The organism is Corynebacterium argentoratense (genome assembly GCF_021491455.1).
In the GTDB taxonomy this organism is placed as follows: domain Bacteria; phylum Actinomycetota; class Actinomycetes; order Mycobacteriales; family Mycobacteriaceae; genus Corynebacterium; species Corynebacterium argentoratense_A.
The window spans coordinates 227677-285347 of sequence record NZ_JAKETN010000002.1; the positions used below are offsets into that span (position 1 = coordinate 227677).

A 57671-nucleotide genomic window follows, 5' to 3' on the forward strand; every position below is an offset into this window, starting at 1 on the left:
CAATTGCGTTGATCGGCACCGAGTTTTGGGGTGGGTTGGTCGATTGGATTAAAGATCGATTGGTTGCCGAGGGAATGATCAGTCCGGATGACACTGATTTGTTCATTGTGACCGACAGTGTTGACGAAGTTGTAGATCACATTACCCAGGCTCATGCTGACCTGGATCGCTAGAGACAGCTACACTTGGTAGAGGTTGGGCTTCGGGTTCACCGGAGCCGATTGCGCCGCGTACGCCGTGTGCACCGTGCACACGCTTTATCTTAGGAGTGCATTTATGGCCGCTATGAAGCCCCGTACTGGCAATGGCCCGATGGAGGCCGTCGAAGAGGGTCGCAAGATCGTTATGCGTGTTCCCACTGACGGCGGTGGCCGCCTGGTCATTGAGATGAATAAGGAAGAAGCGGGGGAGTTGGGCGCGTTGCTCACTGCTGTTGCGGAGAGCTAGAACACCCAAGTCGTGGCCGTCGTTGTAGGATGGCTAGCATGCTGACCGACATCATCGACGTGCTGGCCGACCCTACCGACGGTTCTTCTTTGCGTATCGCCGACGACGGCACACGCATCGTGTCGGACACCGGCCATAGTTACGATATTGCCCGCCAAGGCTATGTGACTCTCGCAGGGGGCGAGGGCCTTCGCTATTCGGGTGATGACGCCGCGATGATCGCGTCGCGCGAAACCTTTCTGTCCCAGGGGCATTTCGCTCAGTTTGTTGAAGCCATGACGGCGAACGTTCACACGGCGCTGGATTCTCGTGAGAGCACTAGCGGTGATACTGATGACGATACACCGGTGACCTTGTGCGAAATTGGTGCCGGTACTGGCTACTATTTGGCCCATTCCTTGGATGACATCATGGGCAGTCGCGGCGTCGGGATTGATATTTCCGTCCCGGCAGCAAAGCGTTTGGCCCAAAGCCACCCACGCGTGGGCGCAGTGGTGGCTGATGCATGGTCCAGGCTGCCGATTGCTGACAACAGCGTTGATGTTGTCACCGTGGTGTTCGCACCCCGCAATGCCCAAGAATTCGCCCGCATTCTCAAGCCTGGTGGGCAGGTCGTTGTCTTGACCGCAGACACTGGCCACCTCGGCGAGCTACGTGAGCCGCTGGGGATCATTGACGTGGAAAAAGGCAAAGTCGAGCGCATGATTCAACAAGCCAGCGGGTTCCTCACACCAGTGGGGGAACAGGAAAACGTGGAATTCACCATGTCCCTGGACCAGGCTTCTATCGCCGCCCAAATTGGCATGAGCCCCTCCGCCCGGCATATCCACCCGGAGGTCCTGCAGGAGCGCATTGCGGCTCTGCCCGCGCACATGGATGTTACAGCCAGGGCCTGCATCACCCGCTTCGAAGTGGCCTCCTAAGACCCTACGGGCCTTGGGTGGGGGATAACTCGTAACAGCGCTCCACAGCAGCGCTGCCGAACGTCTTGACCGCGAAGGACTGGAAGCCGCCGTCAAAGTACACGCGGCTAGCTAGGGTGGCGACACCACCATCGGCGAAAACCTCCACAGTGGAGCCATCGACGATGATCGTCAGGGAATCGGAAGAACTCCCGTCCAAGGGGGCGACCGCTGGGTCGTCCCCTTCATGCTTGGGATTCATCGAACGGTCAACCATTACTTCCGTTGCCGTGTGGCTGATTCGTGCTGCGGTAGCCCCCGCGGCGTCAACAAGATCAACCGTGACACTCGCGGCAGGGGAGCTGAACACTTCGGTGTGCTCCGCCGTCGCATCCAGATCGATCAGGCCCATCCACCCATGCGCCCGGTATGACTGCTCGATCGCCTGAGCCAGACCCGGCATAGGCGTTTGATAGAGAGTGCCGTCCTGCAATGTGGTGCGACGCGGCAGAGACAAGCAGTTCGCCCACCCCTCCGACTGCATACTCAGCTGAGTCGTCGGATTGTCATAGCGACCCACACCATTCATCGAACCAAACAACACCGCAGTCTCAAATAACTGCGAGCCAATCGTATTGGTGTTTCGGGGGCGGGTGAAGTCATGGCCATAATCGATACGGCGGAAAGGCTTCGACACCTTAAAAACCGTCCCATCCAGCTTGCCCACCATATAGCCCGACACATCCACACCATTGTGCTCAATCGTTGCAACCAGCACCTCCCAGATGCCGCCCACAACCTCGTCTTTAAGACGGATGATCCGCGGAGCAACCAAGTCGGCATCCGTCCCAGTATCGCCCTCGAAGCGAAGCGGCCCACTGAGTTGCCAATCATAAGCATCGTCAGAACGAGCAACCACCAGCTGCGGATGATCCACCGGGCCACTCACCGCCAACATGTTCCATCCCCCATGTGGATCCTCAACCACACAGGGGGAACGAAAAGCCATCTCTGGTTGGTCTTCGAACAGTCTGCTAACGAAGCTAACGTGCTGATCGACCTGGCTCGCCTCATCGGAGACATCAACCGTCGTCTCCGCAAGATCGCTGATTTCTGCAAGATCAATGAAGCAATTCTCGCCGTCACCGTTAGGCTCCACAGCGGTGTAGAACAACAAGACCTTATCGCCTACCGCAACCACGGACCCAGCTCGCAAGCGAGACTGGGAACCACTAGGCGCGAGCACATCGTCGCAAATATCCCACGCGTAGGGCGAACCTGATGACACCTGGTGTGCCCATCGGCTTGGGCCGCCCAGCTGGGGCTGAAACTGGTGGAACATGTGCCACACATGCCCATCGGTCAGCACACCCGCAGGTGCATTCAACACGCCGATCTCGGGAGTGACGTGAAGTTCGGGCCGAAGGGGGGTGTAGCTCATGAAGACTCTTCCACTGGACAAACAGTTGACTAACGCCACCAGGATAGTGAAAAACTCCCGCCAGGGTCGTGCCGGCGGGAGTGAAGACGGTAAGAACCGCTACATTAAGCTCGAATACAGCTCGACTGTCTGAGCCGCGATCGAAGACCAAGAAAACTCGTCGATCGCGCGTTGACGCCCAGCGGCGCCAAACGCCGTGGCCTTCTCAGAGTCACCAACCAACAGGTTGACCTTCTCCGCCAAGCCACGCTCGAATTCTTCCGCGCGGGTAGCGTCGTGCTCCGCAGCAGCGTCATAGTGCACCAACAATCCCGTCTGCCCATCAACAACAACCTCGGGGATACCGCCGACATCAGACGCCACCACAGCAGTAGCGCAGGCCATCGCTTCCAAATTGACGATGCCCAAAGGCTCGTAAATCGACGGGCATACAAACACATCGCTGGCGGTGAGGATCTCTTGAATCTTTGGCTTATCCAGCATTTCCTGAACCCAGAACACACCGTCTCGCTGCGATTGGAGCTGTTCCACGAGCGCGGTCGTTTCCGCCGCAATCTCGGGAGTATCCGGGGCGCCGGCGCACAGCACCAATTGCACACCCGGAGCGAAATGCGCCGCAGCCTTGATCAAATGGCGCACGCCCTTTTGCCTTGTGATGCGACCAACAAAGCACACGATTGGGCGAGTGGGATCCACGCCCAGTTCCTGCAGAACAGAACCCCCGGCGGCCGCAGCCTCGTCGAACGTTGGCCTCGGCTGCCACAGCTGAGTATCAATACCATTCAAGATCACATGCACTTTGTCAGGAGATACCCGAGGGTAGGCCTCCAGCACCGAACGCTTCATACCTGAGCTAACAGCCACGATAGCGTCGGCATATTCCATCGCATTGCGCTCCGACCAGGAAGAAACCTCATAGCCCCCACCGAGCTGCTCCCGCTTCCACGGACGATCAGGCTCCAGAGAATGAGCAGTCACAACATGCGGAATGTCGTACAATTTGCCGGTCAAATGCCCAGCGAGACCCGCGTACCACGTGTGGGAATGCACGACGTCAATACCCGGAACACCCGGCGCATCACCAGGATGGCTGATGGTGCCTGCAGCCGTCGCCATTCGCAGACCCGTAGACAACGTTTGCAGGGAAGCGTTGGCATCCGCCAAAGCAGGATCAACCCCGTGAACATACACATCGGCTTCGTCCCTGGGGGATCCGACGCAATGGACATCAACATTGATCAACTCGCGCATATGGCGGACCAGCTCCGCGATATGCACCCCGGCCCCACCATAAATCTCCGGCGGGTATTCCTTCGTCATCATTGCAACTCGCATAGTTTCTAACTTAGTCCCCAAACCCCAATGACATGGGCGAACCTGCATCCTGCAATGTGATCAATACCCTTTATGGGTGTGATATTGACGGGTAGTTCTAGGCATTTGTGAATTTAGCGGGCGAAAAAGGGGCAGTAGTAATAAGTTGGAACATGTGAGAAGCCAACCACACGTTCTAGCAATTGTCCTCGCAGGTGGTGAGGGTAAGCGCCTTTTCCCGCTCACTGCGGACCGGGCCAAGCCTGCAGTGCCCTTTGGGGGAACCTACCGCCTCATTGATTTCGTTCTTTCCAACCTTGTCAATGCCGGCTACATGCAGATCTGCGTGTTGACCCAATACAAGTCGCACTCCCTTGACCTTCATATTTCCTCCTCCTGGCAGCTGTCGGGCCTCGCCGGTCAATACATCGCACCAGTTCCCGCGCAGCAGCGACTCGGAAAACGCTGGTTTACCGGCTCTGCCGACGCCATCCTGCAGTCACTGAACCTCATCTCCGACGAAAACCCCGATTACGTCATCGTTTTCGGCGCAGACCACGTCTACCGCATGGACCCCAAGCAGATGGTGGATGAGCACATTGCGTCCGGAGCATCCGTGTCAGTGGCCGGCATTCGTGTGCCACGTGACGAGGCCGGCGCTTTCGGATGCATCGAATCCGACGACGAGGGCAACATCACCAGCTTCGTGGAGAAGCCGGAGAACCCACCGTGTACCCCGGACGACCCGACGATGACCTACGTATCGATGGGTAACTACGTGTTCACCACCAAAGACCTCATCAAGGCCCTTAAAGAAGATGCCGATAATGAGAACTCCGAACACGATATGGGCGGCGACATCATCCCCTACTTCGTCTCCAAGAACGCAGCTCACGTCTATGACTTCATGAGCAATGATGTCCCGGGCGCGACCGAGCGCGACAAAGGCTACTGGCGAGACGTCGGCACCATCGATGCTTTCTACGAAGCTCATATGGACCTCATTTCCGTCCACCCGGTGTTTAACCTCTACAACCGCTCTTGGCCCATCCACAATCGCGACGATGGCAACCTGCCCCCTGCAAAGTTCGTGGCCGGTGGTATCGCGCAGTCGTCCATGGTGGCCTCTGGATCCATCATTTCTGCGGCTACAGTGCGTAACTCTGTGGTGTCCAACAACGTCATCGTTGAAGAAGGCGCCACGGTTGAAGGTTCAGTCCTGATGCCCGGTGTGCGCATCGGTAAAGGTGCAGTGGTGCGCCACGCCATCCTCGACAAAAACGTCGTGGTATCCGAAGGAGAATTCATCGGAGTCGACTATGAACGCGACGCCCAACGCTTCAAGATCAGCCCCGGCGGCGTCGTATGCGTAGGTAAAAACGAAGAAGTCTAAGCACGCACAACAAACGGCCTTCGTGGTGGCAACACAACGAAGGCCGTTATCTATTCAGCAGCCAACAAGACTGCAATGATCTGCGTGCCGCTCTAAGACACCTTTGTGGCCACAGCCATGCCCGCGCCCAAAGGCAAGCGCGACAACACGATACGCCCCTCGGCAGCCAGGCTGCGCAAGTGCTCATCTGTCTCCCGCGCTGCAACAATATCCCGCTCGGTACGAGAAGAATCCGCAACCGTACCATCCAACAAATAATCCGCGAGAATCAGCACCCCACCGGAAACCAGAAGGGGCAATGCGGCGTCAACGAGAGCGCGAGCATCCTGTGGTCGAGTCTGAGCGAAAACCAACTGATAGTTGTCCGCCGCCAACCTGCCCATCACCTCCAAGGGGCGGGAAGGCAAAAAACGAGTCTGAGAACCACGCAAACCGACAGACGCAAAAGCCTCACGAGCGCTGCGCTGATGCTCAACCTCCGGGTCAATGCACGTCAACTGCACATTCTCGCGAGCACCACGAACAATGTGAAGACCGACCACGCTAGCGGCGGGCGTCACCACAATCGCCGAAGGAGAAGGCCCCGCCTGGGATGTCAACACCGACAGCAGCGAACCCGTAGCCGCATCGGGGAAATCCACCCCGAGCTCAGCAGCATCCGCAGTCGCCTTCGACAGCGCAGCTTCGACACTGACAACACTGCTCGACGAACCACCGGGTGTAGACGCAAGGGTAGCCTGGCACTCTTCCACCGGGGTGGAAGAAATATAGCTGGACATCAGATCAAAAGGGGAGGCACTCACCCGGCCTAGTGTAGTGCGCACACAACCACCAGCGGCTGAAGGCACGCGGCACCCATGCACAGCATCTTCACAGACTCCCGCAGGTTTCCTCACAGCCCACTAACGACGTTAAACTAAACACACCATGCATACTTCCGACATGAAGCGCGACACCCGCACTGCAGCAGCACCGGTACACACCCACAACAGGGCTGAACCGGTAGCTACCCCTGCCGGAAGTATCGGGGGAACAGAAGCCTTCGACAAAGGCGAAGGCACCATGCCCAGCTGGGCAGACATCGTCTCCCAACACGCCGACAGCGTGTACCGCCTGGCATACAGGCTCAGTGGCAATGAACAAGACGCAGAAGACCTCACCCAAGAAACCTTCATGCGCGTCTTCCGTTCACTCGACCGCTACAAACCGGGCACGTTCGAAGGCTGGCTACACAGGATTTGCTCCAATCTCTTCCTCGACATGGCACGCCACCGCTCGGTGATCCGCATGGAGGCACTACCGGAAGACTACGAGCGCATCGCCAGCACCGACCTTGGGCCAGAGCAGGCCTACCACCACATCAACATGGATCCAGCGTTAGAAAAAGCCCTCAATAGTTTGGCACCGGAATTCCGTGTTGCACTGGTTCTTTGTGACGTCATGGGCCTGAGCTATGACGACATCGCCGACACCCTCGGCGTCAAACTCGGCACTGTGCGAAGCCGTATTCACCGTGGTCGCACACAACTTCGCGCAGCCCTTGAAGCCGATACTGCTGCCAAAGAACTCATTCCGGCGTATCCTCGGTGACAACCTCGCCACGTGCACCCAGCGAAAGCGTTGTTAGGTAGCTGATTCCGGCACAGCTGGCAGGCACAGGTAGTAACGCGCTCACAGGAAGGAGGCGACACAACAGTGAACACAGCACGCAATGGCAATCCCGATCAGCCGGGCAATCGTGAGCAGTCAAGCTCTCGTACTACGCGTCATTTCGCCTCCGTCGAGCACTTGAGTGCCGAGGCTGTAGCCGCTTACGTTGACGGAGAGCTCGGGCGAGGAGCCCGCCACAGAGCCCAAGTTCACCTGGTTCACTGCGAAGAATGCCGCGCAGATGTCGCAGCCCAAAGACAAGCCGCCGACAGGCTCCGCCAAGCAACCGCCGCTAGCGACAACGACCTGTGCGTGCCCAATGCGCTTCTCGACAAGCTGCGCGGACTAGAAGAATCCTGCCCCCAAGGTCCCGGACCCGATGCCGTGTTTTTAGAGCAGCCACGCTCCCTCGGGGATAAAGTGGAACTGTTTTATCGAGCCGTAGTACGCTCCCGTAAGCTCTAAAGCAATGGTCCTCAGCGGCGCCACCGGCGCGGCCTTCAACAGCAAAGGTGCAATGTTCTAGTGTTGTCATCAGTCGGCTGGAGTGAAATAATCTTCATCCTCGTGCTGGCGCTCATCCTCGTGGGGCCCGAGCGCCTGCCAGGCCTCATCGAAGACATTCGAGCAGGTCTGATTGCCGCCCGGCGAGCCATCGACAATGTGAAAGCAGAAATGCGTGATGAAGTGGGCGACCTGGGGGAGTTCGCCAAACCGCTGGGAGACATCGCTGCTTTCGGCCGCATGGGGCCCAAAGCCGCAATCACACGTACCCTACTAGACGGCGACTCTTCGCTGTTCGACTCGCTGGAAGAAACCAGTAACCTCGCGCGCCGCGGTTTGACTAGGCCGGTGAAAAAGCCCGAGTCTCCACTGGCACAACCTGATCAGCCCACCAGAACGCATCCAGGGGCCGGGCAGCCTTCCACAAGGCCCGAAACAAACCCTCCCGCGCCACGTCCTCAGGCAGACGGTAACAATCCGGGTAAGCCCACCTGGGAAGATATTACTTAGTGCCTTTGTAGCTGGGGTGGGCACTTCGGGGCACCAAGTAATTTATTTTGCGGTGACGTTGAGCCCCAAGGGCTTACCCGCGAGTGATTCTTGCCTCCGCGCGAGATGGTCGGCGATGCCATTGATGGCTTTGGCAGTGGGGCTGTCAGGATCTGCGAGAACCACGGGAACCCCATCATCGCCGCCGGTTCGAAGCGCCGGATCCAGGGGTACTGAGCCCAGCAGAGGAACAGAAGAACCAGTCAGGGTGCTCAAACGATCAGCAACGATCTGGCCTCCACCCGATCCAAACACGTCCATTGTGGTTCCGTCAGGCAGAACCATCGCCGCCATGTTTTCGATTACACCGGCGACTTTCTGACGAGTCTGCATGCTGATGGATCCTGCACGCTCCGCAACCTCCGCAGCAGCGGCTTGAGGTGTCGTGACGATAAGAAGCTCGCCGCCGGGAACCAGCTGTGCCACAGAGATGGCGATATCTCCGGTGCCAGGGGGCAAGTCAAGGAGTAGGACGTCTAGGTCCCCCCAAAAAACATCCGTCATGAATTGGGAAATCGCGCGGTGCAGCATGGGGCCACGCCAGACCACGGGGGCGTTACCCTCCGTGAAATGAGCGATGGAAATCATCTTGATCCCGTGGGCCTGCGGCGGCATGATCATGTCATCCACCTGATGCGGGCGGTCATCCGAACCCAACATGTGGGGGATCGAGTGGCCATAAATATCAGCATCAAGAATGCCGACCGACAGGCCGCGTTGTGCCAGCGCTGCAGCCAGGTTCACCGTCATGGAGGATTTGCCCACACCACCTTTGCCACTGGCAACTGCGTACACACGCGTTCGGCTATCCGGCCGTGCGAAGGGGTTTTCAGGCTCAGCTATACCGCCGCGCAGGTGGGCGCGAAGCTCCGCGCGCTGTTCGTCGCTCATGACGTCGGTATCGACACTGACGTGCTCGACGCCAGCAACCGCAGCCACAGCCTCGCGACACCGTTCGACGATGGTGGACTTCATCGGGCAGCCCGCGATCGTCAGATAGACAGTGACAGCCACCGATGAGCCATTAATATCGATCGACTTGACCATCCCCAACTCTGTGATGGGGCGGCCGATTTCGGGATCATCCACCTTCGCTAGGGCGGCGCGAATATCGGCGTCTGTGAAATGAGCGCTCTGAGAATCAGTCATTGTCTTCCTTGTGGTTATGTGTGCTGTGGCGTCCCATGGAGGGCGCATTAAACTCGGAGAAATCCGCCGGATGTTCGCCGTGTTCCCGAGCAATACGTGCCGCCGATTCGTCATCAAGCTTGTCCTCGATGCGATCGAGCAGGCTGCGCAGATCTTCCAGCTCGTGGCGTAGGTAGTCGCGGGTAACCGCGTCACCGAGGGAGATTCGTACGGAGGCGAGCTCGCGAGCCAAAAACTCAGTATCGGCTTTTGTTTGCTCTGCTCGGCGACGGTCTTCCGCAAGGGCCACGCGGTCACGGTCCTCCTGACGGTTTTGAGCCAGAAGAATCAACGGGGCAGCATAGGCAGCCTGGGTCGAAAACGCTAGGTTGAGCAGGATGAAGGGGTACGGATCCCATTGCCATGAAAAACCTGCGATGTTGAGGGCCACCCAGGCAATCACGAAAACTGTCTGCCAGAAGAGGTACTCGCCAGTGCCGAAAAAACGAGCGACTTTTTCAGCGAAAGCACCAATTTTGTCGGCATCGATGGTGATCAAAGAACGACGCTGCCCCACGGAAGGGGTATCAAGTTCGCTGCGAACAGTATCAGCCACGGCTGCTCCTTTCTGGTCTATGTAAACGGTGAACCCTTGTGTAGGTTACTCGCCCGGTCGGAATCCGCCTTCGCGCCAATCATCGGGCAGCATGTGGTCAAGGAGGTCATCGACGGCGACAGCTCCCATGAGGTGCTTATCTTCATCCAGGACCGGGCCACACACCAAGTTGTAAGCAGCGAAATATTTGGCTGCGGTTTCCTTGTCGTCTTCGACATGCAGTGGCGGCAAATCTGGGTCTAGGATTCCGCCGATGAGTTCGCTGGGCGGTTCGCGCAGCAAGCGCTGGAGATGGACACATCCCAGGTAGCGGCCGGTGGGCGTCGACGTTGGAGGTCGAACCACGAAAACAATGGAGGCCAAGGATGTCGGCAGCTCCGGATTACGTACCGTAGCGAGAGCCTCCGCAACAGTGGTCTGAGGCGTCAAAACAACGGGCTCGGGGGTCATGATCGCGCCGACGGTGTCGTCCTCGAAATCCATCAGACGTCGAACAGGCTCTGACTCCTCGGGATCCATCATCTCGAGCAGCACATCAGCTTTGTCATCGGAGAGCTCACCCAGCAAGTCTGCCGCGTCATCCGGATCCATCTCTTCCAACACATCTGCTGCGCGCTCGATACTCAAAGACTCAATGAGCTCGGTCTGTTGCTCTTCGGGCATTTCCTGAAGAACATCGGCGAGGCGGTCATCGTCGAGAGCTTCAGCAACGCGGCGTCGTTGCGCCGGATTCATGTCGTGCAGAGTGTTCGCGATATCCACTGGGCGCATGTCACCAAACTGGGCGATGAGCTCTGCATCAGCATTCGACTGGCCTACACCAGCAGCAGAAATGCCCTGCACGTGAGACCACGGAGTGATGAATACCTCTCCGCGGCGTCCAAAATTCCTTTTTTGCCCGAGCACAGCGACGCGGGAGATCACCCAATCACGGGAACGGGTTTTTTCGATTTCCACATCGGCGATTTCCACCGCTTTGCCGCGCAGATTTTCAAGCTCTGGATCGTCGACATGCACGCGAGAGCCGATGAGGTCATTCATCGCCGAGAGCTCGCCCGGACGCGTAGCGAAAGAACGCAAGGACACAGACCCCGACACTAGGGTGATTTCCTGCGGATCGATCGCGGCGATACGAAGCATCGGCAAAAAGATGCGCCGATTATTCACCAGTTCCACCACCAGGCCCAAAACACGTGCTGTTTGGCGTGAGGAACGAACACTAATAATGACGTCGCGGACGCGGCCGATCGGTTCAGTGTCCGGGCCGCGCACAATCATCCCTGACAGGCGACCCGCATACAATTTCGACACTGAGCTCATAGGTAACAAGCATACAGTTGCCCATCCGGCACCGAAATGTGTGCTGCTCGTATATCCTTGGCAAGCATGGCAGCACAACGCCCCACCAGAGACCAAGGTTATCGCCGGCAGCGCCCCGAGGGCTGGCCGGTGGGCAGTTTTGAAACTTACGAGAAAGCCCAGGCCGCTGTTGAGATGCTCACCAAGGACGATAGTTTCCCTGTCGCGGAGCTCACTATTGTTGGTGTTGACCTCATGGAAGTTGAACGCGTCGTGGGGCGCTTAAGCTGGGGGAAGGTCCTTGTATCGGGCGCCCTGTCGGGTATCTGGATGGGTGCCTTCTTCGGGCTGCTCATGGGCTTTTTCAACGAAAACTGGGTGGGGCCGTTGATCGCCGGTGTCGTGATGGGGTTGATATTCGGAGTGACGAGCAGTTCGGTGAGTTACGCGGCGTCAAAAAAGAGCCGAGATTTTTCCACCACGACCGAGATCGTCGCCGGACGCTACGATGTGCTGTGCAGCCCACCGCATGCGCGGCAAGCTAGGGATATGATCGCCCGCGCACACCTGTAGTTCAGTCTGCGCGCGGCGAGCACAGGGTCTACAGCCAGTGGTTGCGTTTGAACGCCCAGTACACACCCACGGTGATAGCGACCATGACAAACAGCACCACAAAGTATCCATAGTGGGTATGCAGCTCGGGCATGTTGTCGAAGTTCATGCCGTAGATTCCGGCGATCATCGTGGGCACCGCAGCCATACCGACCAGCGCCGAGATTTGGCGCATGTCGGCGTTTTGCTGAAGCGAAATCATCGCCACGCCAGCATCGAGCAGTGAAGACAGGCGCTCATCGTAGGAAGCGATCCGGTCGGCGGCGATCAGTTCGTGGTCGAGCACGTCGCGGTAGTAGGAGCGGATCTCCTTATCCACAACGTCCTTGTGGTTCTGGATCAGCGAACGCAAGGCCGAAGCCAGCGGATCGATGGCGTGGCGCATTTCCAGGATCTCACGTTTCAGCATGTAGATCTGCTCAATATCGAAGCGTTTGTCCTGGCTGAACACCTCGGATTCGAGTTCATCGACGTCGCTGGACAGTTCGGTCGCAATACGTAAGTACTCATCGACAAGGCTGTCGGCAATAAACCAGGCGATAGCCATAGGGCCGACGATGAAGGTCTCTGGGTCGGTGCTGGCCTCATGCTCGATGCGTTGCTTGATGGCCTTCATAGGGGAGGGGCCGTGGCGCACGGTGATGATGAACTCGGGGCCGATGATCATCTGGAGCTCACCGGTCTGGATGATTTCTTTCGCATCCACTACCGACTCGTGCTCCTTGTAGAACACGGACCGGATGACCATGAACAATTGGTCGTCGTAGCGTTCCAACTTGGGGCGTTGGTGTGCGCTGACGGCGTCTTCGACGATCAGTTCGTGCACCCCGTAGTCGTCAGCAATGTCAGTCATTTGCTGCTCAGTGGGTCGCCCTAGGGATAGCCACACGAAGGCTTTGGGCTCGCCGGGGGCAATAGTGGCGTTGTGCTCACGTACGGCTACGAGTGCGCTGTGCTGATCGTAGGGTCCCGGTTGCGGAAGCCCGTCGATAAACACCATGCAGCGTTCGATCAGCCGACTGGGGGGCGCCTTGAGGTCTTTGTTTGCTTGGGCGGAGTTGTTTCCTCGGCTGGTGATGCGTGGAATGCTGACCACGGTTCCTCCTCGGGCTTCAATGAGAGGGTGTGCGCAGGGCTGGTGCGTACACAACTGCTCAAGCTTAATACAGGGCTGACGGATGTGTACATGCGGAGAGGGTGGGCCTGCAGGGCGATCCGCCAAGTATGCTTGCATGGGTAGTGAACAACAGTGGTTGGTGATGTGCCGGAGTGCTTACTCGGTATCAGTGCCGCGTGAGCGGGAAGGTCGTGTGATGCGTCGACGGTTAACCCTGGGGGCCTTGTGCTGCGTGTTGGGGGTGTGGGTTGCCGCATGTAGTCAGCCGGAGCAGAGGCTTTTAAGGGACATCGGCGATCGAGACACTCTGCTTGTAACGTTCAATCCCGTCGATACAGAGAACTGGATTTTGGCGGAGCTGTATCAGACGGCGCTGGATAGTGGTGGCCATCAGGCGTATTCCCACGACAATAATGATTCGGTGCGTCAGGGTTATGCAGCGCTAATTCGCAGTATTAGGGAGGGGGATGCTGACGTCGCGGTCGTCTGCACTGGTACTGCGTTGGAGCTGTTGGATCCCGCTAAGGCTAAGGAACTTTCGGAGAAGTTTGAGGCGCAGGGTGGCAAAAACGCGGATGTGACTTCCGGTGAGACTCGCGATGAGGTGTATGCGGCGATGGTGGCCAGTTTGCCCGAGACGGTTGCAGCTGCCAATCCTTCCTCAACCGAAGGGTGCGAGGATTCCACGGGTGAAGCCATGCTGGATTTGCCGCAGAATATCGTGCCGATCTTCCGCAAACATGTGTTGGATCATCACGATCGGCAAAGCCTCAACAAGGTATCAGGAACGGTTAGCCGTGCGGATTTAGATGAGCTAGATGGCAAGGCTGTGGAGCTTCAATCGGTGTCCTCAGCTATCAAGCCTTACATCGTCGACCATGATATTTAATGGCTTCTAGCGCGGGGAATGACACTTCAGCAGCCTCCTGGCGCGCTAAAAAGGCCGCGCTCCTCGATGGGGTAGTCGAGGAGCGCGGCCTTTAGCGCTCTAGCGCGAAGAGGTTAATTAATCCTCAAACGCTGCCTGCAGCAGTTGCTCTTGCTCGAAGGCATGAACCTTGGCAACACCAGTTGCGGTGGAGGACTGTGCACGGCGGCTGATGCGCTTCATTGGCAGCATGCCGGGGATGAGCTCCGGCAGGTGTAGGCCGAGGAAGGGCCACGGACCTTGGTTGGCGGGCTCGTCCTGGCAGAAGCGAATTTCGGTTGCGTTCGGGTAGCAGTCGAACGCTTCCTTGAGGCGGTTGTGCGGGATCGGGTGCAGCATTTCGATGCGAACGATCGCGACGTCCTCACGGCCGAGCTTCTTGCGGCGCTTTTCGAGCTCGTAGTAGAGCTTGCCGGACACCAGCATGATGGTCTTGACCTTGTCGGCATCGCCAATGACGTTGCCTTCGCGGTCAACCAAGCGCGGGTCGTTGATGACCGACTGGAACTTCTTGACCTCGGTGAAGTCCTCCACGGGGGAGGCTGCGTCCTTGAGACGAAGCATCGACTTCGGAGTGAAGACGACCAGCGGGCGCTTGAGGTCGCCAAGGGCGTGGCGACGCAGCAAATGGAAGTGGTTTGCCGGGGTCGAAGGCTGGGCAACCGTCATGGAGCCCTCAGCGCACAGTTGCAGGTAACGCTCGATGCGTGCAGAGGAGTGGTCCGGGCCCATGCCCTCATAGCCGTGAGGCAGCAGCAGGATGACACCGGAGGTCTGGCCCCACTTGGCTTCACCGGAGCAGACGTACTCGTCAATGATGGTCTGCGCGCCATTAGCGAAGTCACCGAACTGTGCTTCCCAGGCGACCACGGCGTCGGGGTTACCAACGGAGTAGCCGTATTCGAAGCCCATGCCTGCGTATTCGGTCAGCGCCGAGTTGTAGACCAGGAACTTGCCTTCGCCCTTGGAACGAGCAAGTTCGTCGATCGGGTTGAATTCTGCAGCGGTGTTCGGGTCGATCATCACTGCGTGACGCTGGGTGAATGTACCGCGACGGGAATCCTCACCTGCGAGACGAACGAGCTTGCCGGAAGTAGCCAGGGTACCGAAGGCCAAAAGCTCGCCCCAACCCCAGTCGATGCCGCCCTCGCGGACGCTTTCTGCACGCTTCTTCGCGACGGGTGCGACGCGCGGGTGAGCGTTGAAGCCCTCCGGAAGATTGACGTAGGACTGTCCGATCTCCACGAGTTCTTCGCGGGTGACGGAGGTGTCCAGACCGTGCGGAAGTTCCTGCGCACTGGTGATGCCCTCTTGAGCCTTAGCCTTCTGCTTTTCAGCGAGCTTAACCTCGTTGAAGACGGACTCCATCTGGTCGTGGAAGTCACGTGCAACTGCTTCAGCGTCCTCGTTGGACAGGTCACCGCGGCCAACCAGGTCTTCGGTGTACTTGGTGCGGGTGGTTTCGCGGTTGTCGATGATGTCGTACATCTGAGGCTGAGTCATCGACGGGTCGTCGGCTTCGTTGTGGCCACGGCGGCGGTAGCACACGAGGTCGATGAAGACGTCCTTGCCGAAGCGACGGCGGTACTCGGTAGCGAGTCGGCCGACCCACACGACAGCCTCGGGGTCGTCGCCGTTGACGTGGAACACCGGGCAGCCGAAAGCCTTCGCTATGTCGGTGGCGTAGTGGCTGGAGCGGGAGGAATCCGGTGTGGTGGTGAAACCGATCTGGTTGTTAACCACGATGTGGACGGTGCCGCCGACGGTGTAACCGCGCAGCTGGGCGAGGTTGATGGTCTCGGGCACGATGCCAAGGCCAGCGAACGCGGCGTCACCATGAAGCAGGATCGGCACGACGGTGTAGCCGTCAGGGCCGAGGTCTAGGATGTCCTGCTTAGCGCGGACGATGCCCTCCATGACAGGGTTGACGGCCTCGAGGTGAGAGGGGTTGGCGGTCAAGGTGATCTTGATTTCGCCATCACCAAACATCTGCAGGTGGGTGCCCTCAGCACCGAGGTGGTACTTGACGTCGCCGGAACCACCAGCCTGGGCGGGATCGATGTTGCCTTCGAACTCGTTGAACAAGGTGTGCAGGGGCTTGCCAACGATGTTGGCGAGCACATTCAGGCGACCGCGGTGGGGCATACCAATGACAACTTCATCCAGGCCTTGGCCTGCGGCGGTGTCGATTACCGCATCCATCAACGGGATGAGGGATTCTGCACCCTCGAGGGAGAATCGCTTCTGGCCAACGTACTTAGTCTGGAGGAAATTCTCGAACGCCTCCGCAGCGTTGAGCTTCTGTAGGATGTACTTCTGCTCTGCGGGGGTGGGCTTGGGCTGACCAGCTTCGATCTGATCCTGTAACCAGGTGCGCTCGTCGCGATCCAAAATGTGGGTGTACTCGGAACCAACCTTGAGCGTGTAGGCAGTGCGGAGCTTCGTCAACACCTCGCGGAGAGTCATGGTCTCGCGACCATCGAAGCCGCCGACGTTGAAGGTGCGGTCGAGGTCCCAGAGGGTCAAGCCATGCGACTCGATGTTGAGGTCGCGGTGGTCCGGAATCGGCATGCCGGGCTGTACCCAGTGCAGCGGGTTGATGTCGGCGAGGAGGTGGCCGCGCGAGCGGTAGGCCTCGATCAACTGCATGACGCGGGTATTCTTATCAACACCGGTGTTGGGCAGATCCTGGGCCCAGCGCATGGGGGAGTAAGGCACGCCCATGACGTCGAAAATGTGGTCCCAGAAGTGATCATCGACCAACAGGCGGCTCATGGTGCGGAGGAATTCACCGGACTCCGCGCCCTGGATGATGCGGTGATCGTAGGTAGAGGTGATGGTGACGAGCTTGCCGACACCGAGCTCTGCGAGGCGATCCTCGGAAGCACCCTGGAACTCAGCGGGGTAGTCCATGGAGCCGACACCGATGATGGCGCCCTGGCCCTTAGTCAGGCGAGGAACGGAGTGGCGGGTGCCGATACCACCGGGGTTGGTGAGCGAAATTGTCACACCGGAGAAGTCTTTACCTGTGAGTTTGCCTGCGCGGCCACGGTTGACGATGTCTTCGTAGGCTTCAACGAACTCGGAGAAGGACAGGGACTCACATTCGCGGATTGCCGCGACAACCAGTGCACGGGAGCCGTCCTTTTGCGGTAGGTCGATAGCCAAACCGAGGTTGATGTGCTCCGGGACCACCAAGAAGGGCTTGCCATCGCGCAGCTCGTAGGCGTTGTTCATGTCCGGGTGGGCCATAACGGCCTTCACCATGGCGTAGCCGATGATGTGGGTGAAGGAAATCTTGCCACCACGGGTGCGGCGCAGGTGATCGTTGATGATCGCGCGGTTTTCAAACATCAGGCGCGCAGGCATGTCGCGTACTGACGTCGCGGTGGGGACCTCCAGGGAAAGGTCCATGTTCTTTGCAATCGCCTTGGCGATGCCCTTCATCTCGGTTGCGCCGGATTCCGGTAGGTCGCCCCCCGCGTTCATCGGGGAAGCTGCTGCCTTCTTTGCAGCCGCAGCGGCTGCTTCCGAGTTGGCGGCTGCCGAAGCCGGGCCGGGCTGGCGTACCTTCTTTGCCGGGGCAGGGTGCGCGGCTTTGGGTGCTGCGGCAGATGTGTCCTTGGTGTTCTGAGCCTGAGCGGTGGCAGGTTCAGGGGTGTCGCCGGAAGTGGGGTTACCATTCGCGGCAAAGAAGTCTCGCCATTCCTGATCCACAGATTGCGGATCTTTTTGGAACTGCTGGAACATCTCGTCTACCAGCCATTGGTTCTGGCCGAAAGAATTAGCGCTGCTCACGGCAGGTGCTCGCCTCTTTTCCTATTGGGGTACATGGTGTGCTCCTCACACCCAGTGTGGGTGGTGAAGAGCAATGTTTCGTTGCTTGTTTTCGCTATTTATCATTGAGCGTTATCGCCGTCCATGGTTGCACAGTCGCATTGGAAATATGCGTGCGAAACCACGGCCGGTAAACGGGCTTCATCCAGGATAGCTAAAAAACCACAAAATGTGGCCTTTGTCTACCTTTATTGGGGCATGTCCGTGCCAGAATACTGCCACAGCCGAGCATAGTGCCCGCCCTGAGCGAGCAGTTCACTGTGAGAACCATCCTCGATGATGCGACCAGAATCGACAACAAGAATGCGATCGGCGCGGGCAGCTGTCGCCAGTCTATGGGCAATGATCACCGAGGTGCGTTGGGTTCTGCCGGAGGCGTTATCCAGCGTCGTATGAAGGCTTTCCACCACTGTGGCCTCGGTGTTTGGGTCTAAACTGGCCGTCGCTTCGTCCAGGATCAAAATAGAGGGCCGGACAAATTCGGCGCGGGCCAACGCGATCAACTGGCGTTGGCCGGAGGACAATCTGGAGCCGTTGCTGATCTGATAATCGAAGCCTCCAGGGAGCGCCTCGATGGTGCTTCGCGCACCCACAGCCTCCGCCGCAGCAACCACGCGGTTACGAAGATCATCCGAGGGGGTATCCGCCGGGGGAGTGTTGTTCTCAGCTTTCATTCCGTGGGGGACATGGGGGTAGCCATAAGCAATGTTGTCGGCGATGCTTCCCCTAAATAGGTGCCCCTCTTGCGGAACATACCCCAACTGTTGCCGCCACTGGTCAATGGGAAAACCATCAATGGGTGAACCACTGGCACATACACGCCCGCTGACAGGATCGTAGAACCTGGCTAACAACTTGGTGAGAGTCGATTTGCCGGCCCCCGTAGGCCCCACAATCGCCACCGTCGCCCCAGGCTCAATCGACAGATTAATGGCTTTCAGAGCAGCCTCCGCGCTACGCGCACCGCCGTAGCTAAACGCGACGTCATCGTAAACGAGAGGTCCGCGGGCACAACGTGCCGCATCCGGATCAGACCCGTCGTCGCACACGGAGGGCCGCGTCGACAACAATTGCTGTATCCGCTGCAAACCCACCCTCGACTGCTGATAAGAATCAAACACCTGGGATAGCTCCTGAATTGGTCCAAACAGCATCCCCATGTACATCACAAAACTAATGACGACGCCAGCAGAGACCTCACCGCGCGAAATCTGCACCGCGCCAAACCCCAAGACCGCAGCCCGAGCAACCTCCGACAAAGCATTCATGCCCGGAAAATACACAGACACCGCAGTCTGAGACTGCAAACGCAGACGACGATAGCGATCGGACTCGGAAGCAAAACGCTCCAAAGTAGCGTCCTCGCGACGGTACATCTGCGTGATCGAAAGGTTAGCGATCAGCTCCCGAAAATCAGCATTAACACCACTGACTTGCTCGCGCGACTGGGTATACAAACGCGCAGAAATCCTGCGGAACACAATCGTGGCGACCCCCATCACCGGCACAATTGCCAAAGCCACCAGCGCCAAGCGGGTGTCAGTGAGCAGCAACATCAGCACAACGCCCGCCAAGGTGCCCACCGCGACAATAGCCTGCGCCACCGACGTTCTTAGGAAAGAACTCAAACTATCGATGTCCGTCGTCATCCGGGTCAACACCTTGCCCACGCGCGTGGATTCGAAATAATCCAGGCTCAAAGACATCAAATGTGTAAACGAACGCGTGCGCAACGCCAACAGCAATTGCTCACCCGTGCGGGCCGACAACACCGTGGAAGCCACCGCAACCGCCCAGCTAGCAACAACCAACGCGCTGCCACCGACTGCAACCCACAGCAGCGTGCTCTTAGCCTGCTGCGTCGGTGCAGCCACACCGTGGTCGATCGCGACACGAACAAGTGCAGGAAACACAAGATCGCCCAAAACCGACAACACAAACAAAGCCACAACCCCCGCCAACGGCCACGCAACCGTGCTAAGCAGTGCGCGAAGAGTGGCATCCGAAGCGGTCGGAACGCTACTGGATTCTTCAGGGTCGGCAGGAACGACCGGCCTGGATGCGCCGCCCTTTGGAATACCTGCGGGGTGACCACGACGCGGCATCCCCCCAGACTGATCGCTAGCGCTACCAGTCGACGCAGACGAGCTCGGGGCGGCGGCAACACTCGGCACAGACGTGCCCGGGCTGGCGCCCACAGAACACTGCGTCACCTCCATTACCTGATCCGCCCAACGAACAGTTGACTCACGATGAGCAACCATGATAACAGTCATATCCGGATAATTCTCGCGCAACGCAGAAAAGACAGCCTGCTCCGTCGCAGCATCCACAGCCGACACGGCGTCATCAAGCACAAGAACCCTAGGCGGGCACACCAACGCTCTAGCCAACGCAAGCCGCTGACGCTGACCACCCGACAATGTCATCCCAGACTCGCCGACAACGGTGTTCACACCATCGGCAGTCGCATGCACAAAACGATCAGCCGACGCAGTACGCAACGCGCGCTCAACCGCCTCATTAGTGACGTCGCGTCCTACGGCGATGTTGTCGCGAATGCTTGCGGAAAACAGATACGGATCATCAAAAACACACACCACGTCGCCCCGAGCAGCAGGGGAGAGCTCCACATCGCCACCGTTATCCGAGGTCAACATGATGCCGCCAGAATCTAGCTGCTGGAAACCACCAAGCACGTCCACCAACGCACTCTTACCACTACCAGGAGGCCCAGTGAGCGCCAACCAGTGCCCGGCAGGCAGGTTACAACTCATCGCCGAAGACGGGTCACCCGTCGGAACAACAACGTTTTCGAAACGCACCCCCAATGGCCCCTCGGCTGCCGGTGCTACGGGATCATCCCACCGCAACAACGCCTCAAGATCGATAACATCAAACACGCGCTTGACTGAGCTCATCGACGTGATAATGCGCAAAGACATAGCCGAAAGCATGCGCGAAATGACCGTCAACGTGGTCAAATAAGAGGCGAAAGCGACAAAAGTGCCCAGTGTGATTGAACCGGTATGTACCAGCCAACCACCGAAAGCCACATTGGCAACCACCAGCAGCTTCGGAAGCTGATCCAACAAAGGCTGGAAACGCGCCATCACGCGCGCCACCACCATGCGCAACTCGTACAAGGTACGACTGGAGGCCTCAACACGCTCGCACTCACGACCCTGCTGATTGAAGGCCATCACCACGCGGATCCCGCGCACGGCCTCCTCAACCTCACCAGCCACAACGCCCTCCTGCTGCTGAGCTGCAGCAGAAGCCTCGAATAAGCGCTTGCGTGAGCGCCACGCACCCACAACAATGATCGGAATTGACACCAAAGCCATTGCCGCAAGAGGCGGCGACAGCCACAGCATCACAACGATAACCCCCACCATTTTGATCGAAGACCCAAGCGCCAACGGCAACATCGCAAGAATCGCCTGAACCGTGGACAAGTCAGAAATCGTCCGACTCATCAACTGCCCCGAATCGACCCGGCGAGCCGCAGGCCCATCCAACCTGTGAACCGAACGCAACGCATCAATGCGCAACAGGTGCTGGGTACTCAAACTCAAGCGCCCGGCCGTGTACCTACGGCCAAATTGGAAGCAGAAACGCACCACGGCGATAGCCAGCAACGCGGCAATGAGCGGCGCAACCGGGCTTCCCCCAATAGCCCGGTCAATCACAGCCTTGGTCAGTAGTGGCGTGTAGACCTCAGCGGCAACCACCATCAAAGTGCACACCGCAGTGACAACAGCCAGGGTCCGCTGAGCGACGACGACCTTGGCAAGCCTCAGGGCTGAATCAAACACGCGACAAACTGCCTACACGCTGCACTAAAAGAAACTGATTAAAACTCCGCAGGAAGGGGGCCAAGGGAGGTACGTGCGTTAGAGATCACCTTGTGTGCCAGCGTGCGGTTGGCGAAGGTGCCAACAACAGCGCCCACGCCCAGAGGCAGCAGCTTGCCCAACCATGCAGCCTTGAACTTCTTACCCATGCGCTTGACTGCGGCGGCAGTCAGCTTGGAGTTAACGTCCTTCAAACGCGGAGCCCCAAAGCGGGTGAGGGTTGCGGCGACGGACGCGCCATTTTTCTTGTTCAGATCGCCCACCGCGGCGTCAACAATCAGAGTGCCAGCCGAACCCAACAACACCACCAGGATCAGTGCACGACGACGTTCCTCATCATGGATATCGACGCCGCGTAGGTACGCCGAGGCCATCACGTACAGCGTCGCAGCATCAAGAAACACCAAAGACTCCGCGCCAACAGCAGCGGCACCAGTGACGAAACCAATCCCAGGGATAGCGGCAGCAGCACCTACTCCCGCACCCGAACCCATCGCCAGGCGCTTGAGGTGCTTGTCCATCATCTTTTGGATCTCGCTGGGCGACGCGTCGGGATTTCCCGCCCGCAGCCACTCGACGTATTTGACGATGGCAGCGCTTTGCATGTGGGCTGCGCGATCAACAGCCTTGATTAGCATCCGGCCGCTAGCGCCTGCGCGTTGCTCAAGTGCTGCGGGATCAGAGTTCACAGCGTCGGTAATGGAATCCGTGTTGGTAGCCATAAGCACACAGTCTAGTAGGACCTAAAGCAGCAGCGTTTGTTAACCTGGGACACTAACCGGGCACGACCGTCACACGGATAGGGCAGCACCCATGACATCCCCACCTGACACTGCGGCACAGCGGGACGCCGTGCTGCGGCAGTGCGCTCACTTGTGCGCAGAGTATCCCCGTTTTGCTCCCGCACTGCACCCCCAAGCCGACTCACGGACGCTAACGATCGATGAATTGCAACAGCACCTCCCTCGCGCAATCGCTGATTCCCAGCAGCGCTTCAACCTGGAGCAGCCTAAACATGCTGCACAAGTGTGGTGGTTTTCGGCGTGCAACAGCTTCGTGGGTCCGGCTGTGACAGCGGCCGTGGAGTACGCCGCCATGCTCGATGTGAATCTTGGCGGCGGTCAGCTGTTTCTTCGCGATGGTGAAGACTATTGGCTGGGTTTCTTGCCCGGGCGGGTCCATAGGCTCGAAGACACCGGAGAGGAATCTACGCGCGAGTTACTGGCCGAACAGGGGGCAGTTTTTGCCCGCAGCATCACGCCGATTGTCGAGCGACTGGCCGAGCAGGCATCTATGCGGCCCAAACCTCTGTTCGCGATCGCCTACGACGCACTCATCCAGGCTGCGATCAATGCCGGTAACGACAGCTTCGATCCCGCCGAGGGCATCAGGGTGGCTCATGCCCTGGGGCGGGGCTTTGGGTCGGTCACCGGGATCGACAATCTCATCGTCGAGGTAGTGGACGGGCAGTGGGCGGACGCTGACGTCGCGGGGGCCCTGGCTGGAGGAATGTGCGAGGGCCACCACGTGGCGCGTCGGGTGAGTTGTTGCATGATTTTTCACTCGGCAAGCAGCGGAAAGTGCGCGAATTGTCCTCGTCAGACGCCGCAGGATCGGCATGCGGCGGTGGAGTCGGTTGTTGCTTCGGATTTCTAAAAGGGCGGTCGCTGGTGCGTTCTTCGGCTAGGCTAGGGGCCGTCGCGGGCAGGCGCCGTCTGTTTGTTGAAACTTTCCATAGAAAAGGTGTGTCGTGAGCTTTTTTGAAGACATCGCTCTGGCTCTGGATGCTGAGGGTATTGAATCTCGTGCTACGGAGGCCCCGGATCCCACACTCTTCGTTCCGATCAGTGCGGATGTGGAAATTCAATTCGTAGAAACGGACCCTGTGCTTCCCGCAGCCAACGTGTATGTCGCCGCAGCTGACGTCGATGAAGACGATGAAGATTTTGACGCCGTGCTCACCTCTGTTGTGTTTTCGGTCGAGGACGCAGTCGCTACGGTGGCCCAGCACATCGCAACCGACCAATTGGTGAGCATTCTTCGCGAATTGTTGGAAGGCTCCGATAGCCGTTTGCAGGATCTGCAGTTTTTCCAGGACCCCGTCGTTCCTTCATTGGTGATGGCCGAGGTGGGTGATTCCTCCACCCTTGAAGTGAGTGTTTCTACGGTGGATGCTGCACCGGTGGCTCGGGTGCGTTTTATCTGCCCGGCACCGCTTGATGGGGAGGATTCGGCGCTGCAGTGTGAAGAGTGCGACACAGATGCGGTGGCTGAAGAGGTATTGGAACTAGGGACGTTTAAGGAAATCAACCGCTTGTTTGACATTGTTGCTTTTGCTGCGGAGCAGGCGGATTCCTGGGAAGAACAGCTCGTTCCGGTAGCCGATTACGAGGCCTATGGCGATCTTTACGATCACCCGGCAGAAGCACTCGATGACATCGATGGTGTCGATGACGTCGAGCAGTTCTAAACAGTCGCCCCCACGCACACCTATTCCCAGAGAAATCTGGGTGCTGGTTAGTGCTGCCCTGGTCATTGCTTTGGGCTATGGCATGGTCGCGCCGATCTTGCCCCAGTTCGCTAAGAGCTTTGATGTGAGTATCGCTGCGGCTTCCGCGGTGGTGAGTGCTTTTGCGGGTATGCGGTTGCTGTTCGCTCCTGCGGCGGGACGATTGCTCAACGCTTTCGGCTCTCGCAGCGTGTACCTATCTGGATTGTTGACGGTGGCGGTGTCCACTGGGCTTGTGGCAACCGCGCATGATTACTGGCATGTGTTGGTGTTGAGGGCCGCAGGTGGCATTGGTTCCACGATGTTTACGGTGTCTGCGATGGGGTTGATTGTCCGCATCGCCCCGCCATCCATTAGGGGCAAAGCCTCATCGACGTATGCGACTGCGTTTCTGCTGGGCAATATTTTGGGGCCCTTGTTGGGTTCCGCATTGGCTGGCCTCGGGATGCGGGTACCTTTTGTTATCTACGGCATCGCCCTGCTTATTGCCACTGCTTTGGTGTGGATCATGCTCGATCCAGCGGTTATTCGTGACGTCGAGCAGCATGGTGCCGCTGCGATGCGCTTGCGCGAAGCATGGGGACGTACGTCGTATCGTGCGGCTCTAGTCGGGGCTTTTTACAATGGGTGGGCAAACTACGGGGTTAGGGTCGCGAGCATCCCGTTGTATGTGGCGACGTTTCATAGCGCAGCGTTGACGGGAATGATTTTGGCGAGTTTCGCGGCGGGTAATGCTGTTGCGTTGCAAGGGGCCGGTCGCCTGGCAGATACATTGGGGCGCAAACCGCTGGCGCTGACGGGCATAGTGACAAATGCCACCTTCACCGCTGTGTTGGGATTGAGCCAGCACACGGGCGTGTTGATTGCTGTGTCGGTTCTAGCTGGTGCAGGGGCCGGTATTTTGGCGCCCGCACAGCAGGCGACTGTCGCCGATGTGATCGGCAAGGAGCGTTCGGGTGGTGGGGTGCTTGCGACGTTCCAAATGGTGCAAGACCTGGGCACAATCAGTGGCCCCCTGGTTATCGGCATGGTTGCTGAGGCCTTTGGTTTCAGGTGGGCCTTCGGTTTATGCGCGGCTATCGGATTGGTGGCTGTCGCGGCGTGGGCTCCGGCTGAGGAACCGCTTGGGCTTGTGCAGTCCAGCCCCCAGCCCGCCTAATATGTTGACGCCACGCGAGGCCGCCATAAATAGCTAAACAGGGGCGGAACGCGTACAGTGGCTAAAACAATGAGCAATACCGATAACGTCACCAGCGGCGTTGAAGAGCTGGAAAACGTGAACTTGTCGGAAGTGGAAGATCATTCGCAGGACGTCCAAGAAGACGTCAGGGAAGCGAAAGAATCTGAGGCTACCGGCCCGAAAAATGGTTTTGAAAGCCTTGGACTCCCTGCGAATGTGCTCGCAGCAGTCAAAAAGGTGGGCTTCGAGACCCCGTCCCCCATTCAAGCGCAGACCATCCCGGTGCTGATGGAAGGCCACGACGTCGTGGGCCTCGCACAGACCGGTACTGGTAAGACCGCTGCATTCGCACTGCCAATCCTTTCCCGGATTGCCCTGGACGTGCGTAAACCCCAGGCTTTGGTCCTGGCCCCCACCCGTGAGCTTGCGCTGCAGGTTGCAGACAGCTTCCAATCCTTCGCCTCCAGCCTTGGTGGCATCCATGTGCTGCCGATCTATGGTGGCCAGGCCTATGGCATTCAGTTGTCCGGTCTTCGCCGCGGTGCACAGATCATCGTCGGTACCCCGGGTCGTGTTATCGACCACCTCGAAAAGGGGTCCTTGGACATCTCGGATCTGCGTTTCCTCGTGTTGGACGAGGCAGACGAGATGCTCAACATGGGCTTCCAAGAAGACGTCGAGCGTATTCTTGCCGACACTCCGGAAGACAAGCAGGTTGCACTGTTTTCCGCCACCATGCCCAACGGTATCCGCAGGATCGCCCGCGAGTACCTTCGTGAACCGAAGGAAATCTCGGTCAAGTCCGAGACCCGTACCAACACCAACATCACCCAGCGTTACCTGTCGGTCGCGCACCGCAACAAGCTCGATGCCTTGACCCGCATTCTTGAGGTCACCGAGTTTGAGGCCATGATCATATTCGTGCGCACCAAGCACGAAACGGAAGAACTTGCTGAAAAGCTCCGTGCTCGCGGATTCTCCGCCGCAGCCATCAATGGAGACATCGCGCAGGCACAGCGTGAGCGTACGGTTGATCAACTTAAAGACGGCCGTCTCGACATTTTGGTCGCAACAGATGTTGCTGCCCGTGGTCTCGACGTTGAGCGGATCAGCCACGTGCTGAACTACGACATTCCGAATGACACCGAAAGCTACGTCCACCGCATCGGCCGCACCGGTCGTGCTGGGCGCTCCGGCGAAGCCATTTTGTTTGTCACTCCCCGCGAGCGTCGCATGCTCCGCTCCATTGAGCGCGCCACCAATGCGCCTTTGGATGAAATGGATCTGCCGACCGTCGATGAGGTCAACGAATCCCGCAAGGATAAGTTCGCGGATTCCATCACCAATGCGCTTGAGCACGCTGAGGTCGCTGTGTTCCGCAAGCTGGTCAAGGAGTACTCAGAAGAGCACGATGTTCCCCTCGAGGACATTGCTGCCGCTTTGGCCACCGAGGCTTCGTCCGGCGATGAGTTCTTCATGAAGGAACTTCCCCCGAGCAAGCGCGATCGCTTCGATCGTGACAACCGTGGTGATCGTGGCGGCCGTCGTGATCGCTTCGACCGCGAAGCCCCCACCCGTTTCGATCGCAGCGGTAAAGAGATGGCAGTTTACCGTTTGGCTGTGGGCAAGCGCCAGCACGTGCGCCCCGGTGCTATTGTCGGTGCTCTCGCTAACGAAGGTGGCTTGAGCAGCAAGGACTTCGGCCGAATCAACATCGCTGTTGATCACACCCTGGTCGAGCTTCCCAAGGACCTTCCGAAGGAAGTGTTCGAGGCACTCGAAGACACTCGTATTTCCGGTCAGCTGATCAACATTGAGCCGGATCCCGGCGCGCCCATGGGGCGTCCTGCATCGCATCGTTCTCGTGGGGACCGCGATGATCGCGGTGGCCGTGGTGGTTTCCGTGTTGGTCGTGACGACCGTGGTGGCCGTGGTGGTTTCCGTGGGCGTGATGATCGTGGTGGCCGTGGTGGTTTCCGTGGGCGTGATGATCGTCGTGACGATCGCGGTGGCCGTGGCGGCTTCCGCTCACGCAACAACGATCGCTATTAGAAGCAGTCGTCGGCTTGAGGCCGACTAGCTGCTAAAGCTTAAGGGCTGGGAAGATCTCAACGAGATCTTCCCAGCCCTTAAATGATTTTTACGTGGGTGTTAGATGAACATTAACACTGCGGCGATGATCCACAGTGCGTTGAAGATTCCAGAAAACATGGCAAGTTGCTTCTTCAGCGCGGGGGCTTTGTCGGGTTCAGCTGCGTGCGCCGCAGGGTCGGTAGCGAGCGCCAGCAAGGCTTTTTGGCGGGGGAGAACCAGGAAGAACAGGACAGCCCAGGCGATGACGCTGATGAGGATCGCGGCGTGGAACTTACCTTGCTTCATGTAGGCACTGTCGAAGATGAACATTCCCAGGCCGGCCAGCGGAACGAGGAGGCTCAGCAGTGCGTAGGTGTTGGTGATGCGGTGCAGGATGCGGGCAGAACCGAGGGAGGATTGGTCGCCGCCCGTGGCTTGGAGTGCGAAAGCGGGGTAGAGGGAGGAGGCAACCGCCACGGGTCCGAGGAACAGGATGGCAGCAATGATGTGCACGATAACGAGGATATTCACCCGCTAAACCCTACCCAAGGGTTGCGTGGAGCGCATCTTGGACGATGCAGGCGCGTTTCATGGTGCTGACGTCGTCGTTGCTCAGGTTTAGCTGGTAGGTTGCGGCAATCAGCGCTATCCTGCGGGCGTACCAGCAGTGCACGGCGCGGTTGGGCGGCATCCATTCGGCTGGTAGTTTGTCGCCTTTGTCTTGGTTGTGGGTGCGGGACACGGCGACAAGGTTGAGTGGGTCGTTGGCGAAGGTTTGCATAGTGGTGTGGTTCCAGGTGTAGGCGCCCATGTCCCATGCTGCTGATAGGGGGAATATGTGGTCGATTTCTATCGCTTGGTTGACGTCGGGGCCCATCCGTCCGCTGCCGTACGGGTCTGCGGCCTCACCGCTAATGAGCGTGCAGCCATCGAGTGATTGCGGGCCGAGTGCTCGGGATAGTTCGCGTTGTCGCGTGGTACACGGATGGGTGTTGACGTCGGCTGTGGCCCATCCCCCGAATTGCTCACGGTGGTAAGGGGCCGTGGCCGGCCGGTCGCTGCGCTGTCCCCTGGGTACGTGGGGCAGTGTCTGCGCTAGGGGAGGGTCGTAGGTGAATCCTTCTGGTGGGTGCCCGGGGTGTAGTGAGTAGGCGATGGTGACGATGGTAGCGATAATCAGTAGGCGTTTGTAGTTTCGGAGGGGGTCACGGAACATATCTACATAGACGTCGTGGTGGTGGGTGTGGTTCCGGGGCCGGGTAGTCTGTAGGGCATGCCCACCCCAGATTTTTTGCTTCACGGCACGGTTGCCGCTGATGGGGTGCTGTATCTGTGGATTGAGCAAACCCAGGGGCACCGCGTGGTGACGGTGCAGGATGTGCCGGGGGATGCTTTCCCGCCGGTGATCCATGGGTTGTTGTCGTCTTCTCGGGTGAGGGTGGTTAAAAATATTCGGGTGCATACGCCAAAAGGGAGGGAAGTCCGGCTTGATATGCAGGCTGTGGGGCTGATCCCGGAGCAGGCGGTGCGTTTTTTATCAAGCGCGGCGTTTGTGTTGTCTGATTCGCCAGCGGCGACGCGGCGTCAACGTTCGGCGATCGCACCAGATTTAATGTGGTTGCTGTCCGCGTATGCCGGCATCGAGCGTTTCGTGCGTTCGGGTGGTTTTTTACCCTCGGTGCGCTGGGAGGATGGCAGCTGGTATGGGTGCTGGATTCTGGCAAGTGGCGTGAGGGAACGCGCTTGGCAAATTGATATGAGCCGTGCCCAGCCGGGGGTGTTGGAGGCCAATTTTGGGCCAGGGCTCATCGAGTGGTTGTGCGGGCGCTACGCCCATTGGGTGGTGGTGAGCTTGGTGGATGACACAGCACTGGACGACCCCCACCCATTGGTGCGCTCCTTGGTGGGATATGAGCCCGTTCGACGCACACGGGAGAGTTTTGTTCAAGAGCTCAACGCGTGGGTGAAAAGCGCCAACACGGTGCCTATGCAGGTTGTGGTGATGGTGGAGGAACCAGTCGATAGCTTGTGGCCGGTGAGCGTACAGGTGCGCGTGGGGGTGGATGCGCCCGTGCCGGCTGCGACGCTGTCAGCTGATTTCCAAGTGGAGGCGCAGCAACTCATCGAAGAAGTCGCCGACGCCGCTCCAGGGGTATCGTGGTGGCCCCGATGGCCAGATGATTGCGTGGAATTGGGGGTGGAGGACATGGCCACCCTCATCGACCGTGACATAGCCGAGCTCAGTCGGGCCGGGGTGAAAGTGATGATGCCCCAATCCTGGTCCAAAGGTTCGGCCACAGCAACGCTTAAGGTTCGCTCCAGCCAGCAGCCCGGCGCGATCGTGCGTCATTTTGGGATGGACCAGATTGTTGAATACGACTGGAAGGTTGCGGTTGATGGCCAGGAGCTTGATACGCAGGCGATGAATGAGCTGATCCACAGTAGCCATAATTTGGTGAAGATCCGCGGCAAGTGGATCAGTGTTGATCAGCGGATGCTCGGCAGGATTCGCCAGTATATTGAGCGGGCGGCGCAGGCGGATCGTCGTCTGCGGGGTGGGGGCACGGCGGCTGCAAGTGGGGTGATGAGCGCTGCTGACGTGCGTGCTTTGGCGTTGGAGCAGGCTGCAGAGGACGTGCTGGATCGGGATGTGGAGATTGCCTCCAATGATCCCTGGGTCGAGGCGCTGTGGGGTGCGGAGATGCCGGCCCCACAGCCGCGCGAGGTACCGGACAGTGTGCAGGCTACGTTGCGGCAGTATCAGCAGCGTGGCTTGGATTGGTTGGCGTGGATGTCGGACAACAACGTCGGTTGTATTTTGGCCGACGACATGGGTTTGGGCAAGACTTTGCAGATCCTGGCGCTTGTGGCCTACGAGCGTTCGGCTGCGGGTGCTGCCGTGGCCAGCTCTGCAAAGCCGTCGATCGTGGTGTGTCCCACGTCGTTGGTGCATAACTGGGTGGCGGAGGCGGCCAAGTTCGTGCCCAGCCTCAACGTCGTTGCCTACCATGGCGCGCGCCGCGACATCGAGGCGGTGCGTCATGCAGATGTGGTGGTGACTACCTACACCACGGTCACACGCGACGTCGAAACCCTCAAAGACATCGAGTTCGACCACGTCATCGCCGATGAGGCCCAGGCGATTAAAAATACTGCGACAAAAGCAGCCCGCGCTATTCGTCTGCTGCCCGCGCGTCACCGCATCGCTTTGACCGGCACCCCTGTGGAAAATCGCCTGATGGAGCTGCGGGCGATTATGGATTTCTGCAACCCCGGCATTCTTGGGACACAGAGTTTCTTCCGAAACTATTTCGCCAATTCCATCGAAAGGGATGACAACCTTGATCTTGCGGACACGTTAAAGAAATTGTGTGCGCCTTTCATGCTCAGGCGCATGAAAACCGACCCCAGTATTATCGATGACCTACCGGACAAGAGCGAGCACATCGTCGAAGTGTCCATGACCGCCGAACAAGCCGCTCTTTACCAGGCGCTTGTTGATGAGATCACCGCGGTGCTCAACAGCACGGATGTCAACGAACGCTCCCGCCGCAAAGGCTTGGTGCTCAGCTCGATCACCCAGATCAAACAAATCTGCAACCATCCCGCCCACTATCTCAAAGACGGCAGCCCCATGATCCTCAAAGGTCGGCACCGCAGTGGAAAAGTCGAAGCCTTAATGAATATTGTTGACGCCGCGTTGCGTGCCGGCAAACAAATTTTGGTGTTCACGCAATACCGCGAGTTCGGTACCATGCTGCGAACATATTTGAGTAACTACACCGGAAGCGACATCGACTTCCTCCACGGTGGCACTACCCCACAGGGGCGGCAGCAGATGGTTGAACGCTTCCAACAAGGTGACGCACCCATTTTGATTGTGTCGCTCAAAGCCGGTGGCACGGGCCTGAACCTCACCGCGGCAAGCGTCGTGGTTCACATGGACCGGTGGTGGAACCCAGCGGTAGAAAACCAAGCCACCGACCGTGCGTACCGCATCGGCCAACGCGACAATGTTGCCGTGTATAAAATGGTCACCCTATCGACCCTCGAAGAATCCATCCACGATGTTCTGGCCGGAAAACTCACTCTCGCCAGCAGCGTGGTGGGGGCCGGAGAGGGCTGGTTGACAGAACTGTCACCCGAAGAATTCACCATGCTGCTCCACGCGGACAGCATCAGCGAACGCACGACCACTTAAAAAAGGGGGGAAGAAATGAACACAAGCGACACACCACCGGCACGCTCGGTCAAAGACAACGTCATCTACGCCAAATTCGGTGCATCCCAACAACATGACGAACCCGCACAACAGGCAACCCCCACCGCAGTCGCCCCCACGATCACCCCGCACGCACAGCTGCGCCTGCTGCTAGCCACCATCTGCGAGCGCGGCCGCTACACCCGCGGCGTCAACTATCATCGCGATGGGCATGTCATCAGCACCGACGTTCGCCCCGGGCTGGTAACAGGGCTGGTGCGAGGATCCCAGCTGGACCCTTTCGAGGTCGCCCTCCACTTCGCATCCAACCCCCTTGACCGCGACAGCATCACCGGCATACCCCATGCGTTGACGTTGATGAGCAAAGGCACATACCCGCAGCAGATCGCGACCCAACTGTTTGACATCCAGCGTTGCGAGTGCACCTGTCCGGACCCAGCTCCCGTGTGCAAACACGCCGTCGCCGTGGGCCTCGTCTTTGCGGACATGCTGCACAGCAACCCCGAAAAAGCACTCGCCCTGCGGCACATGAGCCTGGCAACCATAGCCGATGCCATCGACGCCCCACCCGCAGCCGATTTTTGGAACGGCGGGCAGTTGCCGCCACTGCCGGACATAGAACCCGACAGCGCCCTCGAACGCGGCGACCGCACCCTGCTCACCCAAGCCATCCGCGCGGCATCATTAAACTCCGTAGAGGCACTCAGAGGCATGTATCAACTCGAAGAAATCTACGAGCACATCATGCCCACCAACCCCCGCTAGGACACCATGACACGCTTCATCCACACCTCCGACTGGCAGCTCGGTAAAACCTGGGCCAGGCTGCGCCCCGAAGCCGCAGCACGCTTGGCCGAAGCACGCCTCGAAGCCATCCGCACCCTCGGCACCCTAGCCACAGAACACGGCGCGGAATTTATCGTCGTCGCAGGCGATGTGTTCGAGCACAACAGCCTCAGCCGCGAAACCCTCGGCCGCGCCCTCGAACAGCTCAAAGCTTTACCCGTGCCCGTCTACCTCCTACCGGGAAACCACGACCCCCTTGTCGCCGACAGCATCTTCTACGAAACTCAGGACATTCCCGGCGTCCACATCGTCACCGACCACACACCCATTCGCGTCGAAGGCGCCAGCACGCCCGTAGAAATTGTCGGGGCCCCCTTGCTCACCCGCCACCCCGACACAGACCTCGTCGCACTCGCCCTCGACGCACTACCCGACGACCCCGAACACCCAGCCCGCATCCTCCTAGCCCACGGACAAGTACTCAACCGCGACTCCATCGACAACCCCGCCACCATTGACCTTGGGCTGATTGAAGACGCCCTGCAACGCGGCGTCATCAATTATGTTGCGATGGGTGATACGCACTCCGCGCAAACAATCGGACGCAGCGGCGCCGTGTGGTACTCCGGAGCACCAGAACCCACAGACTTTTTCGACACAGCAACCGGTGGCGGCGAAAACAACAGCGGCCACGCCCTGCTGGTCACCCTGCGCGACGAAGGGGTCGATGTCGAAGAACTCTCCACGGGCACCTGGACTATGGAAGCCATCGAAGCAGATGTCAACAGCATCGATGACGTTGAGGATTTCCTCGCGCGCCTCGACGCCTACCCCAACAAATCAAAAACAGTCATCAAATACACCCTGCGCGGTACCATCGACCTCACCGCAATGAACCACCTCGACGCAGGACTAGACGCACGAACCCCCATCTTCGCCGCGCTCTACCCACGCGAACGACTCATGGACCTCACACTCGCCCCCGGCACCGAAGAACTCGACACCCTCCAACTAGGAGGCTACGCAGACGGAGCACTCCGAGAACTCCTCGACGCAAGCGCAGACGGCGACACAACAGCCGAAGACGCCCTCCGCCTACTGTTCCGACTCCAACACTAAAGACCCCACACGAGGACACCATGCGCATCCACAGCCTGAGCTTCGACAACCTCCGCGGAGTCGAACACTTCCAACTATCCAACATCCCAGACACCGGTGTTGTCATCATCAGCGGCAGCAACGAAGCCGGAAAATCCACCATTCTCGACGCCCTCGACATGGTGCTGACCCAAAAACACACCACCGGAAAAGCCCAGTACAAACTCATGCGCCCCGTCGGGCGCGACGTGCCCACCACCATCACACTCGACGCCACCATCGGGCCGCACCGCATCAACCTCACCAAAACCTACTTCAAACAAAAACGCTGCGAACTACGCATCCTGACGCCCACCGTGGAAAACCTTACCGGCGGCGAAGCCGAACAACGCCTCGAAGACATCCTCGCCGAACACATCGACCCCACTCTGCTCAGTGCACTGTTCGTCCGCCAAGGAACCATCGACGAACGCATTAATGCCGCAGGAATCCCCAGCCTGAGTGCAGCACTTAGCGCCGCCGGCGCCGCCAACGACCTCCACGACGGCAACCCCACCGAGGTGACGGGGGACAACACCGCCCTCATGGACGCCGTCGCAAAAGAATACGGCCGCTACTTTAGTGAAAAAACAGCCAAACCAACCGGCGAATACAAACAAGCAGAAGCGGACCTCACCGCAGCAGAACAACGCTATGCGCAAGCACAAAGCGACGTTGACAGCGTAAAAAACTACGTCGATCGGGTGGGCGAAGCAGAAGCCATACGCGACGATGCCACCCAACGCATACCCGGTGTTCGTGAAGAACTCGAACAAGCCCGCGCAGACCTCGCCGAAGCAGAAGAAGCCACCAAGCACGCTCAGGCAGCAACCGAGAAAAAGAACAGCGCACAGATCGTGCTCGAAGCAGCAGAGCAACGCCTCGAGCAGCGCACAGCACTCAAAACCCGCGTCGCCGCACTGAGTAAGCAGGTGGAAAACCTGCTTGCACAACAACCAGAACTCGAACAAGCCCACCAAGAAGAACAACAGCGCGCAGCCGAACTCCACGAACGCGTCACCCAAGCCCAACAACTGCGCGATACCGCAGCAGCTGCCGTGCGCGACGCCAAACAACAACTCACCCGCGCCTCCCAACTGCGCGAGTGGGCACACCACACCCAACTACTCGACCAAGTAGCCGGCATCAACGACCAGATCGTCGAGCTGGAAAACATGCTGCCCAGCAACCCCATCAGCGCCGAACTCGTCCAGAAGATCACAGAGGCAGAACGCGACACACGCGAGGCACGCATCCGCGCCAGCGCCGTCGCAGCAAAAATCACCACCCAAGCAGTAGGGGAGGACGCCCCCACAGAAATCCTCCTCGACGGCGAACCAACACCCGTAGGCGAGACCCACACACTCACCCACGCCACCACCGTCTGCATCGCCGACGTGGACATCCACATCACCCCTGGCCTCGGAAACGAGGACGTCTTCGCCGACCTCACACGATGCGAACAGCAACTCACCGCATTGCTTAACGAGGTCGCGGCGTCATCAGCCGAAGAAGCACTGAGCAGGGCACAAGCCGAACGCCAACTCGCCGAGGAAATCACCGGTCTGACCCGCGAACGCACCGCCATCATCGGTACACGCGACGTTGACGACATGCGCAGGCACACCCGACGCATCGAACAACTCCTCGGCGACTTCGACCCCATCACCGTCGACGAAGCCGAACAAGCACTGCTTAAAGCCAGCGCTGCTCATGAAGAAGCCGAAGAACACCACACCCAAGCCGACAGCGACGCCCGCGTGCACGAAAGCCGCGTCATGGCACTGCGCACACCCGCAGAAACAGCCCTCAACATCCACCGAAGCAACCTCGAAGCCGCACAAGCAACCCTTGCGGAAGCCGCCGACGAACTAGCAACCGCAGAGCTGGAGCACACGCAAGAACAACTCGATGCCGCACACGCGCACGCCCTCAGCAACTTCGAGCAAGCAACGGCCGCTGAGCAACACGCCCTGGACGCACTAGCCCAGGCGGACCCAGAACTGCGGCGCAGCCTCTACGAAGGCGCCCAAGCACAGCTCGACAGCCTGCGGGAACGCATCGATGACGCCCGCACCACCATCGCCACCTGCACCGGGTACATCGAACAGGCACAAGGTGCGGCTGAACGCCTAGAAAATAGCCATGCAGAAGTCGACAACGCCCGCCGACACCACGCATCCATACAACGGCGTGCAGAGGCAGCCAAGAGGCTCCGCGACGTCCTCATCAGTCACCGCGACGCCGCGCGCGCAGCCTACGCCAAGCCCTTCGCCGACAAGCTCAACGACCTAGCCAGGGCAATCTTCGGACCCGACCAACGCTTCGACCTCGATGCGGAACTCGGGATCGACAGCCGAGTCAACATCGGCAGCGACGGCAGTGCTCTGACAAGCGTTCCGGTCGGCCAGCTTTCCGGTGGAGCCCAAGAACAACTCGGCATGCTCCAACGCTTCGCCGTCGCAGAACTCGCGGGCAGCAACCTGCCAGTGATCATTGACGATGCACTCGGACACACCGACACGCACCGACTATCACGTATGGCCACAGTGCTCAGCAGGGCAGGGCGGCAACAACAAATCATCGTACTCACCAGCACACCAGCGCGGTTCGAAAAAGTCGTCGGCAAGAAAGAATATTCCGTCACAGACCTTCAGATGTGACAGGGCTGCAGCACTAAGGAATACTTCTAACAAGGAGGTAAGACATGAGTACTCAACACCCGCTTAACCTCGAAGGCGACGACGGCCGCGACGCCCGCGGTGAATTATGGGCCCGCATTACAGCAGCAGGCCTCGCCGTGCACAAAGCACTCGACGAAGGGCTACCTGGTGGTATCAGTAGCGCCGACTACTCCATCCTCAGCGTCCTACGCGCAGCACCCCACGTGCCGCTCGACCACCAACACTGCCACGATTTCGAACTTCGCCTAAAGGAAATCTGTGACCTGCTGCAGTGGGACCGATCCAGAGCATCACACCAAGTGATCCGCATGGAAAAACGCAACCTGGTCGCGAAACATCCCTGCAGCCGAGACGCACGCGGCGTCGTCATTCGCTTGACCGAACAAGGCCAAGAGATCATTGAAAAACTGCACCCCCAATACCTCGACGCCATTGACGAAGTATTCTTCAGCAAACTTGACGCGGAAGAAATCCGCATGATCAGCTCAGTCGTCGACCGTGTGCTGGGGCCCCAAAAACAAAAACTCCAAGAGTTGGCGTAGCACTAGAGTCCGCCGCCCCAGCCGGCAAAAACAAAGCCCGCCTGTGTGCAACAGACGGGCTAGATGTGCCCCCGAGACGATTCGAACGTCCGACCGCTGGTACCGGAAACCAGTGCTCTATCCCCTGAGCTACGGAGGCATGTGCAAAACAAGCGCTTGCAACCTCAGCCATGTTACCACCCAGCCAGACACGGCGTGAAAAAGCCCCGCCACACGGATGTAACGGGGCAGAAAGAAGCGACCTGAACTGGTATTACTTCTTGACGATAACCACGATCAACGTACGCGGACCGTGCACGCCCTCGACACGATTGAGCTCAATGTCTGACGTCGCGGAAGGACCGGAAATCCACGTCACCGGCGCGGTGCGGGACAGGCGGGCGACCGTCTCGGGGATGCCGTAGGTGATGGTGTCCTCGCGGACGATGCACACATGGCAGTCCGGGACCAGGGTCAGAGCACGACGCCCACACACCGGGTTGGATTCCAAAGAAATCGTGCCGGTCTGGGCGCAGGTGACGTGACTGTCGGTCACCACGGCGTCAACCTCATTGAGCAGACGCGGATCGGTGGAACGATCATCAGGGGTTGCCTCGCCGCTGAACTTCTCAAACAGGGCAGGATCGAGACCCTCTGCGTAGCGGACGGTGGATGCACCGCGAGAGTTGAGGATGTCACCGATAGTGGCGGACAGCTCTGCCTCAGTGGTCTCCGTGACCTCAGCCTTGTAGTCGATCAGACGATCGATGAGGATCTCACGGAGCTCCTCCGGGCTGTAGTGGTACTCGCGGTTGTATTCGCGGGGAACCTCTACCGGACCCGGGGCGGTGTTAGCAAGCTTGTGTGCGTTAGCGATCCTGCTCAGGATTTCCTTCTTCGCCGCTTGATTTCGAGCGGAGTTGATGACACTCACTTTGTCTCCTCGGGGCTAGCGGGGTGTGCGGGCGGCTGGGCGGGAATGCCTTCGGCGCGCGCTGAGGCAAGCAGCTGTTGTGCTTCCTCACTGTCGAACCACTGGCGGAAGGACTTCTTCGGCGGAACCGCGGTGTCGCGAACGTCAGTCCATCCGGCCAAGAAACTCGGAAGGTGGGTGATTTTTCCGTTGAAACCACCCAAAATACGGCCGAGAGAAACCATGTGGGTGGACAGATTCCACAGCTTTTGGTTTCCGAAGACAAGTCCCATGCCGCCCATGATGACGCCCTCTACCTTGGGCTTGTGATTTTCGATCTTCTTGTGACGCAGTTCCAGTAGTGCACTGGGGATATCGATCTTGACCGGGCAGGCCTCGAAGCAGGCACCACACAGGGTGGATGCGTAGGGCAGGGAAGCGTTGGGGTCGTGCGAGGAATCCATGCCGGTGAGCTGCGGCGTCAGGATCGCGCCGATCGGGCCCGGGTAGGTGGAACCGTAGGCGTGACCGCCAGCGCGTTCGTACACAGGGCAGACGTTCAGGCACGCGGAGCAACGGATGCACTTGAGAGCCTCGCGGCCGATTTCGTCAGCCAGTGCTGCGGTACGGCCATTGTCAACCAAAACAATGTGGAAGTTCTGTGGGCCGTCGCCTTCGGTCACACCCGACCACATAGAGGTGTAGGGGTTCATACGCTCGCCCGTGGAAGAACGCGGCAGAAGTTGAAGGAAAACCTCGTAGTCCTGGAAAGTCGGTAGCAGCTTCTCGATGCCCATCACAGAAATCAGTGTCTCCGGGAGAGTAAGACACATGCGGCCATTACCTTCGGATTCCACGATGGTGACGGTGCCTGTCTCTGCGATACCAAAATTCGCGCCGGAGATAGCCACCTTGGCGTCCATGAACTGCTCGCGCAGGAAAGTGCGCGATGCTTCAGCCAGCTCTGCAGGATCCGAAGACAGTGTTTCGTCAGTGTTGGGCATCTCTTTGATGAAGATGTCGCGGATCTCTGCCCGGTTGCGGTGGATAGCCGGAACCAGGATGTGCGAGGGGGTGTCTTTGCCCAGCTGGACGATGAGCTCAGCCAAGTCGGTTTCGCGGGCTTCGATACCGGCTTCGCGCAGCTGGTCGTTAAGGCCGATTTCCATGGTGGCCATGGACTTGATTTTGACGACCTTCTTCTCACCGGTCTCCTGCACCAATGCGGTGACAATCTCGCCGGCTTCCTTGGCGTCGCGCGCCCAGTGGACGTGGCCTCCACGCGCGGTGACGGCAGCTTCGAACTGCTCCAACAGCTCAGGCATGCGGGCCATCACGTCGCGCTTAATGTGCGAACCGGCCTCGCGTAGTGCCTGCCAGTCATCAATCTCAGCGATGACGGCAGCACGCTTGTCGCGAATGGTGTGGGTTGCCTTGTGGAGGTTGCGACGCTGGGTGGCGTTGTACAACTCGTGGTGTGCAGCCTTGGGGAAGGTTTCGGTGCCGCGCAGGTGACCAACACCCTCAGGTGCGCGGGGCGGCATGGTCGGCTTGCCTAGGAAGACGCTCACAGCATTGCCTCCTTGGTGTAGATTGCGGACGAAGGCGTCCAGGGGTGGTCTTTGGTGGACGCCAGAATTTCAGCCATATGCACGGCACGAACACCAGCGTGCTGGCGGGACAAAGCGCCGCCGATATTCATCAAGCAGGAAGCGTCGCCTGCAGTGACGTATTCTGCCTCGGTGCTCTTGATGTTCCGGCACTTGTCACTCACCATCGATGCGGACACTTCAGCATTCTTCACAGAGAAGGTGCCGCCGAAACCGCAGCATTCGTCGGCGTGGGGAAGCTCCACCAAGTCAATACCCTCTACGTTGCGCAGCAATCGCAAAGGGCGGTCCCCAACCTTGAGGAAACGCAGGGAGTGGCAAGTGGAGTGGTAGGTGACGCGGTGGGGAAAGAACGCGCCAAGCTGATCAGTGCCCGCGACGTCAATAAGAAACTCGGACAAATCGTAGGTCTTTTTCGCAGTGGCACGAGCACCGTCGACTAGTGCAGCGTTGCCGTAGCGGGAAGCGACATGTTCGTGTTGCTCGCGAACAGCACCGGCGCAGGAACCCGACGGAGCAACGATGCAATCAATCGACGGATCCGAAAAAGCGTCGACATAGTTCTTGATTTGGGGGATAGCCTCGCGCTGGTACCCGGTGTTGACGTGCATCTGGCCGCAGCAGGACTGTTGCTCCGGGAAGACGACTTCGTGGCCGAGTCGGGAGAGGATGACTGCAGTGGCCTTGACGACGTCCGGGAACATCGCATCGCCAATGCAAGTCGAGAAGAGAGCGACGCGCATGGGCTGCTCCTTTTCTTTTCAAGCGGGTGAGTTGTTTTCTTTTAAATGCGTTTAGAGCTGTTTAAAAACCACAAACGTATGCGTCAATCCTAGCAAATAAATCGGCATCGATTTTATAGATGACCGGCAATAATCCTGGCGTCGCACATGGGCTGATGTGCGAAACCAAGGTTTAACTCACAAGGAATTAATGCGTAATTCCTGCAGGGTGACTTAATGCAGCTTAGGCAGAATTAAACTTTTAGACTTTCTGTGATTGCTGCGGTGAATTTGCTGGTATTTTGCAGAATGTTTGCTATGAAAATTGCAATGGGAACGTTGCGAAAATAACTGTGGGGCGCCGAAAGACGCCCCACAGTCGCTGATGCCCTGGCTACACGAGGAAGCTCAGAACGTTGGTCTGGAGGTAGACCAACAAGCACACTACGAAGAGCATGCCCAGCGACCAGCCGACCACGGACTTGAAGATGGAGGACTCTTCGCCCTCCAGGTTTACTGCAGTTGCGGCAATAGCCAGGGACTGCGGGGAAACCATCTTGCCGACCACACCACCGGTGGTGTTGGCTGCAAGCATGAGGTCCGGGTTCAGACCCGCGTGCTCGGCTGCGGTTACTTGCATCTTGCCGAACAGGGCGTTGGCGGAGGTATCAGAGCCGGTCACTGCGGTACCGACCCAGCCCAGAGTCGGGGCGAGGAAGGCGTAGACCGCACCAAGGGATGCGACATATTCGCCGATGGAGACAGTTTGACCGGAGTAATTCATCACATAAGCCAGAGCCAGCACAGCGGCAATCGTCAGGGCTGCGTGGCGCATGCGGAACATGCAGTGGCCGATTTCGGCGAAAACCCGACCGAGGTCGGTCTTGTAGCGGCCCCCCTCATTGAACACCGCGTAGATCACACCGACGATCAGGCCCGAAATGAGCAGCAGGGTGCCGGGGTTGTTGATGTAAGCAAGCGAGTATGCCGACTTCACAGGCTCACCGGAGGCGGTCAGCAGGTGGTCCTTAAGGACCGGCCAATCGAAGGAGATCATGAAGGTCTCTTTCAGCCATTTCGGGAAGGGGTTGGTGAGCGAACCAAATTTGTCGAGGTTGCACACACCGAAAATCAGGGTGACAACAAGGTAGGGGAGCAGTGCCATCCACACGCGGACGCCGGGTAGCTCATCGTGGATTGCTGCGGGGCCGACTCCCATGCGCGCACGCATTTCTTCGACGCCGCGAGGCTTCCAGAACCGCAGGAATCCGACGGCGACGCCGAGGGAGAAGATGCAGGCGACGATGTCTGTGAGCTGGTACGCGAAGAAGTTAGAGGTGGCCCACTGGGCGATACCGAAAGCGAAGCCGATTACGACGGCGGGTACCCATGCGTCCTTGACGCCGCGGACACCGTCGAGGATGAGCAGCAGGATCAGCGGCACGAAGAATGCGAGAACCGGCGCTTGGTGGCCGACGATCGCTGCGATGTGGTTGGTTTCTTCGGCGCTACGTCCGGCGACTGCACCGGCAGTGGTGATCGGGATGGCGACGGCGCCGAAAGCGACGGGTGCGGTGTTGGCCAGCAGCACCACGGTGGCGGCGCGCAGGGGCTTGATGCCGAGCGCGAGGATCATCGTGGCGGTGATGGCGACGGGGGCGCCGAAACCTGCGAGTGCCTCCAGTAGGCCACCGAAGCAAAAGGCGATGAGGATGGCCTGGATGCGGATGTCGCCATTGCCCAGGCGGTCGAAGGTGCGGCGGAGGTCTTCGAAGCGGCCGGAGATGACGGTGACTTCGTAGAACCAGATCGCCATGACGATGACCCAGACGATGGGAAGAAGGCCGAAGAGGCCGCCGCGTCCGGCAGAAGAGACGGCGAGAAGCCAGGGCATCTTGAAGCCAACGATGGCCACAAGAATTGACGCCGCGAGGGCGACGAGTGCGGATGTATGGGCGCGTGCCTTGACGCCTATGAGCATCACAAAGAATGTGAGTAGTGGAATGGTCGCTACGGCTGCGGATAGGCCGAGGCTTCCTGCTACGGCACTGGTGTCAGCAACAAAGCTCTCCATCGGTGCTCCTTGTTAGAAGTAGGTGTGCAAATAAAGTTTGTGTGCGTTAGGGCACTTTTCTGAACACAGTTAAGATTCTCGCAATCACAATACCCAAGGGATGTTACTGCTATCACTCTTCCTATCGCTATGTTTTACCCCTCCTATAAAAGCTATTGTTCAACAATCGACTTTCCAACCTGCAAAAATGCGTAAGGCGGTGAGCTTTGTCACCTCCCGCCGGCTCCCCCGCTGCCTTCCAAACCCCAACGAGGGGCAATATTGTGTGCGACAAACCAGCTTCGATAGGCTTGCAGGTTATGACTCCCGCAGACCTTTCACAGCTGATCCGGGCTGTCGCAGTGGACTACTTCACTGAGCAGCAGCTCGACACCTCCGTATTGCCCCAAGAAGTAACCGTCGAGCGCCCCCGCAACCCCGAGCACGGCGACTACGCAACCAACGTGGCATTACAGGTAGCAAAGAAGGTCGGTAAAAACCCGCGCGAGATCGCCCAAGGACTGGCCGACGCACTGAGCGCACAGGACGCGATTGCCAGCGCTGACGTCGCGGGCCCCGGCTTCCTCAACATCCGCCTGGCTGCAGCAGCCCAAGGACAAATCGTCGCCACCATCATCAATGCAGGCCAGTCCTTCGGCCACAACGACAGCTTGAGCGGCGCCGCCATCAACCTGGAATTCGTGTCCGCCAATCCCACCGGCCCCATTCACCTCGGCGGCACTCGTTGGGCGGCGGTAGGTGACGCTCTCGGCCGTGTGTTGGCAGCCAACGGCGCGCGCGTCACGCGTGAGTACTACTTCAATGATCACGGCACCCAGATCGACCGCTTCGTGCGCTCCCTCATCGCCGCAGCCGAAGGACGACCAACCCCTGAAGACGGGTACGGCGGGGCCTACATTCAGGACATCGCGAAGGCTGTCGTTGCGGCCGAGCCTAGCGTGCTTAACCTCCCTGAAGAACAAAAAGCGGAAGCTTTCCGGGCCCGCGGCGTCGACATGATGTTCGCGCAGATCAAGGAGTCACTGCACGAATTCGGAACAGACTTTGACGTCTTCTTCCACGAAAATTCCCTCTTCGAATCCGGCGCCGTTGACCGTGCGATCGCGATGCTTAAAGACAACGGCAACCTCTACGAAGCCGACGGTGCGTGGTGGCTACGCTCCACGGAATTTGGAGACGACAAGGATCGCGTCGTCATTAAGTCTGATGGCAACGCCGCGTACATCGCCGGCGACATTGCCTACGTGGTCGACAAAATCGAACGCGGCCACAACCTGTGCATCTACATGCTGGGTGCCGACCACCACGGCTACATCGCCCGCCTGAAAGCAGCAGCCGCAGCACTGGGTTACGACCCCAACCAGGTCGAAGTCATGATCGGTCAGATGGTTAACCTGCTGGAAAACGGCGAAGCAAAGAAGATGTCCAAGCGCGCCGGCACTGTGATCACCCTCGAGGATTTGGTGGAGGCAATTGGCGTCGATGCAGCCCGCTATGCCCTGATCCGTTCTTCCGTGGATTCTTCTCTGGACATCGACCTTGGTTTGTGGGCGTCCCAATCCAGCGACAACCCGGTGTTCTACGTCCAGTACGGCCACGCCCGCTTGTGCTCGATTATGCGCAAAGCCTCCGAGATCGGCATTGAGGTTCCCCATGACGCCGCGGGGCTGTCCGCCGTCGACCTGTCTTTGCTCACCCACGAGCGCGAGGGCGACTTGATCCGCACCTTGGGCGAATTCCCCGCAGTGGTTAAAACAGCCGCTGAACTGCGTGAACCCCACCGCGTTGCTCGCTACGCCGAGGAGCTGGCCGGCACCTTCCACCGCTTCTACGATGCCTGCCAGATCCTGCCGAAGGCGGATCAGGACGTCCAGGGCGTTTTCCGTGCCCGCTTGGCGCTTGCGCAGGCCAGCCGCCAGGTGTTGTCCAACGCTCTGGGACTGTTGGGTGTTAGCGCCCCGGAGAGGATGTAGATGCTCGACCAACCCAAACCCTCGACCCCGCAGCCGACCATCCCGAGGGTGGATCGGGCAGAAGTCCCCGACTTCAATGACCTTCCAGGCCAGGTGTGGCCAAGGAACGCCCAGCGTCAGGAAGACGGAGTGGTCACCATTGCTGGTGTGCCGCTTCCTGAGATCGCGGAAGAATACGGCACCCCTGTGTTCGTTGTCGATGAGGACGATTTCCGTTCACGCTGCCGCGATATGGCCCAGGCTTTTGGCGGTGGCGAGCACGTGCATTATGCGTCCAAAGCGTTCCTGACAACCACGATTGCCCGGTGGGTTGATGAAGAAGGCCTGTGCCTGGATGTCGCCTCCGAAGGGGAACTGCGGATTGCTTTAGCTGCAGGATTCCCGGCAGAAAGGGTCACCGCCCACGGAAATAACAAGTCCACAAGCTTTTTGAAGTTGTGTGTGGACGCCGGCGTTGGCCACGTGGTGCTTGATGCACCTGGGGAGTTGGATACGTTGAACGCTGTCGCTGCCGAGGCCGGTCGTGTCCAGGAAGTCATGGTCCGCGTGAAGCCCGGCGTGGAGGCGCACACTCACGAGTTCATCGCCACCAGCCATGAGGATCAGAAGTTTGGTTTCTCTTTGGCCGCTGGCTCGGCGTATCGGGCGGCGCAGGCCGCTATGCGTGCCGAGAATTTGTCGCTGGTTGGTTTGCACTGCCATGTGGGCTCCCAGGTGTTCGACGCGGAGGGCTTCAGTCTCGCAGCCGAGCGCGTGTTGGGTTTGTGGAGTCAGCTGGCCAAGGAGGGCGCCGAGTTGGAGATCCTCGATCTTGGTGGCGGCTACGGTATTGCTTACACCGCTGATGAGCAGCCCTTGGATGTCGAGGCGATTGCCGCGGATTTGTTGGCCCGCATTGACGCATATGCGGCGGCGCGGGGGATTGAGGCCCCGAGGATCATGGTGGAGCCGGGTCGCGCTATTGCCGGCCCTTCGACGGTCACCGTCTACGACACGGGTGTGATCAAGGATGTTCACGTTGATGACAACGCCACTCGCCGATACATCGCTGTCGATGGTGGAATGAGCGATAACATTCGACCTTCACTGTATGACGCCGCGTACGATGTGCGCGCAGTCAATCGCTTCTGTGACGGTTCCCCTACCGCGAGCCGCATCGTGGGTAGCCATTGCGAATCCGGTGACATTTTGCTGCGCGACGCGTTGCTCCCGGATGATATCGCGACGGGTGACCTGCTGGCCTTCGCTGCTACTGGCGCCTACTGCTATGCGATGACAAGCCGCTATAACTACATGCTTCGGCCTGCAGTGGTCAGTGTTCGCGCTGGACAGAGCACTTTAATGGTGCGGCGCGAAAGCATTGACGACGTGCTGGCCATGGAGCCTGGCTACACCCCACCGACGCAAACAAAAAACTAAGGCTAGACTTTCAAGCAGCCCTAACCCCCATCAGCATCGAAAGGCAGTCCCCTAGGAATGTCCACCATTTTTGTTCTGGTCAAGCACGTGCCTGACACGTGGTCCACTAAGACGCTGAACCCCGATTTCACTCTCCACCGCGAAGGTGTAGACGAAGTCATCGACGAAATTAACGAGTACGCAGTGGAGCAAGCGCTCCGTTTGAAGGAGTCCTTGGGGGAATCCACCGTTGTGGCTTTGTCCATGGGTGCGCCTTCTGCCGAGGAAGCGTTGCGCAAGGCACTGGCTATGGGGGCGGACCATGCTGTCCTGCTCAGCGACCCTGCGCTTGCTGGTTCGGATGCCTTGGGTACGGTGTGGGCTTTGAACTGTGCAATTGATGCCGCCGCCCAGACGTTTGGCGCGCCCGATGTGATCATTGCGGGCAATGCATCCTCGGATGGTTCGATGGGGGTTGTGCCGGGTGTGCTCTCGGAATACCGCCAGGTGCCTGCGCTAACCAACGTGCGTGAGATCAGTGTTGACGGCGGCGTCATAAAAGCTGTTCGCGAAGACCATTCAGGTACCTATCAGCTCAGCGCCCCGATGCCGCTGGTTATTTCCGTGACGGAGAAAAACGACAAGCCGCGTTTCCCCAACTTCAAGGGCATCATGGCGGCGAAGAAGGCGGAGATCGTGCGCCTGAGCCTGGCAGATACTGCAGCTGAGGCCACACAGGTTGGTTTGGCGAATGCCGCAACCGTGGTGACTGCAGCGGCGAACCGCCCCGAACGCAGTGGCGGACGGATCGTACGTGGTGAGCAAGGCGTGGAAGAGCTTGTCGCCTTCCTCAAGGATCGCATCTAGCGCGAAGGGACAATGACAATGACTAACGTTTACGTACTTGCAGAATCTGCCGCTCATTCCGCCATTACTGCGGAGATGATCACTGTAGCGCGCAATCTCGGTGACGTCACCGCCGTGCTTGTTGACGCCCCGGAGCTCGCCGAAGAGATCACGCAGCTGGGCGCCCAGCGCGTGGTGCACGTCAACTCCCAGGGCAGGGTCCTGCTGCCGGCAGTCGATGCCCTGCAGACCCTGGCGGCCGCCCAACCCGGTCCCGTCATCGTGCCCGGCCACGCCACCGGCAACGAGATCGCCGGTCGCTTGGCGGCGCGCCTGGCAAGCGGCGTTCTGTGTGATGTTGTTGGGATCAATCCCGACCGCACGGCGCAGCAGTCCATTTTTGGTGACACCGTTTCTGTGAGCGCGGCTGTCGGTGGCGAATGCCCGGTGTACACGCTGCGCCCGGGTGCTGTCCCCGCTGAGCCTGTGCCTGCTGCCGACGCCACAATCGAAACCCTGGAACTTGCCGGCCCGGGTGCACTGGATGCCACCGTCGAGTCCTTCACCCCGGCAGTGCACGGAGACCGGCCCGAGCTCACCGAGGCCAAGGTTGTTGTCGCCGGTGGCCGTGGGGTCGGTGAGGATGGTTTCGCCACGCTCGTGGAACCCCTTGCAGACGTGTTCGGTGCCGCGATCGGTGCGACCCGCGACGTCGTCGATCAAGGCTGGGCTGATGGCAGCATGCAGGTGGGGCAAACGGGTGTTACCGTGTCCCCCGATTTGTACATTGCGCTGGGTATTTCCGGCGCGATCCAGCACAAGTCCGGCATGCAAACCTCCAAGACCATCGTCGCGATCAACAACGATGAGGACGCGCACATCTTCGAGATCGCCGACCTTGGTCTGGTGGCCAACGTTGAAGACGTCGTGCCCGTACTGATCGAACGTTTGAAGTAGCCCCACGGCAGTTATGCAGGTGTTTCTCGATCACGCCGCGACGTCGCCCACCCGCGAGGTCGCGATCGAGGCCTACCTTAAGCACGCGCATCTTCTTAACCCAGGCGGTCAATACGCCCTAGGCCGGCAGGCGAAGGCAGCCCTCGAGCAAGCCCGCGAAGACATCGCGGAGCTGCTGGGAGCAGAACCCATTGAGGTCATCTTCTGCGCGAGCGGCACAGAGGCAGACAACCTCGCAATCCACGGACTGTGGGGGAATGCGACACACGGCGTGGTGTTCACCAGCCCACTGGAGCACCCTGGCGTTCGGGAACCCATCAAGCACCTGGCCGGCGCGCGTGTGGTCGACATGCCGGTAGAACGAAAGAACACTGCACGGGTTGACAGCGAACTTTTTAGTCGACAACTGGTGGAATTCGCCGTGGCGCACTCTGCAGGGGACACAGCTGATATTCGGTTTGCCACCTGCATGATGGCTAATAATGAGACCGGTGCCATCCAACCTATCGCCGACATTGCCCGGCTGTGCGCGCAGCCCCCGGCGGTACCCGGTGCAGGGCCACAGTTAACACCTTTCCCACTGCATGTTGACGCGGTGCAGGCCGTCGGGCACATACCTGTTGATTTTCATGCACTCGGTGCGACAACGCTTGCCGCGAGCGCCCACAAGTTTGGTGGACCGAGGGGCGTGGGGCTGCTGTTGGCCAAACGTTCCCCAACTCTGCACCCGCTGCTGACAGGTGGGGGACAGGAGCGCGGCATCCGACCCGGCACCCACGACGTTGCTGGCGCCGTCGCCACAGCCGCCGCCTTAAAAGAGGCCTGTTCCGAGATCGACGCAGAACACCAACGCCTAGCTGGCCTGCGCGACCAGATGCGTGAACGCATCACCGCAACCATAGACGACGTCATCATCCACACCCCCGAAGACGACGTTCTGCCCGGGCACCTACACATGTCCTTCCCCGGGGCAGAAGGCGACAGTTTGTTGATGCTTCTTGACGTCGCGGGCATTGCGGCGTCCACAGGGTCAGCGTGCGCAAGCGGAGTCAACCGGGCCAGCGAAGTGCTGCTGGCCATGGGGGTGGACGAACCCACCGCGCGCGGAGCCCTCCGCATCACCCTCGGACGAACAAGCACGCAAGACGATGTGGACAAGCTACTGGCAGTGCTTCCGGACGTGGTGTCCCGCGCCCGCCTGGCAGGCATGGCCTAGCAGGTAGTAGGGTACTGCTAGTATTTTCCCGAATTTACCCACCATCCAATCACCCACCACCCCAATGAGGAGACCATGCGAGTTGTAGCTGCGATGAGCGGCGGTGTTGACTCGGCGGTGGCTGCGGCACGAGCAGTCGAGGCCGGGCACGAAGTTGTCGGCGTCCACCTAGCCCTGTCGAAGGACCCACAATCGGTGCGCGAATCCTCTCGCGGATGCTGCTCGCTAGAAGACAGTGCCGATGCCCGACGCGTCTGCGACAAATTGGGCATCCCGTTCTATGTGTGGGATTTCTCGGACCGTTTCAAAGCAGACGTGATTGACGATTTTGTCGAATCCTATGCGGTCGGGGAAACCCCCAACCCCTGCCTGCGGTGCAACGAAAAAATCAAGTTTCGCGCACTGCTGGAACGCTGCGTTGCCCTAGGCTTTGATGCCGTCGCGACCGGTCACTACGCGCGGCTCGTGCAGCCGGAGGATGGTGGCGACGGCTACTTGCGCCGCGGAGACGACCCGAACAAGGACCAGTCCTACGTCCTGGGCGTGCTGACCAAAGAAGAGCTCAGTCGCTGCATGTTCCCCGTAGGTGATACCGAAAAGCCACAAATCCGCGCGGAGGCCGCCGCCCATGGTTTCTCGGTAGCATCCAAACCGGATTCCTACGACATCTGCTTCATCCCCGACGGCAACACCCAGGCCTTCTTGGGCAAACACATTGGTCTGCGGCCAGGCATGATTGTGGACCAACAAGGCGCCCCGCTGAGGGAGCACTCGGGCGTACACGAATTCACGATCGGACAGCGCAAAGGCCTGGATATCAAGCAGCCAGCCGCCGATGGCAAGCCCCGATACGTCACCGACATCGACGCGGCCACGGGAACAGTCACGGTTGGCTCACGCGCCGACCTGTCGGTCACTCACATCGAGGCCGACCGAGTCAAGGTGCTGCACCCGATGATGGAGCAGCCGGAGCCTTTCGACTGCGAAGTCCAGGTGCGTGCGCACGGCGGGATCGTTGCCTGCACCGCCCAGGTTGATGGTGACCGCATCCGAATCGACCTCGCCGAACCACTGTCCGGCGTCGCCAGGGGGCAGGCAGCAGTCCTCTACCTTCCCGACGACGGCGGCGATATCGTGCTGGGCTCCGGAACCATCTGCGGGACGTCGCGTGACTGACGGTCTGGATCGCGGAGAGCATGGAGGTGGCGTACCTGGCGGAGAATGCGTAGATCACGTAGAGCGCGTCACGAGTGCGGCGCCCTCCCACTTCCCTGGAACGGATATGTCCGTTGCATGTGACATCGTGGGCAGTGAGTCAGCGGCAGCCTGCACGATCCCCTTGCTGCCAGAACGAGGGGCGCACGCCGAGCTTGTAGCGCGCACAGCAGTCCTACTGCCCGAAGTCTACTGCGAGGTTGGCGCCCGCAGCTGGGTCCTCACGGATCGACCCCAGTTGACCACGCGCCGGGCCGTAGACACCTGGCGGTGGGACCTTGACGCTTGCGAACAACAGTGGGGCCAACGCGACGTCATTGTTTCTGTGATGGGCCCGTGGTCCTTGGCGACGGCCCTCGAACTGCCCAATGGGCACAGGGCGGTGACGGATCCCGGTGCTCGGCGTGATCTTAACCAGGCGCTCGAAGCGGGGGTGGCGGAGGCCATCGCTGGGCTGTCGGCGCGTTTCGGTGGCGCCGTGCAGGTCGTGCTGGAGGAGCCCTGGGTGCCGGCGTTGCTTCAGGGGTCGGTGCCTGGCACGAGTGATTTCGACGAGCTTGCAGCCGTGCCTCAGTATGAGATCAGTAAGGCGTTGGATGCACTGACGGTGGGGCCAGCCTGGTTGGATTGTGCTTCGTTGGCGACGTTGTTGCAGTGGGAGGGTCCCGTGGCGTTCGATCCACTGGGGTTGAAGGATACGGCGGGGTTTGATGCAGCGGCGGAGTTGCTGTCGGTGGACAAGGGGGTGCGGCTGACCTTGTCGGTGGATGAGTTGATGGGGGCGGGAGATGATGCGGCGCGTGGGGTGGCGGTGCGGGTCGCCAGGTTTGTGGACATGTTGGGGGTGGGGAGGGAGGTGCTGCAGCGGATTGCGGTGTGTGCCAAGGATGGTGGGGATGTGTTGGGTTTGGCCGGGGCGATTGCGGTGGCGAGGGAGGCGACCGACATGCTGCATCGGGATGCGGGGGATCTTTAGGTTTACGGGCCGGGAGGATTGCGCGTGCTGGGAAGGTGAGGGAGGGGATTGTGTGTGGGAAGCGTTCCGCATGCCAACTTGAGAGGTTCGATACCGCCGGAATATAGTGGCGCAAATCACTTTAAGTATCCTTGCGGTTGCCTATCTGTTGTTGATAAACTCAACGCCGAGTTGATCCTCAGTAAGCGCCGGCTAGTTTCCGGTGGCGAATGCTCCGCCGGGGCCTGTTAACGCAGGTCCCGGCCTTTTACTATCTCAAAGGTGTAGCAATGACAACTGCAGACGTACCCGTTTCCGCTGATAACAAGCGTTATTTGGTCGGTATCGATGTTGGTAGTTATTCCGTCGGCTTATCTGCCGTGGAAGTCGACGAAGATCGTAACCCTGTAGGTTTGCTCAGCGCGGTTTCCTATATTCATGACGCTGGAGTTGACCCTACCGCCCGCAAAGAAGCTGCAACTCGCCGTGCTGTATCCGGGGTAGCGCGCAGGACTCGTCGGTTGTATCGCCGTAAGCGCAAGCGCTTGGTGAGTCTTGATCGTTTCATCGAGAAGTGCGGCTGGCCTGTGGTTGATAACGAGGCTTTCGACGATCCACTGCTGCCGTGGCGCGCACGCATGGCGCTTGCCGAGGGCTTTATCGAGGATGACAAGCAGCGGGCACTTTACCTGTCGATTGCCATGCGGCATATCGCGCGGCATCGTGGCTGGCGTAACCCGTACACCAAGGTACAGAGCCTCCATAGCCTACAAGAACACAGTGACGCTTTTAAAGCGATTCGGGAAGACGTAGAGAAAGAGCTCGGAAGGCCACTTCCGGAGAACGCAACAGTGGCTCAGGTGATCGGTCAGCTAATGGTCGCTGGTCGACGTTTGCGCGGCGAAGGCGGAGTGATTTCGGCCCGCCTCCAGCAAGTAGACCACGCGCTGGAGATCAACACAATTTGCGCCAAACAGCGCATTCCAGATGATCTACGCAAGCAGCTGATGGCCATGGTTTTCGCAGCTGAGAGTCCAAAGGGTGCTGCCAGCGGCAGGGTGGGGAAGGACCCGCTCTCCGGGCGGTGCAGGGCTGGAAAAGCTAGCGATGCATTCCAGCGATACCGTATCGCGGCACTGACTGCGAACCTGCGTATTCGTCAAGGTGCAGAGAAACGTAGGCTTACTCAGGTTGAGATGGCCCTCGTCAATGACCTACTGGTCAATGCCAAGGGGGCAAAGCAGCCCACGTGGGTCGACGTTGCCGAGGTTCTGGGCATCGACCGCGGCCAGCTACTGGGTACCGCCACGATGTTGGATGACGGCGAGCGTGCGGGTGCAACGCCTCCGGTGCATGCCACCAATCTCATGATGGCCAGTGTGCGGATTGCGCCGCTGAAGAATTGGTGGCTGGAGGCCGATCAGCCCGCGCGTGATGCGATGATTAAAGCCTTGTCGCTTGCTGAAGCTGACGATTTTGACTCACAGGAGGGCGCTCAGGTCCAAGCGCTGTTCAGTTCACTGACGGACGAGGAACACGAGAAGCTCGATGGACTTCACTTGCCTGCAGGTCGCGCGGCTTATTCTGAAGACACTTTGCGTAAGTTAACCGAGCATATTCTCGCGCACGGTTCTGACCTATATGAAGCACGTCGCGCGGTATTCGGCGTGAGCGAAGACTGGGCGCCTCCGGCCCCCGATATCGCAGAGCCCACTGGAAACCCCGCTGTCGATAGGGTTTTGAAGATAGTCAACCGATGGTTGTCTGCAGCTGAAGCGGAGTGGGGAGCACCGCTGAGCGTCAACATCGAGCACGGACGAGATGCGTTTGTCAGTGAGCTGAAGAGTCGAGAGATAGATCGGGATATTCAAAGGCGCACACGACGCAACTATGACCTGTTAAAGACGATGCAAGAGGAGCTTGGCATTGATTCCAAGCCCAGCCGGGCAGACCTCTGGCGTTACCAGTCAGTACAACGTCAGAACGGACAGTGCGCGTACTGCGGTAGCCCCATTACTTACTCGAACTGCGAGATGGACCATATCGTTCCTCGCGCGGGTCAGGGGTCTACCAATAAGCGTGAAAACCTGGTGGCGACCTGTGCTCGGTGTAACCGTTCAAAGCTGAATATTCCTTTTGCGGTATGGGCTGAGCGGTCCACTATCCCAGGAGTAAGCGTTAAAGAGGCTATTGATCGTACCAAGATGTGGCTACCAGATTCAGGCATGCGTGCGGCTGATTTCCGCAGTTTTGTGAAACAAGTGCAGGATCGCTTCCGCAGGACCACCCTAGATGAGCCGATCGACAACAGGTCTGCGGAGTCAGTCAGCTGGATGGCTAATGAATTGCGTGCACGCATCGCACAACATTTTTCGAGCGGAGACGACCAGGCGGATACAAAGGTCCGAGTGTTCCGTGGGGAGATTACTGCGCGGGCGCGCGCGGCGTCGGGAATCCAACGAGACCTCAGCATGATTGGCGGCAAAGGAAAACAACGCCTCGATCGCCGGCACCATGCTGTTGATGCCAGCGTGATTGCACTTATGCAGGCCACTGTTGCCCAGGTGTTGGTCGAGCGCAACGACCTGAAGCATGAGCAGGCTCTGCGTCGGCAGGCGCCTCAGTGGAAAGAGTACGAGGGTGCTGATGAAGGGACGCGATTCCAGTTCCGGCAGTGGAAGCGCCGTATGCACTCTCTGTTACGCATTCTGAACCAGGCTCTCCATGAAGACCGTATTGTGGTGATGTCTAACCTGAGGCTTCGTCTGGGCAATAGCCAGGTCCACGAAGCACAGATCGGCAAGTTGGCACCTAAGAAGGTCGGGGATGCGTTTTCTGTGGTCGAGATCGATCGTGCATCCAGCGAAGCCCTATGGTGTGCGCTCACTCGTGATCCCGATTATGACCCCAAGGAAGGATTGCCGGAAAACCCCGAGCGCACCCTTCGCGTGCATGGCACCCACCTGTCTGCAGATGACCAAGTGCACATCTTCCCAGTGGGCGCAGCAGCAATCGCAGTTCGAGGAGGTTACGCCGAGCTTGGTGCATCATTCCACCACGCTAGGATTTATCGAATCAATGGTAAAAAGCCTTCTTATGGGATGGTTCGTGTATATTCCGTTGATTTACAGAAGTTCCGGCAACAGGACCTCTTCAGCGTAGAGCTCAAGCCTCAAACCGTCTCGATGCGATATGCGGATCCGAAGGTGCGAAAAGCGATTGCGGAAGGCAATGCGGAATACCTTGGCTGGTTGGTCTCTGATGATGAGTTGCTCTTGGACGCTAGTTCCTTCACTGGCCAAGTTGCTGATACGCAGGCAGCTTTGGGTCCGATCAAACGATGGAGGCTCGATGGTCTTTTCGACCCTTCGAAGCTTCGACTGCGCCCGTTGCAACTTGCTGCGGAAGGTCTGGCTTCAGACAGTGAAGACTATCTAAAAAAGACCTTAGACAGGCCAGGATGGCGCCCTGCCGTTAACAAGTTGCTTTCAGTTGGACGAGTGACTGTTGTGCGGAGGGACGCGTTGGGGCGTCCCAGGCTGGAAAGTGTGGCAAACCTTCCCGTAACGAAGAGCTTCTGATGCCCCCGCGGTTAAACCCTGGGTGGCAGATGCTCGACTGCACAGGCCTGGAAGGCAGCATCCACTACCGGCGCGGACAACTGGTGATCCACGAGGGCGAAGAATGCGTTTCCGAGGTGCCGCTTTCTAGGATCGCCGTCGTGCTCGTTGGCTCCAAAGTATCTATTTCTGGTGCGGTGCTGATGAAGCTCCGTGAATATGATGTGTGCCTACAGGTGTGCGATTGGAAGGGGATCGTTGCTGCCGGACTATACCCAATGTCCTCGCACACGCGTGTCGCAGCCCGCCACCGTGCTCAAGCTGCCATGTCGCTGCCAAGGAAGAAAGCGGCATGGTCGGCACTGGTTCGTGCAAAAATCCTCGGTCAAGCCAACGTACTGTCTGCGTTGGGGACCTCCTCTAAGCCCCTCCGGGAATTAGCCAAGAAAGTACGTAGTGGAGATAGCGACAACTGCGAGGCCCTGGCAGCAAGGATGTACTGGGGAGCCCTCATGCCGAGGGATTCGTCCAGGCAACCTGGGGCTCAGACGGACCCGATCAACGCCTGCTTGGATTACGGTTATACAGTGCTCCGTTCTCACGCGATTCGAGCGGTCGCTAGCGCAGGCTTGTGCGGTCCCCTCGGCGTGTTTCACCGAAGCCGTGGCAACCCATGGTGCCTCGCGGATGATTTGATGGAGCCTTTTCGGCCGTGCATTGATTTTGTGGTGCTTAAGTCAGCCAAGGACGGGACGCTCGATTTCGATGCGATGAAACCTGTTCTGGTCGATGCCGCTAGTGGTTCGTTTAACCAAGACAACCCAGCAGCGCCTGCAGCTTTGGTTGAGTTAGCCCAGCAATTTGGGAGGTACGCAGAGAAGGAAATCGACCGCCTCCTGGTCGATAGCTGGAGTCCTGTGGAAGTGCTATTAGATGAGGTCGCTGGTGAGTGAGCCAATGTGGAGCATGGTGCTGTTCGATCTCCCGGTAAAAACAAAGCGGCAAATGAGCGAAGCAAATCGCTTCAGAAACGAGTTACTTGACCTCGGTTATCAGAGATTGCAGCTGTCGGTGTACGTGCAGTACCTGCCTTCAGGTGCACGGGCGGTTGGCCTAGTAAAAGCAATTAAGCGAGCTATTCCTCCGGAAGGTGAGGTTCGAATTTTTGCGATAACAGATAAACAGTGGTCGACAGCATTCAGATTTATCGCTGCAGCAGAGTCTGAGGTCGAAGATAAGCCCTCTCAGCTCCAGATTTTCTGATACCAAGATTGAGGAAACCCCCTGGTAGAGATAGGATTTTCTTCCTATCGGAAGTCTACCAGGGGGTTTGAGAGTTGATCCCCAGCTGCGGCATGCGCGGGCCTCGACGGCTTGGAAGTCTACCAGGGGGTTTGAGAGTTGATCCCCAGCCAGTGTTGGACATCGACGACTCGAAGACGAAGTCTACCAGGGGGTTTGAGAGTTGATCCCCAGCCTGCGGTGGCTTCGGGGTAGAACACGCAGAAGTCTACCAGGGGGTTTGAGAGTTGATCCCCAGCAGGTGTCTACTCGTATGTGCCCTATTGGGAAGTCTACCAGGGGGTTTGAGAGTTGATCCCCAGCTAGCCGATGGGGTGGTGTTTTCGTTGAAGAAGTCTACCAGGGGGTTTGAGAGTTGATCCCCAGCTACGCAGTCGATGAACAAGGCCGCTTCAGAAGTCTACCAGGGGGTTTGAGAGTTGATCCCCAGCTGACGGGGTGGCGGTTGCGATGGGTGAAGAAGTCTACCAGGGGGTTTGAGAGTTGATCCCCAGCTGACGGGGTGGCGGTTGCGATGGGTGAAGAAGTCTACCAGGGGGTTTGAGAGTTGATCCCCAGCGTATGTGGGATGGGGGTGGGCATGGTTAGAAGTCTACCAGGGGGTTTGAGAGTTGATCCCCAGCTGTCCATGACAGCTTCCAGTTCTGGCAGGAAGTCTACCAGGGGGTTTGAGAGTTGATCCCCAGCATCGGTGACCGGGTGACGTTTATTGATGGAAGTCTACCAGGGGGTTTGAGAGTTGATCCCCAGCCGGTGACGGGCGCATTCGGTCGCAGGTTGAAGTCTACCAGGGGGTTTGAGAGTTGATCCCCAGCTCATCGGACGCCTCACGGCAGACCCAGAGAAGTCTACCAGGGGGTTTGAGAGTTGATTCCCAGCCAAGCTGTATGAGTTCATTGACCGCATGGAAGTCTACCAGGGGGTTTGAGAGTTGATCCCCAGCTGATGCTCGCATCATTTGAAGATGTCGCGAAGTCTACCAGGGGGTTTGAGAGTTGATCCCCAGCTGATGCTCGCATCATTTGAAGATGTCGCGAAGTCTACCAGGGGGTTTGAGAGTTGATCCCCAGCCTATTGCGTGGCCGTCATTTTCGCCTGTGAAGTCTACCAGGGGGTTTGAGAGTTGATCCCCAGCTGTGACGAATGCGGGGGATGTTGATATAGAAGTCTACCAGGGGGTTTGAGAGTTGATCCCCAGCCTATTGCGTGGCCGTCATTTTCGCCTGTGAAGTCTACCAGGGGGTTTGAGAGTTGATCCCCAGCGTTTTCTGTGACGGATCATTTGTTGATGGAAGTCTACCAGGGGGTTTGAGAGTTGATCCCCAGCTCCGATTGTGGTTGATACCCGCGCGTCTGAAGTCTACCAGGGGGTTTGAGAGTTGATCCCCAGCCGTTTCCCCATGGTTGCCAGGCGGTCAAGAAGTCTACCAGGGGGTTTGAGAGTTGATCCCCAGCCAGGTACAGCAACGACACCATGTTTACGAAGTCTACCAGGGGGTTTGAGAGTTGATCCCCAGCACAGGCGGCTGCGGCAGCTGCGGATTATGAAGTCTACCAGGGGGTTTGAGAGTTGATCCCCAGCGATGCGACGTGGAACAATGGGCTCAACTGAAGTCTACCAGGGGGTTTGAGAGTTGATCCCCAGCTCGGCCAGTCGCGGTAGTTGGTGGAACCGAAGTCTACCAGGGGGTTTGAGAGTTGATCCCCAGCCGAGGCTTTTGCGAACACCGCGCCCCGGGAAGTCTACCAGGGGTTTTGAGTACTGTTCACCGCTATTAGTCACTGCGCGCACTAGCCTCCACAAGCCTAAGAGGTGAGCAGATGGCAGGTAGCGGGTAGTTTTATACGTCCCATCCTTCTTTTCTGAAGAAGTACTCCGCGATGGCGTGCTTGACCGGGCTATCGGCCACAAACGTACCGGCACGTAGTTCGCGCCGGGCGTGGCTCATCGCTTTATTAAACTGCGCCTGCGGGAATTGCTTTTGCACATGCTCTGGCAGTAGTGACCATGCGCCGAAGGAGTGCGACGGCAACCCTCGTTGCGGGCCCAGGAGTGCGCGTAGGTTGTGTTCGCGCTCAAAGTCGGCGACACTTCCTTGCCGCCGGCTGCGACCTGCACCACCACCGGGTGTGCCGGGGCCTGTGATGCTACGGCCACCGATCCCACCGCCACCACGGCCGCCGATCCCACCAGTGCCGCGCTGGGCGAGTTTGTCTGATAGTT

46 protein-coding genes, 1 tRNA gene and 1 CRISPR repeat array (2 of these 48 only partly in view) are annotated in these 57671 nt (G+C 58.9%); of the genes, 29 read left to right on the forward strand and 18 right to left on the reverse strand.

Annotated features, from left to right (window positions below; all coding sequences use genetic code 11):
* The 3 genes from L1C91_RS03550 to L1C91_RS03560 all read left to right on the forward strand — a co-directional run.
* Nucleotides 1-173: the final stretch of a TIGR00730 family Rossman fold protein gene (locus L1C91_RS03550; protein WP_234858048.1), read on the forward strand. Its footprint begins 586 nt before the window's first position; the window shows 173 of its 759 coding nt (coding positions 587-759); the start codon falls outside the window, past its left edge; its stop codon occupies nucleotides 171-173.
* 103 nt (nucleotides 174-276) lie between these two features.
* Complete coding sequence (locus L1C91_RS03555) at nucleotides 277-447, forward strand: DUF3117 domain-containing protein (RefSeq protein WP_020976042.1); 171 nt, start codon at nucleotides 277-279, stop codon at nucleotides 445-447.
* A 38-nt stretch (nucleotides 448-485) separates the two neighbouring features.
* Entirely contained in the window at nucleotides 486-1370 is an 885-nt protein-coding gene (locus L1C91_RS03560; RefSeq protein WP_234858192.1) for a methyltransferase domain-containing protein, read from the forward strand.
* A gap of 4 nt (nucleotides 1371-1374) precedes the next feature.
* Here the strand turns inward: L1C91_RS03560 and L1C91_RS03565 are convergent, their stop codons facing one another.
* Nucleotides 1375-2790 (reverse strand): glycoside hydrolase family 32 protein, encoded by a 1416-nt coding sequence (locus tag L1C91_RS03565; RefSeq protein ID WP_234858049.1) that lies wholly within the window; start codon nucleotides 2788-2790, stop codon nucleotides 1375-1377.
* Here L1C91_RS03565 and L1C91_RS09405 point away from each other — a divergent pair.
* Nucleotides 2789-2923, forward strand: a complete 135-nt coding sequence (locus tag L1C91_RS09405) for a hypothetical protein (RefSeq protein ID WP_268836297.1) — start codon at nucleotides 2789-2791, stop codon at nucleotides 2921-2923. The genes L1C91_RS03565 and L1C91_RS09405 overlap by 2 nt on opposite strands.
* Here L1C91_RS09405 and glgA read toward each other — a convergent pair.
* Nucleotides 2890-4125, reverse strand: coding sequence for a glycogen synthase (gene glgA, locus L1C91_RS03570; RefSeq protein WP_234858050.1), 1236 nt, complete (start codon nucleotides 4123-4125; stop codon nucleotides 2890-2892). The genes L1C91_RS09405 and glgA overlap by 34 nt on opposite strands.
* 154 nt (nucleotides 4126-4279) lie before the next feature.
* On the opposite strand from glgA, the gene glgC reads away from it, so the two are divergent.
* Complete coding sequence (gene glgC, locus L1C91_RS03575) at nucleotides 4280-5497, forward strand: glucose-1-phosphate adenylyltransferase (protein WP_234858051.1); 1218 nt, start codon at nucleotides 4280-4282, stop codon at nucleotides 5495-5497.
* A 92-nt stretch (nucleotides 5498-5589) separates the two neighbouring features.
* Here glgC and L1C91_RS03580 read toward each other — a convergent pair whose 3' ends face one another.
* Nucleotides 5590-6300: an O-methyltransferase gene (locus L1C91_RS03580; protein WP_419178702.1), complete on the reverse strand. Its 711-nt coding sequence runs from the start codon at nucleotides 6298-6300 to the stop codon at nucleotides 5590-5592.
* A gap of 139 nt (nucleotides 6301-6439) precedes the next feature.
* Here L1C91_RS03580 and sigE point away from each other — a divergent pair, with 139 nt between their 5' ends.
* The 3 genes from sigE to L1C91_RS03595 all read left to right on the forward strand — a co-directional run bounded on the left by sigE (nucleotide 6440) and on the right by L1C91_RS03595 (nucleotide 8161).
* Nucleotides 6440-7087, forward strand: a complete 648-nt coding sequence (gene sigE, locus L1C91_RS03585; protein WP_234858194.1) for an RNA polymerase sigma factor SigE — start codon at nucleotides 6440-6442, stop codon at nucleotides 7085-7087.
* 105 nt (nucleotides 7088-7192) lie between these two features.
* Nucleotides 7193-7612 (forward strand): anti-sigma factor family protein, encoded by a 420-nt coding sequence (locus tag L1C91_RS03590; RefSeq protein ID WP_234858052.1) that lies wholly within the window; start codon nucleotides 7193-7195, stop codon nucleotides 7610-7612.
* 60 nt (nucleotides 7613-7672) lie between these two features.
* Nucleotides 7673-8161 carry a hypothetical protein gene (locus L1C91_RS03595; protein WP_234858053.1) on the forward strand — a complete coding sequence of 163 codons (489 nt, stop codon included), beginning with the start codon at nucleotides 7673-7675 and terminating at the stop codon, nucleotides 8159-8161.
* 42 nt (nucleotides 8162-8203) lie between these two features.
* Here L1C91_RS03595 and L1C91_RS03600 read toward each other — a convergent pair whose 3' ends face one another.
* Genes L1C91_RS03600 through L1C91_RS03610 form a run of 3 tightly spaced genes read right to left on the reverse strand, consistent with a single transcriptional unit; the run spans nucleotide 8204 to nucleotide 11264 of the window.
* Entirely contained in the window at nucleotides 8204-9349 is a 1146-nt protein-coding gene (locus L1C91_RS03600; RefSeq protein WP_234858054.1) for an Mrp/NBP35 family ATP-binding protein, read from the reverse strand.
* Nucleotides 9342-9944, reverse strand: coding sequence for a DUF1003 domain-containing protein (locus L1C91_RS03605; RefSeq protein ID WP_234858055.1), 603 nt, complete (start codon nucleotides 9942-9944; stop codon nucleotides 9342-9344). The genes L1C91_RS03600 and L1C91_RS03605 overlap by 8 nt, the downstream gene beginning before the upstream one ends.
* 45 nt (nucleotides 9945-9989) lie before the next feature.
* Nucleotides 9990-11264 (reverse strand): magnesium transporter MgtE N-terminal domain-containing protein, encoded by a 1275-nt coding sequence (locus L1C91_RS03610; RefSeq protein ID WP_234858056.1) that lies wholly within the window; start codon nucleotides 11262-11264, stop codon nucleotides 9990-9992.
* Between the two features lie 66 nt (nucleotides 11265-11330).
* Here L1C91_RS03610 and L1C91_RS03615 point away from each other — a divergent pair, with 66 nt between their 5' ends.
* Entirely contained in the window at nucleotides 11331-11816 is a 486-nt protein-coding gene (locus tag L1C91_RS03615; protein WP_234858057.1) for a general stress protein, read from the forward strand.
* Nucleotides 11817-11844: 28 nt separating this feature from the next.
* Here L1C91_RS03615 and corA read toward each other — a convergent pair whose 3' ends face one another.
* Complete coding sequence (gene corA, locus L1C91_RS03620) at nucleotides 11845-12942, reverse strand: magnesium/cobalt transporter CorA (protein ID WP_419178707.1); 1098 nt, start codon at nucleotides 12940-12942, stop codon at nucleotides 11845-11847.
* Nucleotides 12943-13168: 226 nt separating this feature from the next.
* Between corA and L1C91_RS03625 the strand changes: the two genes are divergently transcribed.
* Complete coding sequence (locus L1C91_RS03625) at nucleotides 13169-13861, forward strand: hypothetical protein (protein ID WP_234858059.1); 693 nt, start codon at nucleotides 13169-13171, stop codon at nucleotides 13859-13861.
* 117 nt (nucleotides 13862-13978) lie between these two features.
* On the opposite strand, the gene L1C91_RS03630 is transcribed toward L1C91_RS03625, so the two are convergent.
* From L1C91_RS03630 to L1C91_RS03640, 3 genes are all read right to left on the reverse strand, one after another.
* Nucleotides 13979-17698, reverse strand: coding sequence for a multifunctional oxoglutarate decarboxylase/oxoglutarate dehydrogenase thiamine pyrophosphate-binding subunit/dihydrolipoyllysine-residue succinyltransferase subunit (locus tag L1C91_RS03630; protein WP_234858060.1), 3720 nt, complete (start codon nucleotides 17696-17698; stop codon nucleotides 13979-13981).
* 227 nt (nucleotides 17699-17925) lie between these two features.
* Nucleotides 17926-21555 (reverse strand): ABC transporter ATP-binding protein, encoded by a 3630-nt coding sequence (locus L1C91_RS03635; protein ID WP_234858061.1) that lies wholly within the window; start codon nucleotides 21553-21555, stop codon nucleotides 17926-17928.
* Nucleotides 21556-21593: 38 nt separating this feature from the next.
* Nucleotides 21594-22316, reverse strand: a complete 723-nt coding sequence (locus L1C91_RS03640) for a hypothetical protein (protein ID WP_234858062.1) — start codon at nucleotides 22314-22316, stop codon at nucleotides 21594-21596.
* 91 nt (nucleotides 22317-22407) lie between these two features.
* On the opposite strand from L1C91_RS03640, the gene L1C91_RS03645 reads away from it, so the two are divergent.
* From L1C91_RS03645 to L1C91_RS03660, 4 genes are all read left to right on the forward strand, one after another.
* Nucleotides 22408-23250 (forward strand): (2Fe-2S)-binding protein, encoded by an 843-nt coding sequence (locus tag L1C91_RS03645; protein WP_234858063.1) that lies wholly within the window; start codon nucleotides 22408-22410, stop codon nucleotides 23248-23250.
* Between the two features lie 94 nt (nucleotides 23251-23344).
* The gene (locus tag L1C91_RS03650) at nucleotides 23345-24064 is read left to right on the forward strand and encodes a hypothetical protein (protein ID WP_234858064.1); all 720 of its coding nucleotides are present in this window, start codon (nucleotides 23345-23347) and stop codon (nucleotides 24062-24064) included.
* On the forward strand, nucleotides 23991-25262 hold the full coding sequence (locus tag L1C91_RS03655; RefSeq protein ID WP_328219578.1) for an MFS transporter: 1272 nt from the start codon (nucleotides 23991-23993) through the stop codon (nucleotides 25260-25262). Before L1C91_RS03650 ends, L1C91_RS03655 begins: the two co-directional genes overlap by 74 nt.
* 69 nt (nucleotides 25263-25331) lie before the next feature.
* Nucleotides 25332-27335, forward strand: a complete 2004-nt coding sequence (locus L1C91_RS03660) for a DEAD/DEAH box helicase (RefSeq protein ID WP_234858065.1) — start codon at nucleotides 25332-25334, stop codon at nucleotides 27333-27335.
* A 99-nt stretch (nucleotides 27336-27434) separates the two neighbouring features.
* Here the strand turns inward: L1C91_RS03660 and L1C91_RS03665 are convergent, their stop codons facing one another.
* Both L1C91_RS03665 and L1C91_RS03670 read right to left on the reverse strand, forming a co-directional pair.
* Complete coding sequence (locus L1C91_RS03665) at nucleotides 27435-27887, reverse strand: hypothetical protein (protein ID WP_020976064.1); 453 nt, start codon at nucleotides 27885-27887, stop codon at nucleotides 27435-27437.
* A 10-nt stretch (nucleotides 27888-27897) separates the two neighbouring features.
* A complete protein-coding gene (locus L1C91_RS03670) occupies nucleotides 27898-28572 on the reverse strand; it encodes an HNH endonuclease family protein (protein WP_234858066.1) in 675 nt (224 codons plus the stop codon).
* Between the two features lie 57 nt (nucleotides 28573-28629).
* On the opposite strand from L1C91_RS03670, the gene L1C91_RS03675 reads away from it, so the two are divergent.
* The 5 genes from L1C91_RS03675 to L1C91_RS03695 are packed head-to-tail and all read left to right on the forward strand — an operon-like array spanning nucleotide 28630 to nucleotide 36727.
* Entirely contained in the window at nucleotides 28630-31557 is a 2928-nt protein-coding gene (locus L1C91_RS03675) for a DEAD/DEAH box helicase (RefSeq protein ID WP_234858067.1), read from the forward strand.
* A 15-nt stretch (nucleotides 31558-31572) separates the two neighbouring features.
* Entirely contained in the window at nucleotides 31573-32343 is a 771-nt protein-coding gene (locus L1C91_RS03680) for a hypothetical protein (protein ID WP_234858068.1), read from the forward strand.
* A gap of 6 nt (nucleotides 32344-32349) precedes the next feature.
* Nucleotides 32350-33483 (forward strand): metallophosphoesterase family protein, encoded by a 1134-nt coding sequence (locus tag L1C91_RS03685; RefSeq protein WP_234858069.1) that lies wholly within the window; start codon nucleotides 32350-32352, stop codon nucleotides 33481-33483.
* Between the two features lie 20 nt (nucleotides 33484-33503).
* Nucleotides 33504-36164 (forward strand): AAA family ATPase, encoded by a 2661-nt coding sequence (locus L1C91_RS03690; protein WP_234858070.1) that lies wholly within the window; start codon nucleotides 33504-33506, stop codon nucleotides 36162-36164.
* 44 nt (nucleotides 36165-36208) lie between these two features.
* Nucleotides 36209-36727 carry a MarR family winged helix-turn-helix transcriptional regulator gene (locus tag L1C91_RS03695; protein ID WP_234858071.1) on the forward strand — a complete coding sequence of 173 codons (519 nt, stop codon included), beginning with the start codon at nucleotides 36209-36211 and terminating at the stop codon, nucleotides 36725-36727.
* Nucleotides 36728-36793: 66 nt separating this feature from the next.
* Here the strand turns inward: L1C91_RS03695 and L1C91_RS03700 are convergent.
* From L1C91_RS03700 to L1C91_RS03720, 5 genes are all read right to left on the reverse strand, one after another.
* Nucleotides 36794-36866: transfer RNA gene (locus L1C91_RS03700), tRNA-Arg, on the reverse strand.
* Nucleotides 36867-36980: 114 nt separating this feature from the next.
* Nucleotides 36981-37640 (reverse strand): LutC/YkgG family protein, encoded by a 660-nt coding sequence (locus L1C91_RS03705; protein WP_234858072.1) that lies wholly within the window; start codon nucleotides 37638-37640, stop codon nucleotides 36981-36983.
* Nucleotides 37637-39190, reverse strand: coding sequence for a lactate utilization protein B (locus L1C91_RS03710; protein WP_234858073.1), 1554 nt, complete (start codon nucleotides 39188-39190; stop codon nucleotides 37637-37639). The genes L1C91_RS03705 and L1C91_RS03710 overlap by 4 nt, the downstream gene beginning before the upstream one ends.
* Nucleotides 39187-39972 carry a (Fe-S)-binding protein gene (locus L1C91_RS03715; protein ID WP_234858074.1) on the reverse strand — a complete coding sequence of 262 codons (786 nt, stop codon included), beginning with the start codon at nucleotides 39970-39972 and terminating at the stop codon, nucleotides 39187-39189. The genes L1C91_RS03710 and L1C91_RS03715 overlap by 4 nt, the downstream gene beginning before the upstream one ends.
* Before the next feature lie 373 nt (nucleotides 39973-40345).
* The gene (locus L1C91_RS03720; protein ID WP_234858075.1) at nucleotides 40346-42025 is read right to left on the reverse strand and encodes an L-lactate permease; all 1680 of its coding nucleotides are present in this window, start codon (nucleotides 42023-42025) and stop codon (nucleotides 40346-40348) included.
* Between the two features lie 299 nt (nucleotides 42026-42324).
* Here L1C91_RS03720 and argS point away from each other — a divergent pair, with 299 nt between their 5' ends.
* The 10 genes from argS to cas2 all read left to right on the forward strand — a co-directional run bounded on the left by argS (nucleotide 42325) and on the right by cas2 (nucleotide 55408).
* Nucleotides 42325-43998: an arginine--tRNA ligase gene (argS, locus tag L1C91_RS03725; RefSeq protein ID WP_234858076.1), complete on the forward strand. Its 1674-nt coding sequence runs from the start codon at nucleotides 42325-42327 to the stop codon at nucleotides 43996-43998.
* A complete protein-coding gene (gene lysA, locus L1C91_RS03730; protein ID WP_234858077.1) occupies nucleotides 43999-45417 on the forward strand; it encodes a diaminopimelate decarboxylase in 1419 nt (472 codons plus the stop codon). It abuts the gene before it with no gap.
* A gap of 57 nt (nucleotides 45418-45474) precedes the next feature.
* The gene (locus L1C91_RS03735) at nucleotides 45475-46263 is read left to right on the forward strand and encodes an electron transfer flavoprotein subunit beta/FixA family protein (RefSeq protein ID WP_234858078.1); all 789 of its coding nucleotides are present in this window, start codon (nucleotides 45475-45477) and stop codon (nucleotides 46261-46263) included.
* 18 nt (nucleotides 46264-46281) lie between these two features.
* Nucleotides 46282-47199, forward strand: coding sequence for an electron transfer flavoprotein subunit alpha/FixB family protein (locus L1C91_RS03740; protein WP_234858079.1), 918 nt, complete (start codon nucleotides 46282-46284; stop codon nucleotides 47197-47199).
* Nucleotides 47200-47212: 13 nt separating this feature from the next.
* On the forward strand, nucleotides 47213-48415 hold the full coding sequence (locus L1C91_RS03745; RefSeq protein ID WP_234858080.1) for a cysteine desulfurase family protein: 1203 nt from the start codon (nucleotides 47213-47215) through the stop codon (nucleotides 48413-48415).
* Nucleotides 48416-48490: 75 nt separating this feature from the next.
* Nucleotides 48491-49591, forward strand: coding sequence for a tRNA 2-thiouridine(34) synthase MnmA (gene mnmA, locus L1C91_RS03750; protein ID WP_234858081.1), 1101 nt, complete (start codon nucleotides 48491-48493; stop codon nucleotides 49589-49591).
* A gap of 106 nt (nucleotides 49592-49697) precedes the next feature.
* Entirely contained in the window at nucleotides 49698-50606 is a 909-nt protein-coding gene (locus L1C91_RS03755; RefSeq protein WP_234858082.1) for a methionine synthase, read from the forward strand.
* A gap of 269 nt (nucleotides 50607-50875) precedes the next feature.
* Entirely contained in the window at nucleotides 50876-54166 is a 3291-nt protein-coding gene (cas9, locus tag L1C91_RS03760) for a type II CRISPR RNA-guided endonuclease Cas9 (RefSeq protein ID WP_234858083.1), read from the forward strand.
* 29 nt (nucleotides 54167-54195) lie between these two features.
* Entirely contained in the window at nucleotides 54196-55098 is a 903-nt protein-coding gene (gene cas1 / locus L1C91_RS03765) for a type II CRISPR-associated endonuclease Cas1 (RefSeq protein WP_234858084.1), read from the forward strand.
* Nucleotides 55091-55408, forward strand: coding sequence for a CRISPR-associated endonuclease Cas2 (gene cas2, locus L1C91_RS03770; RefSeq protein ID WP_234653185.1), 318 nt, complete (start codon nucleotides 55091-55093; stop codon nucleotides 55406-55408). Before cas1 ends, cas2 begins: the two co-directional genes overlap by 8 nt.
* 50 nt (nucleotides 55409-55458) lie before the next feature.
* Nucleotides 55459-57157: direct repeats of the CRISPR family, unit length 36 nt; unit sequence GAAGTCTACCAGGGGGTTTGAGAGTTGATCCCCAGC.
* 131 nt (nucleotides 57158-57288) lie between these two features.
* On the opposite strand, the gene L1C91_RS03775 is transcribed toward cas2, so the two are convergent.
* Nucleotides 57289-57671: the 3' portion of a hypothetical protein gene (locus L1C91_RS03775; RefSeq protein WP_234858085.1), read on the reverse strand. It continues 181 nt past the right edge of the window; only the last 383 of its 564 coding nucleotides appear in the window; its start codon lies beyond the right edge, outside the window; the stop codon is at nucleotides 57289-57291.

Bases quoted from the DNA above. Each gene is read 5' to 3' on its own strand.
- L1C91_RS03555 (WP_020976042.1), top strand. From the start codon at position 277: ATGGCCGCTATGAAGCCCCGTACTGGCAATGGCCCGATGGAGGCCGTC.
- L1C91_RS03560 (WP_234858192.1), top strand. From the start codon at position 486: ATGCTGACCGACATCATCGACGTGCTGGCCGACCCTACCGACGGTTCT.
- L1C91_RS09405 (WP_268836297.1), top strand. From the start codon at position 2,789: ATGAAGACTCTTCCACTGGACAAACAGTTGACTAACGCCACCAGGATA.
- L1C91_RS03565 (WP_234858049.1), bottom strand. From the start codon at position 2,790: ATGAGCTACACCCCCCTTCGGCCCGAACTTCACGTCACTCCCGAGATC.
- glgA (WP_234858050.1), bottom strand. From the start codon at position 4,125: ATGCGAGTTGCAATGATGACGAAGGAATACCCGCCGGAGATTTATGGT.
- sigE (WP_234858194.1), top strand. From the start codon at position 6,440: ATGAAGCGCGACACCCGCACTGCAGCAGCACCGGTACACACCCACAAC.
- L1C91_RS03600 (WP_234858054.1), bottom strand. From the start codon at position 9,349: ATGACTGATTCTCAGAGCGCTCATTTCACAGACGCCGATATTCGCGCC.
- L1C91_RS03610 (WP_234858056.1), bottom strand. From the start codon at position 11,264: ATGAGCTCAGTGTCGAAATTGTATGCGGGTCGCCTGTCAGGGATGATT.
- L1C91_RS03615 (WP_234858057.1), top strand. From the start codon at position 11,331: ATGGCAGCACAACGCCCCACCAGAGACCAAGGTTATCGCCGGCAGCGC.
- L1C91_RS03625 (WP_234858059.1), top strand. From the start codon at position 13,169: ATGCGTCGACGGTTAACCCTGGGGGCCTTGTGCTGCGTGTTGGGGGTG.
- L1C91_RS03640 (WP_234858062.1), bottom strand. From the start codon at position 22,316: ATGGCTACCAACACGGATTCCATTACCGACGCTGTGAACTCTGATCCC.
- L1C91_RS03645 (WP_234858063.1), top strand. From the start codon at position 22,408: ATGACATCCCCACCTGACACTGCGGCACAGCGGGACGCCGTGCTGCGG.
- L1C91_RS03655 (WP_328219578.1), top strand. From the start codon at position 23,991: ATGGCGATCTTTACGATCACCCGGCAGAAGCACTCGATGACATCGATG.
- L1C91_RS03660 (WP_234858065.1), top strand. From the start codon at position 25,332: ATGAGCAATACCGATAACGTCACCAGCGGCGTTGAAGAGCTGGAAAAC.
- L1C91_RS03670 (WP_234858066.1), bottom strand. From the start codon at position 28,572: ATGTTCCGTGACCCCCTCCGAAACTACAAACGCCTACTGATTATCGCT.
- L1C91_RS03675 (WP_234858067.1), top strand. From the start codon at position 28,630: ATGCCCACCCCAGATTTTTTGCTTCACGGCACGGTTGCCGCTGATGGG.
- L1C91_RS03680 (WP_234858068.1), top strand. From the start codon at position 31,573: ATGAACACAAGCGACACACCACCGGCACGCTCGGTCAAAGACAACGTC.
- L1C91_RS03685 (WP_234858069.1), top strand. From the start codon at position 32,350: ATGACACGCTTCATCCACACCTCCGACTGGCAGCTCGGTAAAACCTGG.
- L1C91_RS03690 (WP_234858070.1), top strand. From the start codon at position 33,504: ATGCGCATCCACAGCCTGAGCTTCGACAACCTCCGCGGAGTCGAACAC.
- L1C91_RS03695 (WP_234858071.1), top strand. From the start codon at position 36,209: ATGAGTACTCAACACCCGCTTAACCTCGAAGGCGACGACGGCCGCGAC.
- L1C91_RS03715 (WP_234858074.1), bottom strand. From the start codon at position 39,972: ATGCGCGTCGCTCTCTTCTCGACTTGCATTGGCGATGCGATGTTCCCG.
- L1C91_RS03720 (WP_234858075.1), bottom strand. From the start codon at position 42,025: ATGGAGAGCTTTGTTGCTGACACCAGTGCCGTAGCAGGAAGCCTCGGC.
- argS (WP_234858076.1), top strand. From the start codon at position 42,325: ATGACTCCCGCAGACCTTTCACAGCTGATCCGGGCTGTCGCAGTGGAC.
- lysA (WP_234858077.1), top strand. From the start codon at position 43,999: ATGCTCGACCAACCCAAACCCTCGACCCCGCAGCCGACCATCCCGAGG.
- L1C91_RS03735 (WP_234858078.1), top strand. From the start codon at position 45,475: ATGTCCACCATTTTTGTTCTGGTCAAGCACGTGCCTGACACGTGGTCC.
- L1C91_RS03740 (WP_234858079.1), top strand. From the start codon at position 46,282: ATGACTAACGTTTACGTACTTGCAGAATCTGCCGCTCATTCCGCCATT.
- L1C91_RS03745 (WP_234858080.1), top strand. From the start codon at position 47,213: ATGCAGGTGTTTCTCGATCACGCCGCGACGTCGCCCACCCGCGAGGTC.
- mnmA (WP_234858081.1), top strand. From the start codon at position 48,491: ATGCGAGTTGTAGCTGCGATGAGCGGCGGTGTTGACTCGGCGGTGGCT.
- L1C91_RS03755 (WP_234858082.1), top strand. From the start codon at position 49,698: ATGTCCGTTGCATGTGACATCGTGGGCAGTGAGTCAGCGGCAGCCTGC.
- cas9 (WP_234858083.1), top strand. From the start codon at position 50,876: ATGACAACTGCAGACGTACCCGTTTCCGCTGATAACAAGCGTTATTTG.
- cas1 (WP_234858084.1), top strand. From the start codon at position 54,196: ATGCTCGACTGCACAGGCCTGGAAGGCAGCATCCACTACCGGCGCGGA.